Raw genomic sequence first — 57671 nt, 5'->3', positions numbered from 1 at the left:
CACCAACTATTTACTCATCGACGAAAACGACTGCGTTGGCGACGAAGGCCCTCTCTGCCAAATCCCCTATTCGCCAGAGCAACTGTTAGTAGATCCGATCGTTTTTCACTTTCGGTTAATCCGCCGTTCGGCTTACAATAATTGTGGCGGTGTTAACCCAAAATTTGCCAGTGCTGTCGATTACGAATTGTGCCTGCGGCTGAGTGAAGTTACAGAAATTAGAAAAATCAACAAACCGCTTTATTATTACCGCATCCACCAGCAAACCGTTTCTCGCCAGCATCGGGCAGAGCAAATAATATTATGCCGCACCGCTGTCGAACAGGCGCTTCAACGCCGCGGACTTGCTGACAAATTGGAGTTGGGAGTAGAACTTGTCGGTCAATTTCGCTTGCGCCCGAAGCAAGTTAATGATAAAATAGATAGGAGTAAGTTTTCGAGCGCGGATGCTAATTCACCCAACAGCCAGTCAAGCATTTTTTTAGACGCTAAGGCTAATTCACCCAGCAACAAATCGACCGTATCAAGTCCGATTTTTGTAATAGGAGCCGAACGTTCGGGGACAACTCTCCTGCGTTTAATGCTAACAGCGCATCCAGATATCTGCATTCCCCCTGAAAGTCTGTTCTTTGTTGCCCTAGAGTCAAAATACGGTGCTGTCAACGACTTACTGCCTCAAATTAAAATTTTTTTAAATGACCTTTACAACAACAATTTTCACAGGTTTGGGGAGTGGAATGTTGACCCACAGCTTTTATTAGATAACTTGACAAATAACAAGCAATTAAGTTACGCTCAAGCAGTTTCTACAGTTTATCAAACTTACCGCCAGCAGTTTGACCCGACAGCTTCGGTTTGGGGAGACAAAAATCCTTTTCACATTTATCAATTAGGAAAAATCAGGAGATATTTTCCGGGTGTTAAGGTGATTTTGATTGTGCGAGATTTTCGGGCTTGTTACAGTTCTATCAAAAAATTAGTAGCAAAAGAGCAAGAAAGGGGGGAAGTGTGGCCGGGGATAAAAACGGTAGCGGGACTGACGCACCAGTGGAATCAAGTTGTTAAAATTATCGAAAAATACCATCAAAAATGGGAGCAATTTTATTTAGTTTCTTACGAAGATTTGGTAAGTGAGCCATCAGCACAGTTAGCTAAAATCTGCAAGTGGGTTGGGGTGGATTTTCAGGAATTAATGCTGGAATTTTATCACAAAAATGCCGAGTCAGGTTTAGTTCCGCCGAGTCAGATGGTGTGGCATCCCAATACTTTAGAGCCGGTTGGGAGTGACAGAATTAATGCTTGGCAAGATGAGTTGAGTGTTACTGAGTTGGAGACTATTGAGTTGATGAATTGGAAAAATTTGGAAAAGCTTGGATATAAATGTACTTCATTATTTTAGCAAGCAACTTGATGGGCAATTTTTATCAATTCAGGCGCTCTGCTGTTCCGAATTCAATCAAAAAAAATTTGCCCATTGGTGAATAGTACCAGTGATGTTATGCTCGATGGCGGTTTTGCCTCACCTCAGCAGCGCTTGCATCAATACCAACAATATCAACGAACCAGACTGCGATCGCCCCCCCTGGAGAGTGCTGAGTTCCGCCCTTTTCTCAGCCTCGCCTTGCCTCAACCGCCGCATTAAGAAATACCCCCGACCGATGCAGCAATGCAGTATTTGTGGCAAACTCTGTGGTGTCGGGTCGGTATACACGCCTGCATGAAGATAGAGGGACACGGGCAAGCAAAAATCCTCACTCAAGAGGAAATCGAACTGTTGTTTAACGATGGTTTGCAGAGCGATCGCGACCGCGCCGTGTTCGGTATTTGCCTCTACGCCGCCTGCCGAGTAGCGGAAGCCTGCAGCTTGAAAGTCATCGATGTTTTCACTCCAGCGGGTGCCATCCGCTCAGAAATGGTCATCCGCAAAGGCAACACCAAAGGCAAGCTCGGCACCCGCACTATCCCGATCATCCAAGAGCTGAGGCTGCTGTTGGAAACTTACGAACATCCCGATCACCCCTACCTGTTCCCCAGCCGCCACCTCAACCACCGCTGGAAGCACGCGAACCCGGAATCCGCCTCTCACTTGTTCCAGAAAGCTTGCGAGAAAGTTGGCATCATCGGCGCCTCTACCCACAGCTTGCGGCGGACGGCATTGACCCAGATGAGCAACGCCGGGATTCCGCTGCGGATTATTCAAGAAATCAGCGGCCACCGCAACCTCGAACAGTTGCAAAAATATCTAGAAGTGCGACCCGACCAAGTGCGCGGGGCCGTCTCTGCACTCTCTACCCTTTCCTACGTCAGGAAATCCACTTATCCTGATTCAGCTCCCCCAAGCCCAGAAAATCCGTTGCCCCCTCACCAACTGTCACAAGCCCTCACCGATTCTACCTGCGAAGAAATTCCCGAATGGTGACGGTCGCTTTTTCCCCCAAAAGCAGAAGCGCTCCTGACGCTTTGCTACACTTGTCGGTCGCTTTCTTTCCCAAGGCAGAAGCCCTCACCCCTGGATTTGTTAAAATCGTTGGTCCACGCGAGAGCGGGTGCACCTACAAAACCGGCTCAAAGGAGAATTGACAGGCGATGTGGCTAAAATTTGGTGTTGCTCTCAGTGGCTCCCTGACGGGCATCGATGATGTTGCGCGCGGAAAAACTAACCTTGCGTGCCTTTACTGTGGCGGCTCTCTCACAGCGAAAAAGGGGTCAGTGAAAGAACATCACGCAAGCGCACACTCTTGAGACTTGCAAGCCCGTGTCACAGCGGATTAAAACCAAAGCGTTTCCCGCGCTTCCCCTCTACGAGCATTTCAACATCGAACTCAAGGGTGAGGAACTAGAACAACTAAAAGTGCTGTGGAAAGAGTACGGAGCCCAAAACCGACCGATTCCCAAAGACTTGGTAAACGAGCGGTGGGAACTCAAAGGATTGCTGGAATCGTCGGGCGATCGCTTGTACCAGTTTACCGACTTGGGTAAAATCCCAGTTGGTGCATTGCCCCTGGCGTTGTTCAACCGAGTCCAAGAACCCTTGCTGTTGTCGGAGTTAGTGAAGTTAGAAGGTTCTGTAGAGATTGCTGAAGCTGCGGGTTTATCTTGTTTGGAAGAACGACGGGCTGATTTGCTGATTACCCTTGCGCAGCTTCGTCGGATTCTAATCAATTCGCTCTACTTTTTAGAGGTGAAAGCTGACGGCAACATTTTCTACAAGATTGGCGTTACTACTCGTCAGATTGAGGAACGGATAGCCGAAGTGCAGCGGGATGTGAGAGCGCATTACTCGGATGTAGTGGTAAACCTGCTGGGACGCGAGGGAACACCGGGGGAATGTCGAGCTGTACTTCAAACATCGGTATCAACCCTTTAACTACCGGATTGGGAAGCTGACGGAGTATTTTGTGTTTCCGAACGTCAAGGTTCTGCTACGGGATTTGTATGGGATGGAGCCAAAAGTTTTGAGTCGCGGCAGTTTCGCGGGGAAAATTAAGTATTATCAATACGAGAGCGTGCTGGCTATTGGAAAGTAGCAATCGCGTAAAAAGTGCGTGCCTGCGTGCTTGCTACAAATCATCCGCACCGCCCCCAGTCAAGGCATAGATTGCGCCGTTTGACCTGAGGAGGCTCGCATTACTTGGAGGCTCGCGCCGCCTTGATAAGTAGCCCAACAAAGGTTGTTGCAAGCAGCCACTACCTTCACAATAGGTCGAACGATCGATTTTGTCGTTTCAATTCTACCTAGATAATCAGGGGAACAAATTCAATGGCAAAAAAAGCAAAAAAGCTCTGGCTTTCTTCTTCTCCCAAACAGTCTAAACCTACAGTGCCTGATACTGAGAAACAATTAATCGCACAAAAATGTAATGAGTTAATTGAAACAGAATTTAAGCCCAAATATATCGACTCTCCACCCACCGACCATGATTTCAACTATCGAACGGATATCTTTGGCAAGTGGTATCGCAACTATTTTTACTTCTGCTCAACTTATAATTGTCCAAGTCCGAGGGCGATTTCCCCGTCTTTTGAGTCTCGCTCCGCCCGCTTAGAATATGTTGGGCAAGATTGTTTTAATGTTGCCTACATGAGACATACGGGGCAATGGTGGGAAATTCTGCATGGTTTGTCTTTAGAAGAATGTTTATCGGAAATTAGAAACAATCCCCTGTTACATCCTTAATCGTTGCTCTAATTGGCGAGCGTTCTTTTAATTATCGAATTGGCTCTCCTGACGGAGTATTTCGTGTTTCCTTTCGGTCAAACTTGTGCTGAATGATTTGTACGGGATGAAACCCAAAATGCTGAGTGATGTTGAGTTGGAGGCGATTGTGTGGGCGAGCGTAAAAAGTAGCAGTTCCTTTGTCATCACCGATCGATCCGATGCCCGCGCTCTGGTTGCCAACACCCGATCGATTGGGATGCAGTACCGCAAACTTGAGATGGGGTACTGGCGTTTTGATTCCAATAACCAAGCCTCTACCGGGCGTTTCTTAGCCTTTCTTTACCTCATGTCCTCGGAAAATCAGTATCTCGGCTACGGCATCTGAGAGAGGTGGATGCGTGTGGGTTTGCCTCTAAGTGCAGAATTGCGTTAAGTGCGAAACTCAGCAGTGTAGTATAAACTGTATTATACTAAGACAAAACTCCGAAGATTTTTATATGAATGCTGCTAATTCGGTTCCGAGCAATCATCTTCCTAAACCCACACTTTATTTAGGTCAGCATCCCAATCAGCCCATACAACTGTACCGAGGCTTCGCTGAGTTGATTAAAGGCGAACAGGTCATTGAAGGTCAAGCAACTACAATCTTTGGGTGGTTCCCGTCTCCGTGCGTTAAGTTTGAGTTCACTCATTTCACGCCCGGCGCGAATTGATTGGGATGACGTTACTCTGAAACTGACAGAGATTGGCATCACCGTGAAAGTTCGCATTTCACAGACAACAAGTTGGGGAAACCATAGGTCTATAATATCGGGCTATCCCTGCGAAGCAATTGTTAAAGGCAAGGGTCACGAATTAACTTCCTTAGTGTTTCACTTACCTAACTTTCCGTTTTTCGACATTTCCAACACGTGGAGAATGAGTGACGAAGAGGAAGAAGAACTAGAAGGTTGGTTGGAATCGGTATTTGACGGGCAGTTTGTCTTTCAGACTGGAGATTGGCGGATAGTATTAGCAACTCTTCCCGAAAATTGGGATACCCACGAGTTGCTTCAGTCTCAAGGCGGCTATAGCCTAACCCATATCTGCAAACTGGAGCGGTTAGAACGAAACCCCTTCTCAATGGACGATGCCCGCGACCTGTTAGAAGCATTTTCTTATTACCTTTCATTTGCCAGAGGACTGTGGTTGGCTCCCATGCTGATTGCTGGTTTTGATGCCGGAGGGACGCAGGTTTTTGAGGAATGGTCTGCTTGCCGTGCCGACTCTTGGCAAAACACTGATATGTGGTTTTCAACGGATTCAACCGATCTAGTTGAAACCTTTCCCGGTTTTATGCAGCGGTGGCAGGATAAAAATTGGCGGGAGTTAGTGCAAGACTCTATTCACTGGTATGTGGAGAGTAAAAAGCAAGCTGGAGGAGTAAATGGTGCGATCGTTTTGCAGCAAGCAGCATTAGAACGACTGGCATGGGTTTTTTTGGTGGAAGATAAACGCAGCCTCAGTCAATATGGGTTTCAAAAACTCCCAGCCGCCGATGAAGTGAGACTATTGCTGTCATCTTTGGGGATAGACTTAACACTTCCCGTGGGCTTAACTAACTTAATTCAGCTAGCGAACAAGCAAAATTGGGCGGACGGCCCGCAGGCGATAACTGAAATACGGAACGCCATCGTTCATCACAACCCGAAAAATCGCCATAAAGGATGCGGAGCTTCGCAAGAAATCGGAGTGGAGGCATGGAGTCTCGGTCTGCAATACCTGGAGATTGTCCTGCTAAAGCTGTTTGATTATCCCTATCTTTAGCTCTCTCGCGCTTGATGCCCGCCGACTCGATCGTTCGGAGCAATCGCACTGCGGGCATCAGAAATATATAAGCAACCAAAGTTTTAAAAGAAGGACAAAGACTGTGGTCAAACAGAAAAACAAACCTTGGGAGGAAAGATGGGAAACTATCAGGTCGATTGGGGGAGGCGGGCAAGGAGATACTTTTCTCGTCAAACCTAAAGATTCTCCCACGAACGATCGTCCTGGGGTATTAAAAATACTCAAAAACCAGAAAGATCCTGAAAGGCGCAAGAGAATGCACAGAGAGGTCGCTGCGTTAAGTACCCTCGATTGCCCCGGCATCCCGCGATTAATTGAATCGAATTCAGACCAATTTGCTGCCGATGTTCCGCTTTACATGGTTGCTGAGTTTGTTGAAGGAAAAACGCTTTCTGAAATCCTAGAGCCCACTCAACCTATGGGGATTGCGGATGCTGTTAATCTTGTTTTGAAACTTCTAGAGACTATACAATACTGTCACAATCTTGGGATTGTACACCGAGATATCAAACCGGACAACATTATCATCCGACGCGATGACATTAACGATCCGGTTGTCATAGATTTTGGCATTTCATTTAACGAATCCGATGCTGGCAATACTATTTTGACGCCCGCTTGGCAGCAACTGGGAAACAGATTTTTAGCGCTTCCCGAACTTCAGGTAAACAGCAGCATGCAGCGCGACCCCAGAGCGGATATCGCGCAATGCTGCGGGATTTTGTTTTTTGCGATCGCCGGCTCGCCTCCTGTCACTTTGCTCGACTGCGAAGGAAGAATGCCCCATCAAAGACCGGAAAGTCAAAAAGCTTTGGCGAGGCAGCCAGACGGTTGGCTGGCTAAAATTAATAGAATTTTTGACAGAGCATTTGAATTTCAAATAGACTACCGATGGCAATCAATACCGGAGCTACAACAAGCATTAATAGCTTGCATTTCTGCAAGGGATAACGCTCGCAATGCCGAACAATATATCGCTCAAATCCAAAATAAAGTATCAACTTCATCTGATTACGCCCGACGCCAGTCTTTTAAAGAACTTGCTCAACAGCTCGTTAAGGAGCTTTATAACGTAAGTCGAACTGTTGCAGGCGAACTTGGCAAAGGCTTTGGTACAATTCACGATGCAGAGGCAATAAACTTAAAAAGTCGCGGTATTGCTCGGGTTAAAATAGACTGGGCTAAACTAAGGTTCTCGCAAAGTCACGGCATTACCAACGAATTTTTACCAAATAATTTTAGTCCTAAATTTACAGGAACTGCAACAGGAAACGAACTCGTTTTGTTGGCAGAGGTAAATGGAGAGAAAGTTGAACTCTTAAGAACTCCTTTAAACGGCGAGCCTGACTTTACTGCTTTTAGCGAACATCTCCGGCTTTTCTATCTTGAAGGAGTGAGAAAATTAATAGGAGCTTGAGCTGTAGCGCCATTCGATCTCGCCGCCAATTCCAGTTTGTGACAAACCCAACCAAACCTCCAACCCGCCCCATCATGCCCAAACTTCCCGAATGCGATGGCTGTCTCCTCGCTCGGGGAGCAATCTCCCCCTAGTCTGTGCCGTCCGAAGTCCTCCACTTTATCCCGAATTACCTAATGAATCAAAAAATCCCTGAAATATACGAGCAAATTGCCCAACTTATAGCTAGCTTGCCCAGCTCACGCCTCCTACAGCAAGCTAAGACACCAGCTCAGATAGAGGAATGGCACAAAGCAAGACAAAACCAGATTCTTTTGGCGCTCGTGCTGGAAATCTAAGTGGCTTGTTCAGGACTATTACCCGCTTGAGGAAGCTGTAAAACGGCAAGAGATTTCTCAACGAAAAGCTGAGTTAATGAACTCCTGCGTTAATGAGTACAAATCTCGGTGGGAGCTTTGCAAAGTTGCTGAAAAATATGTCAAAAAACTCCACACCGAGATTCAAAAGTTGACGGTTTATGTGGAGAAATTTCCCCAACCATTCGCCCACTTCTGGTACAAATTTTTTCACCTAGTCAGCCTGCAACAGTATCCATTTCAATCAGCCTACGATTTATTTGCAGAGACTTTAAAAGAAGACGCGGCTCTCTGGAACTTACGGTGATATTTTTACATAATCAGAAAAACAAGCTAATACGCGCTCTCGAAAATTGTTAAAGTTAGAAAAGCCATATCCTTGTCGCATAATCAACTTGATTCGATTGTTTATCCCTTCCATGACTCCACTTGTTGTACGATTAACAAAGTAGTTACAAATTGCCTCCAAATGATTAACAATTGTCAAGGTAGATTCTTTAAAGAATATTTGTGCACGATTCAGCCAATCCTTAAACTTGACCTGGGCCATTTTGACGGTCATATGGGTTTCGTATATTTCCCGAAACTCTTCTTTCATCTCATAGGCAATTCTTAAGCATTCTGATTTTTTTAAGGTAACAGCCAACCTTTGAATTTGCTCGACATTAAGGTTGCTTCGATTACTCAACAATAAGTATTTGCTGCCTCTATCTGTAATTCCTACTGCTCGACGCAACTTATTCAAGTCTTTATTAACTGCTTTCATCACGTGAAAACGGTCGATGACAATTTTGGCATTTGGGAATACTTGTTCTATAACTTTTGGAAATCCTCCCCACATATCAATACTCACTTCCTCAACTTGTTCTCGAACCTCAAACGGTTGTTTTATAATGGCTTCAATTATGTCGGCTTGACGGTGAGAGTCAATCATTTCAATCAAATTACCCCCCTCTATGTCACTAACAACAGTTACTAAGCTTCCTTTTCCTTTGCGCATACTTATCTCATCAATACTCACTCGTTTAACTGACTCCCAACAGTTTTTTTTTGAGAGGAATGGACATGAGTAAAAATACTTTTAATTTCGTCATAACTCAATCCTTCTTCTCGCCCAATTTGTGATATGCTCGACTTTTGAACACGTGCATAAATATTTTGTTCGTATCGTTGAGTATGTCGTCTTTTTTTATCCAAAAATTCTAATTTTTCTGTACTGTAACGTTGACAAGTAGGGCAGTAAAACTGCCGCCGAGGCACTTGTAAATACACAGAACGACCGAAAACTGACAAATCTCTCGCTAATATAGATCGATTCTGATGGAGTTCTTCTGTATAATTATTACAGTGAGGACAAATGATTCCTGACGCTACAACACTCAGTTGAAAGTAAATTTGTCCCTCAATTTGAGTACAAGTTTCAACCTTGACTCCAGGCAAGTCTAATAAATAATCTAAATGAAAGCTCATCACGTTAATTGTATGGATTGATCTATTTTACACCATAAACTCAGGAGAGCCGAAGACGCGGACGGTTCTTTCTCTGTATGCCTGGAACCCTACTATGAAGTTCCGATGAAAAAGTGGAGGCTAGCGGCCAAGCAGTACGCTCAACTTCTGGATCGATCCGAGTTGGATGGCATTTACCCACAACTTAGGAATGCAGAAGAGCAGAAACTAAAAAGAAATTTGGTTTGGCACAAAGTTGGTTTTTCTTGGATAGGAATGCTTCAGTTGGCGTGCCAAATTGAGGCGAAAAATGACCCGCAGCTCGGCAAGAAATTACTCGCCTACAACTGCTCGCTGAAGGAAGCGCTCAGTCTAACTGTGACAGCTAGCGGCAATTTGCACGGCTGGGCGTGGCACAAAGGGGAATTGCGTTGCACGGATGGGGCAGGCGGTGTTTACCGCAGAACTTAACAAAACTTCAAATCTGGATCGCATTGCCTCTGACGCTTGGGCAGTCCACCTATGCTGGATTGCAATAGTTTCAGAGAAAGGAGTCTTTTTCCTCATGTTCGAGCGTCAGACCGCTATCCTTGTGTCAATTTTCCTTGCTGCTTTGATTAGTATAGCCAAGTTTCGGCAAGATATAGTAATGCTTTTAGGGGGCTTGGCTGCTTTCGGTATCTATTACTTTCTGTTTCTGCATAACATTTTACTAGGCATTCTCTCTTCAGGTGGCACGCTAGTCGTTAGACAGTGAAGGTGTCTTGGCTGTGAATGAATTACTGCTTGGGAGGATTTATTAGCTAGCTGTGGGTAACGCCCCGCTTGTGGAGGCGTTAATGTGGGACTCCCACTCCCGCAGCTAGCTATATCAAAACTTTGTTTTTAAGAGTGGGATTATGCGATCGCACTCATACAGCGATGCTATGGGAAAGCAGCTCACGCCCGCTGTGTACGTCCTTACCCTGCTACATCACCCGCACCGCATTGTTGGTACGGTTGGCAACACCGCCGATACTTCCCCCGACGCTCACACGCCAGCAGAACGGGCGAGGCAAGCTCATGACGCTCACATGCCAGCAGAACGGGCGAGGTAAGCTCATGCCGTTGCTACAGTATTTTCGGTTTCTAGGAATAGCTTTGTACGGTTTTCTTCACTGCCAATTAATGCTGGTTATTTCGCGTTTATTCTGGCAAATACGACCAACAGAGTAGGGTTCTCCTGACTGTTGTTACCCGTGAAAAATCGGCATCATAATAACTGTAAGCAACGAGCTTCAACCAAACTTTCGTTATAAAGCTTTACCAATCTTTGAGGTGACAGATTATGTTGATGCGCTCTTGGCAACCCTTCACTGAAATTGAAACCATCCGCCAGCAGCTCGATAAAGCTTTTGACCGACGGGCAGCAGCGAGAGATAACTCAGAAGCCGCTTGGATGCCCGCTCTGGAATTGGTTGATGCTGGGGACAGCTTCGTATTAAAAGCGCAACTGCCCGGAATTGACCCCAAAGACGTTGACGTTCAAGTCACTCGTGAAGCAATTTCTATCTCTGGCGAACGCCGCTGGGAAAACGCAGGCGAAAAACCCGGCTCCGTCCGCTCGGAATTCCGCTACGGCAAATTCCACCGGGTGCTTTCCTTGCCCGCACACATTCAAAACGACTCTGTGCAAGCTGAATGCTTTGATGGCATTCTAACGCTAACGCTGCCCAAAGTAAGTGAAGATCGCAATAAAGTCGTCAAGATTAATTTGGCCGAAATTGCTGGAACTCCAGCGACTCCCGCTTTGGAACAGGCTAACCAATAACGATGGGGCAAGCGTGTTTAGTGGTGAACTCAGTATGGTGAAAGCTGTGCTTAATTAAGTGAGGCAAATTTTCCTTTCATTGAGCCTGATTGGATTTACTTAGCAACAAAGGAACTGGAAAAGCTGATACCGGGAGCGACCATTGCTCTCGGTATTCTTTATTTGGGAAAGCCGAGCGAAAAGTTAGCTAAAAATGCCGTGAACTGACGCTGATTCCAGTTGGTCTGTCAAAATATTTCACGCTTGTCGGCACCAATTTCATTGAGTCTGCTCTCGCGGAGAGAGCATTGGCGATCGCGGAGAGAGCATTGGCGATCGCGGAGAGAGCATTGGCGATCGCGGAGAGAGCATTGGCGATCGCCGAACATCACCGGCTCATCGAGAGCTAAAGTAGCACGGGTAGACAGACCCTGCCAGCTCGAGCGCGATAGTTAAAGCATCTCAACCAGGTGATACATTAATTCCAAAAGCAGCCGCCCGATTTGATGCGAGTAAAGCATCTGTCCAACAACTGATGATTTCCTACTTTCCCGATTCCTCAATAGATAATAGCCGATGAATATCCATACCATCTTGAGCCAAACCTCACGCCAACGGGTGAGTGATGGAGCCGTTTTACCCATCTTGAACGGTTGCGAATCCTCTATGAGGCAATTGGTGCTGGTCTTGCCGCAATTGGGAGATTTCGACAGCCTTGAATATGCTTGGTGGTTGCAGCGGGACGCTCAACGGCTGGAAACACAAGGGATAGCAATCCGAGCTGTGGGAATTGGCTCACGCTCATCGGGTCAGCGATTCTGTGGCTATACAGGATTTCCTGCCGACTGTTTGTTTGTAGATCCAAGTGCCCAACTGCACCACAAACTTGACCTGTATCCAGGTTTATCGTTAAAACTACCCGGTTTATCGGCTGCTGTGAATGCTGTTTGAGTCGATGGGAGGTATTATCCCCGGCACCTCTCAGTTAGATCCGGACGTGCTGGTTTCCCCGCATCCGGCTCCCGATGTTCTTGGCTTGCGCCTTTGCTCATGTGGATATAATCGTGGCAACTTTCGTGAACCGCTAGAAGGTTGTTTATTTTCCAATTACTGTGACATCCATCTACGTGGTGCAGATGAATCCTTTCATCGCCTAGCATTTTTAAACCACATTCCCCACATTTATGGTTTTGCCGTTTTAAAGCTTTAGAGGTTTCGCCGTTATAGAGTTTGCTGTTACGCTCACTCCAGTAGGCTATGTCTCCGTCGTAGGGAGATTTCTCTCCTTTGACATTGACAAATTTGTTTTCGGAGTAAGGAACCGTCGGGAATGCTTTTTCTATCAATTTCTTGACAGTATAACGATTCTGCTTTGCTTCCTTGTTAAATACCTTGAAGGCTCTCTTGTTGAGGAACCACAGTGAAAACCGTGACCCTTCCAACTTACAGTAGCGATGGTAGTTTCTCCAACCTCTAACTACAGGGGCTAATTTCTGGGCCTTGTCCGTAGCACCATAATTCGAGTTGTTAACGATGTGTTTTACCTTCTGACGAAACGCTTTAAAATTGTCCGCTGATGGAACGCATCTAAATTTCCCGTTGTTTTGCACTTTGAAATGCCAACCGAGGAAGTCAAATCCATCTGTCGTAGCCGTTAGCTTAGTTTTCTTTTCACTAACCTTCATGCCTCGTGCTGCCAGAAATTCGCTGACTTTATCAAGTATTGCCTTCGCATCATCTTTGGGTTTCAGAATTATTACCATGTCGTCCGCGTAACGGACTGATCGATGTATTTCCTCAATCCCATTAAGAGCGATATTGGCTAGTAATGGACTTACCACGCCCCCTTGCGGGGTTCCTTGTTCTGGAAATCCTGGATTGACTCCTGATTTTAGACAGCGGAATATTCCGGTCTTGATGCCTTTTGGGGCGATGAGTCGTTCCATTATGCTGGTGTGGCTTATCCTGTCGAAGCATTTTTCGATATCGAGTTCTATGACTCGCTTGGATATTCCGTGGGCTTTTGAGCTTAGATTTAGGAAAAGAAATTTCTGCGCGTCATGCGCTGACCTCCCTGTCCTGAATCCGTAGCTACGAGCGTGGAAGGTTGCTTCGTGTGCTGGCTCTAGCGCGTATTTTGCGAGGCATTGCCACGCTCTATCGGCGATAGTTGGTATCTTAAGGAGGCGGGTACTCCCATCCTTTTTTGGGATTGGTATTGAACGTAACTTCTGATGTTTCCAATTGTTACTTTTGGCTCTGAGTTCTTCACTCAGAGCCAACCTTTCCTCAAATGTGAGTGAGGCTCTTCCATCGATTCCCGCAGTCTTTTTGCCAGCATTTAGTTGAGTTACTTGACGTATCGCCAACATTCTTGCAGCCCGAGATTTCAGAATTAGCTTTTGAAGGGACTTCGCTTTCTGCTTGTCTCCAACTTGAATCGCTTTAAACACTCGTTTTTGTAGGCGGAATAAATCACGGCGGAATTTCTTCCACGGTAACGTCTTCCAAGATTCACTAACATTGCTGCTGTGTCTAACCATGCGCTGCTCTAACTTATGTTTTCTGAACACCTCAGACCAATTAGTCGGGTAAGGTTCGAGGGTCGCCCCTTTCCCCTCCCCTAAGAACCGGACATGAGACTTTCGCACTCATCCGGCTCAAGCCTTATTTCAAGCGAGATTTAACTTGGGTTTTATGTACCTGCTTGTGACACGGTTTGTGTAGGTGCTGAAGGTTTTCCACGTCGTCTGTTCCACCTCCAGCAACAGGCACTATATGATGGGTTTCGATTTCTTCCCCCTTGAATAAGGGTTCGCCACATTCTGGGCACTTCCAGTCTTGGTTATCTGCTATCGTATAAAGCTTAGAGCCTTTATTGAAGCGAGTTTTTCCAAGCTTCTGGTGGCGTTTGTCCCAATATTCCTTTAGCGAGGGGTCATCGGGGCTGGCGTCACCCTTAACCTTTATATGGCGTTCGATGGGAGTAGATGCAATTGAGTATAGGGCAAGTTCTTTGTCTTTACCCCTTCGGTCGCTTGTAGTACAAGCGAACACCCAGTTGTTGCCTTTAATGGTTTTGAAGTAACGCTTCCGAACCCATCTCTTGTTTTTGTTGGGGTGTCTACGCTTTGCCCAACGCCAAAGGTATTGCCACAATCTATAGGAGATGTAGCCGAAGGTTTCCTTGCTCACTACCCCTTTGTAGTAGTTGGCAAAACCTCTGAGAATTGGATTGAGCTTTTTGATTAAGACTTCCTGTTCTACACCATTTAAGTTTCTAACTTCTTCTCCCAACCGCTTGCAGAAGATTAACACCTTCTTTTTGGACGGCTTAATTAGGAGTTTTCCATCGTAGTGCCGGGAGTTGAACCCCAGGAAATCAAACCCATCTTCCAATGACGTGATTACCGTCTTCTCAGCGCTTAACTCAAGACCTCGTTCTGATATCCATGCTTGTATCAGGGTTTGAGCAGTTTCAAGACTGTGTTTGTCTTTAGCCGTGACAATAAAGTCATCAGCATATCGAACCACGCCAAGTTTCGGGTTGGTGGCTTTTATAAAGGTTTCTAAGCCATGCAAACCGATATTGGCAAGTAGCGGCGAAATCACGCCGCCCTGTGGTGTGCCTTGTTCCGTGGGGTGTAATTTCCCTTGGAACACAAACCCTGCTTTTAACCATCCTTGGATGAGTTCTCTCTTGGGAAAGTTGCCCATCAGGTTCAGGATGGATTCATGGGCGATGTTGTCGAAGAATCCCTTGATGTCAGCCTCTAGAACCCATTTGTGTCCGCCTGCTTTGTTGAACCCTACTTTGTTAAAGCATTGCTCAATGGCATCTTGACAACTTCTTCCCGGTCGGAATCCGTATGAGTGTTGCTCGAATACGGCTTCCCATTCAGGCTCTAGTGAATTCTTTACTATTGCCTGTTCGATTCTGTCACGCACGGTCGGGATTCCGAGCGGTCGTTTCTTTCCGTTGGGCTTTGGTATCTCCACCCTTAGAGTTGGTTTGGGGTTGCCCCCATTCCAATCGTTTACCAGAATCACCCGCTGCTCTGGAGTATTGATTACTTCTTTATCAATGCCTGCCGTTGCTTTACCTTGATTGGTCTGGGTGATACGTCGAACTGACAGCAGCAAGTTTGCGTAGCTTCGTAACATCAACTTCTGCAAGCTCCGTAGCTTACGGAAGTCACCAAGTTTTCTCGCACGAAAGATTCTCTGGCGCAGGTTTCTAACTAGCTTGATAACTTTTATCCAGTTGATTTGGTTCCAGTTTTCAAGTCGTTTCTTTAGTCCGTTTGTTGTCAATAATGACACCATCTAACTTGTCCTTGGATTCGATTCCTTTAACTGAGTTTCTTTCGTATAAGACCCAAAAGAAGTCTGCTTTCCTTTCGGTCAGAAGTGATATTTCAACCCCTATCTGGTTCATTACAAACCAGCATTCGCTTTTTCTTCTATCCTTTACCCAACAGAGTGTTCCGTCTTTGTTACCTCAGACCTACTAGGAGTAATCGACCTCTCGTAGACTCTGTAGGGTTTATCCTGTTGTATCGCTTAGTTTTCTAACTTCCGTTAGGTGCTATCTTTTCTGCGGTGGAGATGCGTGTTCACACGATTTATGAAACACCGAATCATAAATCCTATCCACTTACCTTTTTGGTTAGAGCCTGTCAGCCTTATTTGGCTCTTTGTAGGATGACGCAGTTTTAGTGATAGTTCACTTACGTTCACCATTGGAAATTTCCCTCTTGCTCCTCACCAGCTTAGGCTGCTAGTTTCGGCTACGTTCGTGGTCTGCACTCCGACTTTTTCGTTACCTACTCAGTCGTGACCAGACTCTAGCGAGTCTCTTTACGTGAGGGTAGTGGGTGTGAATCCACTAGGAGAGTGGTTCTCCTTACTAAACGACCAGTTCAGGTCGCGCCGGTCTGTCCTACCCGAACTAAGGGAGTTCCGCTGCTCGTCTAGCCTACGAAAGAGTTCGACTTCCCCTTGACCCTCAGTTCGTTTTTCTTCGTTCCCTCGGGCGTGATTGATTGTTCCTTTAGGTGGAGCCAATTTAACTGCTGGATTCCCTGGACTCTTGCCGATATTGAGACAGGTGATTCGGCGGGAATGAACTCCAGTGGAGTCGGGAGTTTTGGTCTGTGTCCCGCTCTAGATTAAGTTACTTTTCTAGGCTCTGTTTCACCATTGGAACCCCCCATTAGCGCCAAGTGTCACCCCACATTGGGTGTCTGGTTGCGCCCTGTTCCCAGCTTCACTCTCCAAGAATCGAGCTCGGTCGGTGTGGGCAGATAGGGAGTCATACCTGAGTCTGGCAGAAGGGGCTTGCACCCTTATCAGACCGAGAGTTCAGCCTTGTGGCTGGAAACGTTATGTACGGGCTTTCACCGTGATTCACGTTTCAACGAATCGCACTACCTCAATCTATTGTTCATGTGTGCTGGGATTGGTAGCCCCGGCACTCTGGCAGAAGTATGGAGAGGATATCGAGGCGACGCAAGAGCACCTCAATTAATTGGTGATGATGAAATTATTCAGGCTTTCCCTCTTCCAGCCCTCAAAGGCTCGACATTCCGGTGGGCTGGTGGCAAGGGTTTCCAGCGTCCGTTTGAATTGGCAACTTTACGGCTGCGGAATATGGGAGAAGTGCTGAGTCATTGGAAAACCTATGTTCCAAATGCTGCTTATCTCACTCAACGAGGCGCAACTTTCTTGTTTAATGCTCGGGGAGATTTAATCTACGAGCATCGAGATCGCGCCATCCTTGGTTTCGCTGCTGATATGAGCAATCCCCTGACATTTCTCTCAGAAATGGTGGCTGATGGAGACTCGCTGGGGCAGGGCGATATGCACTAACTACCGCCCTTATGGTGTGCGGCTGGCAGGGGGTAAGAGTGGTGGATAGCGAATGGGCATGGGCTTACGGATAGGGGGATTCATGCGATCGTACTCAATCCGATCATTGCTGCTGGCAATTTCTTGCTTACCATATTCATCCTGTTCTTCCAGAGCCCAACGGGAGCACCTCTCCTTTCCAATTGAACTCTACCCAACCATGTCGCCCCGGTTCTTCCCGCCCTTGTCCGTCAACTAGCAAATGCACAACGTAAATAGGACTTACGCATTGACAAAATAACCAAACAGTGAATTGATAAATAATTGTCGTCTACTTTCTAGGTATCGGACAATGAGAAAAATAACTAAACCCTCTACGGCACAATGCAATATAGACCTTTACACCTTATGGTTGATTGCTGACAGCTTTGAATCGAATTTACTTTCACTTCGATAACAGAGCGATCGCCATATTTTGAAAAGATGAGCTTTTACCGCTATGCCTAAACCAAAGAGGTATCCCGACAATTGGCAAGAGATTGCGCTTTCGGTGAAAGAAAACGCGGGGTGGCGTTGTGCAAAGTGCCATCAACAATGCCTCCGACCCGGTAAACTCCGACCCGGTAAACAAAGCGGCTTAACCAAATCTGAACGATGTGCCTTAACTTTAGCGGTGCACCATCGCAATCGGATACCGGAGGATAATCGCCCTGAAAACTTAATCGCTCTGTGTACCGCGTGTCACCTGTCCTATCACAATCGCGGTCAATCAAACGTATCGCCAGGGCAATTATCCTTGTTCCCCGATGATGGCATTGACTGGGATATTATGGAGTGCTCTCTGGAATCGGCATGAAACAATGTATCCGATCCGAATCCGCTGGTGTCCGCTTACTTTGTTTAAAGGTAGCTTTACAGTTTTCCAGCGCGAGCGTGTTCGCCATTGAAGAGGAAATTTCGTATTTTTGTTTAAGTATCTTCCCGTGCAGTAACTTCATCGGTTTGCCAGGATTCGCTTGAGCCGCTTCTTGGCTAATTCCCACAGTTCTTGAGAGCCTTCTGATTCCTGATGCGGAGCCAACTCAGTTGCTTGGGATGTTTCAATATTTACGGAAATTTCTGGTTGGATAGTTCTTTCAGGATCTCTCATTTCCACTCACTTAAGTCAGGCACGAGTGCTGGAAATTCATCCAATTTGCAGCTAATCCACCCAGCGCGTTTGCGGAGCGAAATCAAGAATTTCCCAACGAACTCGCCTACCATCCACAAAAAACAAAACTTGCCCAGCAGCGGATGTGGCTGGGCTGTTTCGCGAATGGCAGACCACTACTCTAGGTGCTGCTCAACTAAGGCAATGAGTTTAGCAATCGCTTTCTGTTCTTCTAGAAGTAGTTCTTTGAGCTGGCGCATCTGTTCTTGATTTGGGGGTCTATGTACCAAGTCATCAACGAAGTCTAGCAGGGGAGACTTTCTAAAAGGTCTACCCAAGGCAACTTCATCTCGCAAGCGCTTGGTTCGCTCCAGCTTGGAACGTTGCAATCGGTTTTTAGCCTGACGGCGTGCGATAAGTCTGTCAAGTCTTTGACATACGTTGCCAGTCCTCTTCATCTCCATACATCTGTTTTACTTGTTGTTTTAACTCGGTTATCTGCTCGGTCAGATTTGCCACCTGATCTTCAATAACGTCTGTTTTATCCTCCTGAATTTCCAGAGAAATTTCCAAAGATTCGACATATTCCGTTAACTTTTGTATTGGATCTGGCTGAGGCGACACGCCGTTAGACCCATTGCCGTTGGTCATGGTCATTCCTCACTGGTATCTTGATGGAAGAAACTGGCGAGATCGCTATCGATCGTCTCTCCCGTCGCCCGGTGTGGGTGCGCTTGATGCGTTGGAGTTGCTAGCTATTCGCCAGCACAGCGCGCTTGCTAGTTGGTTTTGTTCGACACGCTCAAGAACTCGCACTGTCGGGAACCAAGCCTGCAAGTGGGATAAGTCGCTGTTGACGCTACCCGAATACGCTTGGAACGGGTCGCTCTCCAAACAAACGAAGGTTCGCAAAGCGTAGAGTTCATCTAACTTCAACCCGTCCAATCTGTTGATTAAGGATTCAAGGGAATATTTTCGAGGCGTTGTGTGTCCCGCAATCGCTTGTTCCCTCAGTTCCCACCAACTCATCATGTTGGCTCGTTCGGTGGGACACAAAATCTCATGTTTCCGAACGCAGATGTAAACAGGCTGTCCGTCTTCCTGTAGCAAATTATCTTGGTCATCCAGTAGGCGACCGGTGACGGTTTCAGGGCGAACGTCGGTCACTTCCATGCGTCCCATTGTGGTGGTGACGCGGGGATTGGGTATTTCTACAAAGCTTGGTTGGGCGGCTTGCGATGGCTGCCCGTGATCTGCGAACATAGAGGAAATCTCCCGAAAGTGAGTGCCAAACCCCGCCCCAGAAGATTGCGAGTCAGAGGGGGCGGGGTTTGGTTTTGGATGAATTCCACATTATACCCCTTCTGAATCCCTGTGTATACCCTCAGAGTTGAATATTGGGCACGAGGGAGAATCCTTAAGGACTTAGAAGCCCCTAAATCCTTGTAGGATAAGCAGTATATGAATTGTGGAAATATTGAAAATGCCCGACATTGATGCTCCTAAAATGGTACGCATAGATTTTTCCGTGCCTGCTCCGCTTTTAGAGCAAATGCAAGAATTAGCCAAGGATGAGGGTTGGAAGCCTGCCGAATTGCACCGAATGCTCTGGGTACTCGGGTTTGCAGCGTATACCGAACAGAGCAACAAACGCTTGGTAAACGATCGGCTTAGGGCAAACAAGGCTAAGGATAAACTCGACACCTGAGCTGTTGAGGCAGTCAAAACGCCTCGAACGAGGTGACACCCAGAATTAAAGGTCTTCGTTACTCTTAGAAAGCTGCCAAGCATCGAGAAAATTACTGAATAAATTGCTTTATCCCTCCAAGTCAATCGCTTCATTGGCTAACTCCGCGTTTGCTACACTATGGGTGTTTTGTACCCATGCCGGGGCTGTAATATCGAGACTTCTCCGGCATAGATAATTTAGTTGCTCTCTAATTGCTGGTGGTATTTCCTAGTTTCCGAGATTCTACGCTTGAGGGTGTCTAATGCCCTCACCGCTGTCCAATTACCCCGATTAGCTAATTGGATATATTGCTGTATTAATTCTTCGGTGATTTGTTGGTCTAGCCACTGCACCAATTCTGCGGTTACTTGGCGCGCTTGGGGATTGGTGTTGCCGAATATCTCGAACATTCCCAAACGCTGCATTTGCTCTAAGGTCATACTTTCCACCGCTTTCACGGCTTCTTCAAACTCTTGGGCGGTCAACTGGGACGGCTCATGGGGATGCTGCTGTAACAGGAAATAATCGATTTCTTTGTACGCGCCGACATACATTTTATGGCGAACAGTGTCGCATAAAATTGCGTGTTCGGACAATTCATCATCAGAGCCTAAGTTGTAAGATTCTAAGTGGATTGCGAGAGTTATGTGTTCTATCAGAGGTGCATACACGGCGTAGTAACTAAACGTAGCCATTGCTCTGCCATTACTCCATGTGGCTTTGCTTCCTTGATAGTACATGGCAAAGTATTGGCTGTTGCTGGCTCCCACCATCTCCGGTAACGTGGGCGGCATGGGTACGGGTAATTCGATGAAGTGTGTTCCTAACATGATTTTTCCTTGTTCAATTAAAAGGGTAGGGAAACGCTGGTTTTTTGCCCTTTCGTGTATTCAATATCTACCGTTGTTTCAGTCAATGCTCAACAACGAATTGCTCTTTATTTTGTTGTTATTTCATTTGAGTTCCCTCCCAGATATCGGGGTGTTTTAAATGTTTGAATCCATTGGGCATCAACACGAACCATCATTTCTGATGAATCATTTTTGATGGCATTCAGCCAAGGATTTTTCGCATCTCTCAGAATAAACTCTACTTTAATAGACTGCACGAACACTTCAGGCGGAACCCGATTAGCTTCAATCCATACCCCATCATCAAACGGGTTGATTGGATAAATCATTTTTTTGAAGTTATACACATTGTCGTGATAGCAGTAGGGATACTCATAGCGCGATACCATCCGATTGGAATGAGACATGGGATTGTACTTTCTCTTCGGAGAAAATTTGCATATTTTATGACTCCATTAATCCAAGAGTGTAGTAGTTATCTAACAATCGAGCGAAAGAAAACAGCCGTTAGATTGATAAGCCAAAGTTATCTTTAGTTCAAGCCCTTCTGTTCTCAAAACTTTTTCTGCCTCATCCAACAGCTCAAAAGAGTTGAACCAAACTTGAATGATGCCCTCAAGTTTATGATGCTTTAAGGTGTATCCTCGTTCGTGATGGGAGGGGTGACGGCATCTCACGAAGCAAGCCGTTCTGAGGAATGTGTGAATGTTTCTGGTCATTTTTATGTGTTCTGTTATTCAAATAGGATGAGAGCGCTGCTTTCTTGGTTTTTCCCGTAGTCTGGGTCTACCTGCTTTCTCAACGCTTCAAACTCATCAAATAACTCACTCCGAACGTACTTGGTGTTGTTTCTAGAGCTTAGTTTGTAATAGGCGTGTTGCCATTCTGCAAAGGCATTCAATGATGCGCTGCTGTGCAGCAACCAATCGCAGTTGTTGAGGTGCTTGAAGCCCCACTTTTCATCAGTCCATTCGGTGTTCGCATTATCAGGGCAAACGCATCTTATGTTTGGAATGCTTACTGGGCAAGGATTCCAGCCCGGTGAGTCTTTATCCTTATGAATTGGTAGAACCCTTACGGGGAAAGAGGTCTACAATTTAGATGCGTTTGCCCTGCATTATCCTTGCTATGCCAGCAAAGATACACCGCACCTGGGAATCCTTTGAGTAGCACTATTTCGTACAAATTCCAAGCTTCTGTGTAACGGTAGCAACTTTCTTCGTTGATGCACTCTCCGCCTTCATCTAAACTCATTTGAGTACAATCTAACCCGAAACAGCAGTGCATTGTGTACCTCTAACTTACTATTTTTTCTACACTAGCGACAGCTATCTTATTAAGATTACTTTTTTTTATGTTAACATTCCGCCGGAAATAGTTCTTGGTAAAAAGTGGTTATTTCCTGCTTAATGGCAATCTATAGAACTCTCAAATGAGTTTCGCGTCCTCCGAATTGTGCAACTTCCTGAGCTTCGATATCTCCCGCTTCCAAGGCTTGTCGGATGACTGAATTATCGGGCGATACTTCAATGCGTTGAAACTGGGGAGGAAGTTGATTTACTTCACAAGGGAGTTTCAGGGGTAAAACTCCGCCATTGTTGCTGATAGTTAAGTGGAAGCGATGCAGGCTTAGTTTCTTGACACCCTGAGATTTGAGACACTTTTGGAGCTGCGCTTTCATCCAATCCACTCGTTTGCTATCGGTAGCTGCGAGTTTACTCAGGCGTTCTGCTTCAGATTTACGTTGTTGGCTCAGGGCATGGCGGTTGGTAATGGCAGCGCAGTAGTTATCAACCTTGGAAAGCCATTGCTCGTAGGTACTACCCCGTTGTTCTAAGAGTTGTTGCACCGCTACTTCTAATTCGGGTGTGATTTCTTCACCTTCGATGTTGTCGATTAGCTTATCCAAGTCCTCCAGTTCTACAGTAAGTAAATGCAATGACTTAGTGCGCCCTCGGTGAGCCTCACAGCGATTGGAAATCAGAGCACGTTGGTCTGGGTTCATGTGTTGCCATGCTTGCTGCACAATTGAGTCGGTTTCAGGAGTTTCGGGGGTGTCGTATTGTGCTTTTAGTTGAGCTTTGAGGGCGGTCAGTGCTTCTATTCCCCGCTCTGAGGTTGCTAGTAATTGAGCGCAAATAACATCCAATAAGGACGTATTGGGCGTATTAGCCGTAGATTCACTCGATGTGACAGGTTCTTGAGATGCGGGTAATTGTGTCTTCTTTGTGGGCATGTGTCGCAATTGTTCTAATTGTGATTTACAACCATTGCGATAGCCATTTTGTTGGAGTTATTTTAGTGATTAATTTTATCAAGTATTAGCTATTAGTAAGACGTTATTATTATAATATTTTAAATAAGGAAGTTGCCCCAAGCGCAAACTTGAGGCATGATAGATTAGATCCTGCTCGCAATAATCAGATTTGTCGCGACTAATTGAAACTGAGCTTCGGTCAACCCTATTGTTTCACCATCATCCGTACAGGCAGTAGCAATCACTTGACCGCCAAGTGCAATACTGCGACGGGTAATGCAGGTTAAGGGCAATTCCTTGTATAAGAATTCCTCATCACAGATTAGGTCTATCGCGGGCTCTGGAAATTGATTCCGGACATATTCTATGAACGCAGGTTCACCTGCAATGCCCACTCGGTTTTGCAAATCTGCAAGTTCCAACTTTTCTTCTACTTCCAGCCGATGGATTCCTGTTGAATTAATCAAAGCGTAGAGCATAGCTTACTCCCTATTTTTTACACCCTAGCGGTAGCCCTTTAGTTTAAATTTTTCGTAGATTTAAAATTACTCTTGATATTAAGTTGATTTAGTATGACACCAACTCAACTAGACCAGAGAACAATACCGAGACACAAAGCCGCTCTCAAGCGCAATGAATTGAGCTTACCTATGGCTGCTAATATTGATGGGGGGATACTCCAACACCACCACACACTCTTGGATTATGGATGTGGTCGTGGGGATGATGTCCGCTTCCTCCAAGCAATGGGTTTTCGCTCCCGGGGTTACGACCCTTACTACTTTCCCCGAATCAAAAAAGCGGCTGATATTGTCACCCTGATTTATGTCCTCAGCACTATTAAAACTCTCATGGTTCGGTATGAAGCGCTCATCTCTGCTTACCACTTAACCCGCCAAACTCTGGTGGTTAGTGCTATCACGCCCGCGATCGACCAATCATGCGGGTATTGCTTATAACGATGGCGTAATTACCAAGTGGGGTACGTTCGATAAGTGCTACTCCCACACCGAACTCAAACACTTTATTGAAGATACTTTGGGCGTACCTGCTCGGTATCTCACTCACAATACCTACACCGTTTCTCACAACTCTAAAGCTCTTTCCCTGATAATCTACCCAAGATTTTTTCCTTCAAAGGCAGTCTGTCCCCGCCATTTGGAGGGGGCTATTTTAATTATCCAAAACCACCGGATTTGGTGAGGTCAGACTTAAACTGAAGCCAATACTATCATTTTATAACGTAATAAAAGCCAGCGTTTATGAAGAAAAAACCATCAATACCAGATGCAATTCTGGCTATAGATTTTGGCGGCTTATCTACTAGAGTTTTCTGCCAAAGCTCGCAAGCAGGCAGTAAAGCAAGCTCCTTTGTAATGGAATCGCAGGTGGGGCCAGTGAGCCAAGACATAGCCAATTGTTTCACCAAACCTAACCTCGCATCAGCATCTCCCGAAAATATTGCTTGGGTGGCAATTGGTAATGAATGCCGAGCCGTTGGCTACCTAGCAGCAGCGCAATTCAATGCTCACATCGGTTTGGCAGGACTGAAGTACAGTAGCGCTTTGTACAAAGCTCTAGCAGCTTTGTGGGTAGTGTCGCGGAAGTTAGATTTAGGCAATCAATTCAGCGCTGCGCTCTCCGTTTTCTTGCCCCCAGGCGAATTTAATGACTCCAAGCAATTTTTTGAGCTATTAAGTCAATACTCTGCTTCATTTGAAACACCCACCGGCAAGCTCTCCGTCACCCTGGACAAAACCCAAGCTTTGCAAGAAGGCGGCGGCATTGCTTTGATCCACAACAGTAATTTAGGTTCAGCCTTCAAGCAGCGGGTAACTGCCTTTGTTATGGTAGGATTTCGCAATGCTTCGGTAATAGTTTCGGCACGCGGTGCTGTCGGTAAGGGCAAAACTTCAGACTTAGGAATGGTAAGGTTGGTGGATCTAGTTCAAGAGCGAACATCTAACTACGATGCTTCCCGTTTGGCTTTATCAATCGCTCAAGCGGGCGTAAGCTACAACCGCCCTTACTTTTACCGAATTGCTCGGAATCGAGAGGAAACAGCTAAAGATCGAGAAGTTGACCAATTGATTGAAGCAGTCAAGCTGTCTCGCTTCGACTACGCTCGAATGCTATCTCATTGGATTAATGAAGTGCTGCCGCCCGATTTAGATGAAATTGTATTTTGCGGGGGTACTTCTGAATATATGAAGCCAGAACTGCGAAATCAGTTTTCTCCTTATTCGCTGTCTTGGCACGCAGGTATAACAGTGCCAAAAACGCTCGATCCTGATGGTTTAGGTTGCCGCATAGCTGATGTTTACGGACTATTTTCTTACTTCAAATCTCAGTTTGAGGTACTGAGGCAAAGGTCTGTTGCGGCAACTTCTCAGAGGGCAGAAGATACAACTTCCAGTTCAGGAGATGCTCCAGTCCCCACGACTGATATACAGAGTGTAAAAGAATGTGCTGAACAATCTACCAAGCCAAAATCTGAACAATCTACCAAGCCAAAATCTGAACAACCTACTCACCCAAAATCCGAGCCACCTACTAAATTAAAACTTGAGCAATTTACTCACGCTAAATCAGAGCAATCTACTGAACAAAAATTTGAGGAATCTACTGAGCAAAAGACTGAAGATATTACTGCCCACATTCCGCACCCTCAACTGGCACACACGCAGTTGGGGTGCCCCGTCCGAGTCGATCAGTCGGCTCTAGATGAGTAGAAATACTCTCGCCTGCCGTGTCAGGTGATCGAGCAAGCGATCGATTCAGTTGGAAAATGTACGAGCGTGTAAATTAACAACAAAAACCAATTATCCCCCGTGCGACGCGGAGGATAAAAATAGTCTAAACTCAAGTAGCAAACAATTCGCTCGATCGAATGAAACCCGTGCATCAAGCAACTGAACTCGCCGTCTCTAACCTCGACCATCTTGGTTTAATAGCAGGTCTAGTTGATGAAATAGAAATTGTCCAAAAAATCAATGAGTTAGTAGGGGAACAACCGGGTGAGATTGTCAGTCCAGGTCTAGCAGTCAAAGCAATGATTATCAATGGGTTAGGGCTTGTTTCCGCTCCATTATACTTATTTCCTAAATTTTTTGAAGGCAAAGCGCTCGAACATTTAATGGGTGAAGGTATTCAAGCATCACACCTGAATGAATACCGTTTAGGTAGAGTATTAGACAAGCTATATTTAGCAGGCAGCAGCCAAATATTTACAACTATTGCCGCTTCAGCAGCTCAAAAATTTGAGCTCGATACAGAGACATCCCATTTAGATTCAACTTCCTTTCACCTGCATGGCAAATACGAATCCGAGCTACCATCTGTATCTGTTATCGAGCCAGAAACGGCGCTAGATAGCGAAGATAGCGAAGATAGCGAGTCAACTAAACCCGTGTCATCTGCCGTGCCAATTAAGATTACCTACGGCTACTCCCGCGATCGCAGACCCGACTTAAAACAATTCATTTTAGATTTAATTTGTAGTAGCGATGGAGATGTACCGCTATTTTTACGGGTGGGTTCGGGAATGAATCAGATCGAGCCATATTCGCATCAATTTGTCAGGAGTTTAAACAACAGTTAAACCTTGACAGTTTAATGGTTGCAGATAGTGCATTATATTCAGCTCCTAACTTAGAAATGTTAACCAATTTAAGATGGTTAACCCGCGTACCGTTGAGTATCAAGCAAGCGCAGCAACTGGTATCTCAGTTAAATGAAGCAGAATTTACCCCCAGTTCTGTGAGTGGATATAGCTGGTCAGAACACAAAAGTAATTATGGTGGAATTGAACAAAGATGGCTAGTAGTAGAGAGCAGTTTGCGACGCGATTCAGACCGAACAAAAACTCGAAAAAAAACTCAAAAAAGCCCAGGCTGAAGCTGAGAATAAACTGCAAGAACTCTCAAAAATTGAATTTGCTTGTGCCGCCGACGCTGCCGCCGCAGCTCATCGCTTATCCAAACAACTAAAATTTTACAATATCACCCAAGTTAGTAGCAAAGAAATTACAGTAAAGACTAATACTAACGATCCAAATGCTCGCGAGAAATCCAGCTCGAAACAGAGATTTAAAGTTCAAGCAAAACTGGAACCAGATACAGGTGCGATCGCCAAAGAAACCAAAGCCTGTGGCAGGTTTATTCTCGCCACTAATGTGCTGGAAACTCAGCAATTAGAGCCTGACGATATGATTGTGAAATACAAAGAACAGCAGTCAGCAGAAAGAGGGTTTGGGTTCTTGAAAGATCCGCTGTTTTTTACGGACAGTGTATTTCTCAAGTCGCCGGAAAGAATCGAAGCTTTGGCATTGGTAATGGGTTTGTGTTTGTTAGTCTATACTTTAGGTCAAAGGTTACTGCGTCACAGTTTGCAACGCACTAATTCCCAATTGAAAAATCAGTTGGGCAAACAAACTAATCGACCGACGCTCCGTTGGATTTGCCAGATATTTCAATCAATTCATCTGGTGAGCCTACAAGGGATTCAACAAATTTCTAATTTAACAGCCGAGCGAATGGCTATATTGAACTTGCTGCCGCTCTCCTGTAAGTCTTATTATTTATTAATCTGAGATCGAGCAGTTTGTTTGATGAGCAAAACTGACAGAAATTTCATAAATATTTGATTCAGTAGTGATGTGTAATTATCAGGCTGCTGGAAATATCTGCTGTCGATTAATAGTTAATTATGACGGATGAAGGTGTTGTTAGATATCGAGAATCTAGGATTTGCCCGAAAGCAGTTAATTTTCAACTTGCCCCAACAGGTCGATGCGATTGTGACCCAACAGGTCGCGGGTATTTTTGATTATTATCTCGGACGAGAGACTCGGACGGAGCACCCCAACTGCGTGTGTGCCAGTTGAGGGTGCGGAATGTGGGTTACTGAACCAAAACTTGAGGAACCCGCTGAACCAAACACTGAAGATATTACTGAACCAAAACTTGAGGAACCCACTGAACCAAACACTGAAGATATTACTGAACAAAACAGTGAAATTTGCGCTCAACAAAAGGCTGATTCAAGTATCAAAGATAGCTGCTTAGATGATTCTAATAAATTGAGTGATGAGTCGTCGTCGAATACAGAACCTTCATTAGAGGAATCAGAAGCAAACTTAGATGCAGCTCTCTTATTGGGAGGGCCCTACCGAGGTGCTGGAAAGAAGGTGAGGAATTATGCCTAGAAAACGCTACAAGGAATTTTGCTGGCGCTGTCAAGTTTTGCCAGATTCCGAAGACGCTATCTTGCTATCTTACCTGCAAAATCATCCTTTTTTTAGTTTCAAGGAAACGATTTTACCTCTAATCAAAGCGCGGTGGCTGTTAGCATCTTTACGCAATAGCGGTAGTCATTCTAGTACAGACTTAGAGTATTTGAGGCGAGAAAGCATTAATTTTTTGCTCAGGCAGATAGATGAAGTTTGCCGAGATGCGGGATTTAACTGTACCGATTTAGGAGCAATTGCCCCTGGTATTTCTTCGGGTTTAATTCCTTTAGCTACTTTCCCTCACTTATCGAATTCAGGTGCATCTATTGCTACGGAATTAACTGCCCCTGAGAGTTCAAATCCCGCAAGTTTGCCCGAAGAAAAAGAAGCAGAGGAATTTTGGGGAGAAGTTGAGTTTGAAAACAGCGCATTTAACTTAGCTGGTTTCGATCCAGCAATGGTCGGGCCTAGCTTTAGTTAAAAATTATTAAGTCTTGAATAGACATCGACATCCAGCAAGGAGGAATGAAATGACTAACATGATTCACTTGGTTGACGGCGAGAAAGGTGGCGTAGGCAAGTCGATGCTAACTCGGATTCTGGTTGAATTCAATCAGAAGTATGAACTGCTGTACACGTTAATTGATGGTGATTTTCAAAATCCTGATGTGCAGCAGCGCTATCCTGAACACAATGCAAAAATCGTAGCTTTAGTTGAAGATGAAGAGAAGTTTTTCGATATCGATATTATTTTTGAAACAGCAGTAGAAACTCCTGTGATTGTCAATTTACCAGCTCGGGTTTACAGCATTATCAACAAATGGATTGACGAAGCTAATTTAACCTCTCCTGATTTTAAAGAGCAGTCAGGAGTTGATGTATGCAAGTGGTTTATTTGCGGGGGCACGACGGACAGCATTGAAATGTTTATTGACTCTTTCAACTACTTTGAAGGTCAGCTCAATCACATTTTTGTCCGCAATTTTGGAGTTTGCAAAGATTGGTCGCACGTACAAAGCCATAAGGAAATGAACAAGCTCATTAATAATTACCGAATTCCTGTGGTAGATTTGCCGGCTCTGAGTGCAAGAGAGCGCAAGTTTATTGATACGAAGCGGTTGTCGTTTTCTCAAGCAATGAAACACTCTGAATTCTTCTTGATTAGTCAGCAGCGATTGCATACTTTTCTGGAAGACTGTTTCCGTCTGATAGAAGATGTAGGTTTGTTTAACAACGCACCCAATCGCAATAAAAAAGAAGTCATCGCGCCCTATGAACAAAAAAAAAATGAGGAAATGCAGATAGAAAATGAGCCCCAAAATGAGTAACAAAATAAGCAACAGGTTGTAAAGTCTCAGGAGGCTGTAATTTGTAAAAAAGGTATCGTAAGCTTTTAAGAATCTAAATTAAGGCTTACGCACAGACTCTACTGATAGGGTGTGCCGAAACCAGCCCGCTGGCTGAGTGCAATCAACGCAGTTGTGTTATCCCAGGCGTTGGATATTAGCAATAAACGTTGTTTATTGCGTTTAAATTCTGAAAGTAAGAAGATTGATCCATCGCCCGCTACGAGATTTCCAGGGTTTCAAAAACTTCTTCACCACTGGGCCAGCGGGCTGGGTGTGCCGAAACACATCTTAATACTACAGATAGTGTCTAAACCGATAATTTGCGGGTATTCCTGTAAATTTTACAGTCAATGGGTGATGAACTCGTTAGGAGACGGACAAAATATGAGTTCACACTATAGAATGCGCGATGCAGAACAGCATAAAGATTAGGATTTTGATTAGGTAGGAGGTTAAATGTCCGATCAACTTTTAGAAGAACTTTCCGAAGTTGACTCTGAAGAGTTTGGCGAGATATTGGAAACGCCAAGGGAACAGGGAAGACTTAAGAGACCTCCACAAAAAGAATGATCCAATAGCTATGTGGGTTTAGCGAAAATTTCTACAAACCATTTGTGAAGATTGGGGAGACGATGAATCTGGGTTTCAATTTCTGCCATAGCTAACTCCGAAAGTTTAACTCCTGTGGAGTAAATTGTTTCTACCAATGTCACCACTGGATTTTTATCCTTAAATGTGAGAGTTTTGGCGAAATTTACAACAGTCTCAACAGTGTCAAGTAAACTACCATTCCAATGCTTTTCTAACCAACCAAAACAACGTTCTATTGGGTTATATTTACTATGATAGGGCGGATAATAAGCTAATTGTAACGTCAGTTGAGATTGTTGGGAAAAATCTAAAATTCGTTTCATAAACTGAGTACGACGAGAATGATTTTCCGGTCCATTATCCTGATTGATGACCAATTTTTGAATGTGACTAAAACGGTGTTTAACAGTTTGCCACCAACTTTCAAGTAAGTCAACTATACAATCAGCCGTCAACTTAGAAGTAACGAAGAATAAAAATAGCTCATTGTACTCAGGCAGAAAAATACCATAGGGAATCACACTTGATTGAGTCGAAAAATCGTGGTCAACTGCAATAGTTGGCGTCCGATTTTTACCACCTCTATCAAATTCTCCAATCTTGACGGAAGCTTTGGCATCAATGGAAATTCGGAGAGTATTTGGGTTATTATCGGCTGCTGTATTGACTTGTTCAAGTTGTTCAAAAATGGCTGAGGTCTCGGGGATTTTTTTGACTGGTTTAGTTTTCAAAACTCGTTTTAAGGTATAACCCAAATCATTCAATCTTCTTCTAATTGTTTCGGCGCTCGGTAGTTCTTCATCACTATAACCAAATTGTTTAATTAATTGACGACGGACTTCATTGGCAGTCATGCGCGTATATAATCGTGTACTCTTAAAGCTAGGATCAGTTTGACTGTGTGGGTCTACTAACGATGTAATATCTTTCAATAAGTTGGGTAATTTTGTTTCAACCCGCGGGTGCATCTCACTTTGGCACATACATCAAATTGAAAGTTGACCGTTGAGATAAGCACAGCGAAGAGCAAGCATAGAGGAAACGTTCTCAATATTCCATTGCGCTCCCGATATTTTTACCCTTAATCCAATGCGTTTTATTGTTGATTCCACTGTTCCAGAACCAATCGAACTTATGGATTCTTCTTTGTAGTATTGGTAATTTACTATTCGGCAGCGATGGGTATCTAAATAATTGCAAAACGTTTTAAATGCTTGACCTTTAAAGTCTTTAAATAAATTTATAACTTCATCAACTTTGCCTTGCCATAACATATTTTCGGCTAATTTCAATCGTTTTATTGAACCCCCTACCTTGTAGAGATTTTCTTTCAGATGATACCAATCTAAGATTTCTTGTCTTTGTTCATTGTCTCCAATTTCTTTAAATATGTTCCAAATTCCGGCATGGCCATCTCCGAGGCAATACATAGGATGTAGTAATTTTTGGCTATTAGTCCAATCAATTAAATCTTGATTATTTTGAAAAACGCTCCCGCATAAATATTATCTAAACACACGGCTTTATAGTCTTTCCAGTAACAGCTCTCGCCCTTGGTTGCGTTGCGTAGTCTGACTTTACCGCCATCCAATGTAATTTCTTTGACTCCTTGTTGAGATGTAGGCAATTCCAATTCTTGTCTTTTGACTAATCTTTGTAATGTACTGTGAGAAATTTTGATCCCAGTAAATTTTTCCAAATCTTTTTCTGCCATTTGATAAGATTCGTTAGCACTGATTAAAAGACAGCAATTTTCCATCAGGGGACTAAATTGACTGTAAGCTTTTAAGCCAAAATATTTTGCCTGATTATCTGTAATGTCGAGCGATCCGATTATTGATTTTATTTTTCGGGGTTTTCCTGTTTGAATTCCTGATACTGCTGAAAAAAAAAGCTACCTATTTCTGGACCAACCTCTGATAACATTTTCTGACGGACTGCTTTTTCTATACTTTCAAAAGTTTTTAACTCAGTTGGCTCTGTATTTCTGTAAAGAATTTTTGCTACCGCTTTTAAGTGGGCTTTTAGTTGTTGTTGGTCTGAGGGTGTCATTTTATTTACCTCATCTTTATTTGACGATTTTACTAGCTTTTTCATTTTAACTCTTTTTTGACACATTCGCAAAAGTGAGATGCACCCCAACCCGCTTTCGTCCACTGCGCTTGAAACCATCGACAATTGGCTCACCACTTTTCAATTCTTTCATCCCTTTACGGATGGTCCGTCTATTCCATCCTAACTCCCGTTCTACTAACGTTTGTCCACCTATTCCTAAATCTTTGACTACCGATGCCATGAATTGTCGTCTGTCTGTCCCCTTGAGTTTTTTAGCTGTTTCGATGTAAAGAGATTTGGCGTGTTCGGTCAGTTTCATGATAGATTTTAGAGACATAAGATAGGCTGCACACTGAAATTATATTTTGACTATTATAGGATCAATCATTCTGTGGCGTTCTCTAATAATACCAAAAATAATTCCATACAATCCGCTGAAGATTCGCAAAATTTGCCCGATTCTCCAGATACAGTCCCAGAAGATGCAGTAGAAGAAAAGTTGAAATCAAATGGGAGTAAGCTAAATGAAGAGGAGTTTTGGGAACTCATAGACGATGATTCGAGGGAAAGAGAAGCTCTGAACAGAGATCCTTTATCTGCCCCTCCCATGTACGAGAGAGATACTGAGTCACTAATCAGCCAGGTACTCAAGGGCAAAGACTCCAAATTTCGCTCTCATGTCATTCAGACAGCTTACCGATACGGTCTCAATAAAAATGACCCGCTTTTTATCGTATTGATGGCTACAGGTCAACTCGAACTGCTGTTAGAAAAAAAACCGCAAGAGATTGACCAGTTTTTCAAGAATTGGCAATCTCAATGGCAAGGTGATTTGAAAGATTCTCAAGCTGTTATTTCTCAAGAACTGGAACAAGTTCGCCAGCTTACTGAAAATTGGGAAAAAGAAAGTAGGGAGTTTTTAGAACGGCAGGGAAAAGCGGCTGTTAAGGTGCAACATCGCCACATTTCTAACTCAGTTTACACCCTAGTGCGACAAGCAGCTTTAGAGAAAGTTGCTCACGATATTTGGTCGGTGATTTTTGGGAGCGGGGTAGTGTTAGGGGCGATGGCGATCGGCGCGTTTATCGGGCTAGCGCTGCCCCGGTTCATTCCAGCGCCTGAACTCGACCCAAAAGGGCCGCGCCAGCTCACTTTAGAACAAGCCGTAGCGCTCGAATGGGGGCTGAGCAAAGAGGGTCAGTTTGCTCGCAAGAACGCGGATACAATTCAGTGGGCAACAAGCAATGAAGGGAAATATGCTCGCCAACTTATGAGCTGGAATCAAGCTTTGTTGAACGAAAAAGGTGGCAAAAAACTGTGTGAAACTGAGATAAATCGATTGGGGGTGACGCTGACAGTAGAGGGTAAACCTGCACAAAAAGGATTTTGTACTTTGTGGATTCGCTCCCCTCAAGAACGAGAGTTTGTTCCTTGATGGCAAATACTAAAGTCTTGAATGGGATGTAAATAAGTTAGCTTAACAGGAGAAATCTATGATTGCCAATTTGAACAATCAGCCGTTACCTGACCAAAATCAGAAGCAAGTGCAGTCGCAAATATCGGGTGTTTTAGTTGCACTAGACGACCCATTCGATAACATGGTTTGGGATTACTGTTTGAGTCAAACATACCCAATATCGGAACAGATTAAGATTGTACTGAGTGCTTTCTGGGGACCGTTTGCTGCCAAAAATGCTAGCAAGTCTCCAGAGCGAGTGCGAGCAATAGCTTGTTATTCACTGCAACAATTAGCAGCTCAACAAAAATTGATTGACTCAGTGTTTGAACTGTCAAGTGAATCAAGTGACATCCTCCTACGCCAACTGAGTACAGTATGGCGTAGGCTTCTTTGCAGCCCGATGAAGGGTGTGCAAAATTTCCTTCGCGGTACTATTATCTATAGTTCCTACTACAGAAAGATTCCCGCCACGGCGTTTTATACTGGGAAAAATGTCCAATCCCAGTTTCTTTAAATTAATCGCAGCATTGATATCACGATCGACCATTAAAGAATGTTGCTCATCCCAATAGTTTCGCATACCGCAATCGGCAAAAACAATTTCATTCCGATAGCACAGAACCATTGAGGTATAAGCAGGTTTTTGCGGAACGACGGCTGATCCAGCTTTTTCGGCTATGTATTCCAGCGTCTTGAAAAATTGACCAAACGCAGCATCCAACCAAGACTTGTTTAGTCCTGATTTAGCTGATTGACCGTTTGGGAGGTAAGTACCCTCATGATCTTGCTTAACTTTATTCCGTTTCGTTAAGCCTTTTAAGTTTAAGTCCTCATGAAAAAAGAATTTAGCTCCAGACCTGACAAGTCTGTGAGCTGTTTTGTAGTGGAAATCTTGGCGAGAACGCGCTATTTTTTGGTGCTGTCTCGCTTCTTTTTTGGCTAATTTCCGTCGGGCTTTAGAACCGCGCTTCCGTTTGTTCCGCTTCCTTGAGATATGGTCTAACTTAGCTTGGTTTTTGCGAAGCGGTTTTAACGAAGGTAACTTCTCGCCTGACGACGTTGCTAAATAGACATCTTCATGGAGCACCGCATCTAACCCAATTGAGTTGTCCCAGTTTGGGGTAACTTTGTCGAGCGTGAACTGGGGCACACAAGAGGCTTCAAGCATTACCTGGATAAACCAACCATCAGCCTTTCTAGTCACGCTAATTTGCTTGATGGTAAATCTATCGGGGACCCTGCGGTGCTTCCGAACTTTTACGACACCTAACTTCGGCAATCGGATATAAAACCAATTCTTGCGAACTAATTTAATCCAGTCGTTGTTAGCCGTAGAAAAAGTCATCGTTCGGTAATCCGCTTCAGTCTTGAATCGAGGTTTACCCGATCGCCCGCCTTTGCTATCCCCTACAACAAACCGCTCAAAGGCTTTATCTACTCGCTTAGAAACATCTTGCAGAATAGTTGAATCTACCTGCTTGAAGTCCAATAGCTCGCCACTGTGGAAGACTTTTACTAGGTCTTTTTTGATGACTGGTAATTGTTGTTTTTGGGAATAGTAGTTAGGCTTTTCACGAGGCGTAGAGATGCTAGCAACTAATGGGCAAGCATTTATAGCAGTCCGGTTACTCTCCCACCAATCAAATCGATCGCCTAGCTGCCTGTTGTACCAATAGCGACAAATTCTCAACCAATGATTTAGGCTTAACTTTTGAATGGTGTTGGGATAGAACTGATACTGATATGTTACTTTCATTGCGCTACGACCTTTACGCATTTGCTGAGAATAAAAATACCAGAAAAAACTATATTGTGTCAAGCAGTAATTTAATAATTATGTCAAGTAACGATGTTGGCAAATAAAGATTTGTTCATCTCGTCATCCACACCTTCATTGCTCGCCAGCATAGCGGGCGAGGACATGAAAATGTGGAATCCTCGATTAACGCGCCTCTCATCCCACACTAATTGAAGCGATATAGTGTGTGTTCTCAATCTGTTCTAAATACTGCAATTCGGTGGGAGTAAGAGCCGTTGTTCTTTCTAACAAGTTCAGAATTTCGACTTCAAAAGGATCTAGATTTCCTAATTGGTGAAGTCGGCCAGTGCGATCGCAAATTTCTTGAAGTCCCGGTTGATTTTCGAGCGGTACAGCAGTGAGAGCCGAGTGTTTGAATGTGTATAACTGCATAGTAACGGTGGGGATGTGTCGCATCCACACAGTGGCGGTTTTCTCCCCGACAGAGTGAATGCGGCCTAACCTGCCGTTAACATCTTGGCGATCGGGCGCGTACACTTCCACCAAGGAACCAATTTTGAGCGTCAGGTGGTGAGCGATGGCAGCTTGCTTTTCAGGTTTTACCCAATGACATCGCCCCTGTAAAGTTTTGGCAACTTGAGCCGGACGACTGCGAGCATCATTTGCCACTATTATAAAACTTTATTAAGTTTGTAAGCAGTAGTAAACAATGGTAGTATCATATAGTCATACAGCACTTCCGGATGTTATGAGGTACAGTAGCAGCAATTAGTAAACCAGTTTTTGAGATGTTTCGGATTAATTAAGTCAAGAGCCACAGCAATTATCGTATCAACCATTTGAGTGGTGGTTGGTGAAAACTGTCGCAATAAAGATTTGAGTTGCGACCACCATAATTCAATTGGATTAAAATCAGGAGAGTATGGGGACAAACACAAGATAGAAGCACCCACCGCTTCAATCATAGGCTTAATTGAATCTACTTTATGCGCTGGTAAGTTATCCATCACTACTACTGCTCCCGACCACAATTGTGGCACTAAGCATTTGTCGATAAACACCTCAAATGCTTGGCTATCCATCGAGTTGTCTATGGTCATTAATGCCACTACTTCCGTGAGACTAATTGCACCAATTACTGTGACTTTCTTGCCTCGATAAAAAGGTTTGACCGCATAGGCTCTCGTGCCTCGTTGGGAACGTGCATGAGTTCTGGTTAAACCTAGCAATACTCCAGTCTCATCTAAAAAGACTAGATTTTTGGGGTCGATATGCTTGACTTTTTCCCAATACTCTAACCTTAATTTCATGACTCTTTCAGTGCCTGCTTGGCTACTCCTAACTGTTTTTTTTTACGATTTAATCCTAACTTTTGTAAGGCGTTACACATGGCTGTTCTACCCACCCAATTTCCCGTCTTCTGAGCAAATAACTCACACAATTCTAGTAAGGTTGCATCGGGATGTGCTGCCACTATTTCTCTCAAAGAAGCTGTGGAATTATTCAAATGACTATATCTCGGTTTTCCACTCTCGTTTCGGCTGTAAATTCCCCTCTATTTTTTGTTGCTTGACCAGTTTTTGAACTAAACTTTTACTGACGGAAAATATCGCTGCTGTTTTTCTGATCGACAGCTTCTGATCTTGATGGGCTGCTACTATTTTTGTCCGCAAATCTACTGAATATGCTTTCATTGGTGTATTTTTTAAATCTATTCTTATTGTACCTCATAACACCCGGAAGTGCTGTAAGGGTCAACTGATAGAATTATTGTGATCGTTAAAAAATGGAGAGTCTGAATGCAACTAGCAGAGAGACACATCATTAAATCCACCGAAAATCGTTTTGTTGAAATAGACGGATTAGCCTTTAAATCGAAAAATTTGTACAACGCCGCTAACTACATTATTCGTCAGAGTTTTGTCTATGGATGGGGTTATATAAATTACAACGAAATGAACCATTTAATGAAGTCTCATCAAGCATATAAGGAATTACCAGCCAAGGTAAGTCAACAAATATTAATGATATTGGACAAGAATTGGAAGTCTTTTTTTGAAGCAGTCAAAGCTTACAAAAGAGAACCCACGAAATTCACGGGTCGCCCGAAATTACCAAAGTACAAAGATAAAGTCAAGGGTCGGAATATTCTCGTCTATACAATTCAGGCGATTAGTCGCCAGCAACTAAAGAAAGGAATTATCAAGCTTTCCGGGACTAATATTTTAATTAAAACTAAGATAGAACAAGAGCAGATTTGTCAAGTTAGATTGATTCCCAAATGCGATTGCTATGTAATTGAGGTAATTTACAATGCCTGTGCTGAGCGTAGTCGAAGTGAACCGGAGTCCACCGTGGATGAAAACCAAAAAGAATTAATAGCTAGTATTGATTTAGGATTGAATAATTTAATGGCGTTAACTTCAAATCAGCCGGGCTTTACCCCTCTGCTGATTAACGGGCGACCATTGAAATCAATTAATCAATTCTACAACAAACGTAAAGCACAGTTACAATCTCAGTTAAAAGGTCTGCGTAAAACTTCATCACGGATTCAACGCCTAACTCGTTGTCGAAACCAGAAAATCGATAATTACTTACACCATGCCAGTCGTGACATCATTAATATTTTAAGAGAACGAAAGATGGGAACTCTGGTAATTGGTAAAAATGTACAATGGAAAAACGAGATAAATTTAGGGAAACAAACTAATCAGAACTTCGTAACAGTTCCTCATGCTCGATTGATTGAGATGTTGGAATATAAGGCTGCATTGGTGGGAATAAGAGTGATGGTGCAGGAAGAATCGTATACTTCTAGATCCAGTTTCCTGAATTTAGACCCGATTCCTGTTTGCGGGGAGAATGATGCCGATCGTGTCAAGTTTTGCGGTAAACGAATTAAGAGAGGATTGTACAAAACATCGAGCGGTCGATTAATTAACGCTGATGTTAATGGATCTTATAATATCTTGAGAAAAGCAGTCCCAAATGCTTTTAGCGATGGGATAGAGAGCTGCGTAGTTCAGCCGAGGCGGGTTAATCCGCTTGAAGTAAAAAAGAAAGGGGAGGGACTTGATGCCTCCCATGTCATGTAATAGATGACTATACTTTTACAAGCTATAATTGGTATATTGCCAACATCTTAGCTAAAAAAATCATCGATTGGCTTATAAACAACTATGCCAACTTCAACGATCAATGTTCAACTCAAAGAAATTATTGCCCAAATCCGCCAGGGATTAGAAAATCTTTATGGCGAACAGTTAATCCGAATCATTCTCTATGGTTCCCAAGCCAGAGGCGATGCTAGACCGGACTCCGATATTGATATATTAATCCTTCTCAAACAACCCTTCAATTACTCCCAAGAAAGCGAGCGTATTTCTGTTTTGATTGCCGATATATGCTTAGAACATACCGTCGTGATTAGCTGTATGTTTGCCACACTTCAGAAGTACCAAGAGTATGAAAGCGGTTTCTTTCGCAATATCCGTCGCGAAGGAGTCCCAATATGAACCCAGAGCAACAAAGGTTACTTGATAAAGCTGATAGAACTTTGCAGGCTGCACGGGTTTTATGTGAGCAAGGCTTTTTTGATTCTGCCGCTTCCCGCGCTTATTATGTGATGTTTTACATAGTCACTGCATTTTTAGAGTCAGAGAAATTATCTTATTCTCGCCACTCCGCTGTCATCGCCGGTTTCGGTCAAAAATTTGCTCGTTCGGGCCGCGTTCCGGTGCAGTTCCATCGTTACCTAATAGATGCCCAAAAAACTCGATTAGAAGCTGACTATAACGCTGATATACAAATCTCACAAACAGACGCAGTGCAAACAATAGATCGGGCAGAAGAAATGCTCAACTTTGCTTTGGCAAATATTGATTCTATTCCTCCATCCTCTCCTTGATTGAGTAGATAGCCTGCTTTCCACTCCTGCACCCGCCAACTAAAGAAACCGGGTTTTTCAGCAGATTCAACACTGCGATTCAGTATTTTCGTAAAAAACCCGGTTTCTGGGCCTCCCTCTTTGAGTCCTATATATTAACTTTTATTATAAAAACTCCGATTTTGCGTAAAAATACCCCGCGAAATCCCAATACACAATAGAAGGCTTTCACCTTCGGAGCAAATTCACTCCCCAAAAACTATGACAGCCACAACTATGCCGATCGCCAGATCGCCCCTTACAGCCACCGTCTAGCCACCGCAACCGACGCAAAGGATCTCGCCCCCCTCTGGCAAGCATTCGCTGCTGAACGCAAAGGATCTCGCCCCCTCAATGCTAGTCAAACCTAACTTTGACTTTGAAAAATACGTCATCAATTAAATCAAAAAACCCCTTTCTTTCTGCTGGTTATTAGAACACAGCGACAGCATCATCGGTTGTCTATTTATCTACTATTACGACGACGAAGCCCCGCCTGCAAATCTCCCCGAATATTTGATTCAGCAACACCATGAGGCACTCAATCAAGCTTGTGTCTGTTCTCAATCAGTTCTAAATACTGCAATTCGGTGGGAGTAAGAACCGTTGCTCTTTCTAACAAGTTCAGGATTTCTACTTCAAACGGATCTAGATTGCCTAATTGGTGAAGTCGGCCAGTGCGATCGCAAATTTCTTGAAGTCCGGGTTGATTTTCGAGCGGCCGGGCGGTGAGAGCTGAGTGTTTGAAGGTATGCAAATTCATGGCAAGAGTAGGGATGTGCCGCATCCACACGGTAGCCGTTTTCTCGCCCACTGACTGAATGCGCCCCAACCGACCGTTAACGTCCTGGCGATCGGGCGCGTACACTTCTACTAAGGAACCAATTTTGAGCGTCAGGTGATGAGCGATGGTAAGTTCACCTTCAAGCTTTACTTTTTGGTCGCGCCCCTGTAAAGTTTTGGCAACCTTAGCCGGACGGCTGCGAGCATCAATCGCCAAAGCGATGACCTGCTTCTTGGTCATCCCCGCAGAGCGATTCAGTATTTTCCACTTCATATCCTCTCCTCCAATAGAACTCAGGGTGTCTACTGCTTTAGCAAACTGAGCGTCTCTGCGAATTGTTTTTGGGGATGCCTTGAACTGTGCCCCCAACTTTGTCTCTGTTTTCAAGTGGTCAAAATGACCACTTGATTTTCTGTCTCCGCCGCGGGACTGTTTGGTGAGTTCGTACCAAGTGCCGCGCAAATAGCTGACTGACTCAGACGTGAGATTGCGGCGGCCCAGTTGATTGAGGAGCATCCAAACTTTGACGGTGTTAGGGCTGTCGAAAGACATCTCTACAGTTTGGTAGGGGATGCCGTGCGCCGTACAAATAGCATAGCGGTTGTGACCGTCGATGAGAATTTTTTCCTCAGCCCAAACCACCAAAGGGTCCCGACACCCTTTCTCTTGAATGCTGGCTTCTAAGGTAGCAAACTCGCTCGCACTCAAAGGAGGGATGAGCGTTTGGAAATCTGGGTCAATCCGCAGGGAGTCTGCAACAGTGTGGTGGTGCTTTCGGGTTGAGCCTCGCAAAACTACTAAAGGTTGACGCTGCTCGCTGCCCGGTGTCTCCTGAGTTGGGTGCATTTCCTAGTGCCTCCTGAGATAAGTCAACCCCTGACTTGCCAGCCCCAAAGCTAGACACCAGATTGAAGAAGTTGACTCGTATAGGTTGATTCCATATTACCTATAGTACCACGGAAATTTGCTCGTAATGTGGGATAATAAAGAAAAAAGTCGAAAGGATAATGTTGCAAAATGCCCCCAAGCAAAGGAACGCAGCTCCACCCCAACTCTCTAGCTAATTTAAAGTTAGGCGGAGGCGAACCTCGATATGAGGAGCCAAAAAAGCAAAGGAACATTCAGGTAACATCTGCGGGGTGGGAAGGTTTTCGCGCTATTGCTAGAGAGCGCGGATTGAGTTTGAGCGAGTTGATCGAACAGATTGGCAGGCGCAAGATTACTTTGACTGACGCCGAGGAACAAAGTCGCAAACAACCCACAGCCAATCTTTCAGGTATGGCGAGGCTTTGAATAAAGACGTACATTGCCGTCGGATGAGGAATAAACACAATGGTTCAATCACCTCCAAAACTTATAACTGTTGATGAATTTATTACAAACTACGGCGACAGCGATTGCTACGAACTGATTGATGGTGAATTAACCGAAATGGAACCAACAGGGCCGCACGAACAAGTATCCGGTTTTCTGGGACGAAAACTGAATGTAGAAATTGACCGCCTGGATCTACCCTACCTTATCCCCCCTCGCTGTCTCATCAAACTATTAGGAACAGCAACAGCCTTTCGCCCCGATGTGCTTGTATTAGACCAAACTCGACTAATTAATGAACCTTTGTGGCAACAAAAACCTGTAATTACATCAGGTTCTTCTATTAAACTGATTGCTGAAGTCGTTAGCACCAACTGGCAGAACGATTACGCTCGCAAAGTTGAAGATTACGCCATACTAGGAGTGCCTGAGTATTGGATTGTTGACTGTCTGGGCATTGGTGGCAGAGAATATATTGGCAAACCCAGACAACCGACAGTTACTATTTGTACGCTGCGAGAAGACGAGTATCAAAAACAGTTGTTTCAAAATGACGATCTACTTATTTCCTCAATCTTTCCCGACTTGCAATTAACAGCGCAACAAATCTTCGCGGCAGGCAGATATGCTGCTATCTAGGGCTTGCTGAATCAGTGAGAAAAGTAAACAGTGTATGGGTTTTCCGAACAAAAAAGTAGTAAGGGTCGCCGTGAAAAACAGGTATAATCAGTCAAAACCCGTGCATCACCACCTGCGATCGTGTATAGAAAAGCTGAGCTTGCCCCAAGCTCCCCATCCGACTTTGAACTCCCCTTTGAAGGAAGATTGTCAGAAGATAACCGTTGGGTAAAAATGACCCAACTAATTCCTTGGTTAGAATTTGAATCAGAATATGCTGCAAATTTTCCGACCGAAATGGGAGCACCCGCTTGCATCATTTAGGATGGCATTAGGGGCATTAATTATCAAAGAAAAGCTGGGAATCAGCGACATAGAAACAGTAGAACAGATCCGAGAAAACCCATACCTGCAATACTTTATAGGTCAATCAACATACAGTAATGAACCCCCATTTGATCCATCATTATTAGTCCACTTTCGGCAGCGAATCAGTGCAAACTTAATCAAGAAAGTGAACGAACGGATGGTGGAAAAAATGCGCGAAACCACCCCAAAACCGCCCGAAAAAAAAGGATTCGGACGCAAAAAATGAATTAACCAATCAAGGAAAATTAGTCATAGATGCGACCTGTGCTCCAGCAGATATTAGCTATCCCACCGACTTAGGGCTATTAAACCGAGCCAGAGTTCATACCGAAAAAATCATCGATATTCTCTATAAATCCCTCAAAGTAAAAATCAATAAAAAACCCAGAACCTACCGGAAAATAGCCAGGAAAGACTACTTAGCAGTAGCAAAACAACGACGACCTAAACGAAACAAAAAAATCCAAGCCCTTAAAAAACAACTGCAATATATCAAAAGAAACCTCGCTAATATTGAACAGCTAATCGAATCAGGTGCCACCCTACAAAGTTTGACCAAAAAGCAATATAAAACCTTGCTAGTTCTCACAGAAGTCTATCGCCAACAACTCTGGTTATTGGAAAATAAAAAACAGAGTATATCGGACAGTTGGGGTAAGTTTAAGCCAACCGCACATCCGTCCCATTGTTAGAGGAAAAGCAGGAAAACCCGTAGAGTTTGGAGCTAAACTGTCAGCGAGTTGCAGTGAAGGATATGTATTTTTAGACCGGATAAGTTGGGATAACTTTAACGAATCAGGAGACTTAAAAGCACTCATTTGAAGCATTTAAAATTTACACAGGATGCTATCCAGAATCAGTCCATGCCGATCGCATTTATCGAACCAGGGAAAATCGAGCCTGGTGTAAAGAAAGAGGAATTAGAATTAGTGGCCCCCCTTTAGGAAGGCCACCAGCAATTGTTAGTAAGGAAACCAAGAAACAAGCCTGGGAAGATGAAAGAATTCGTAACTCTATTGAGGGCAAATTTGGACAAGGTAAAAGAAGATTTAGCTTGAATCGAGTGATGGCAAAGCTTGATAATACTTCGGAAACAGCTATTGCTATTACTTTTTTAGTGATGAACCTTGCTACCTGGTTAAGACGGGTTTTTTGTGTGTTTTTATGTCAAAAACCAAAAATCACACCTATTTATGGTTCAATGATTATTAAAAGCTATAACTGGGCAAGTTATAGTCAACAAAAAGTTATGTTTTGCCGAGCTTGAATTGCCCATTAATTGCGATCGCGATTTTTCCTAACTTATTCAGTAAGCCCTATCTAGCTTATATCCAGGTAACGTCGGTGGGATGGAGAGAATTCGTGCGGTGCGATCGCCATTGAACTGGGATTGAGTCTCAACGAGTTGAGCGAACAGATTGGCAAGGGTCTGATTCCCCTTGGCGCTGAAGAAAGTAACTAATAGCTTGGTCAGGAAAAGGAGGGTTCATTCAAAAAAACTTTTTATCAACTCGTTACCAGAAGTTTTTTTGAAAAAGAACACTAATTTAGTCGTTGATTCTCCGAGCATTTTAACTAGCTTTCAAAATTTGCTCAATTAGGGAGACAACTTGCTGCGGTCGATGCTCAAAGTGCTTCTTAATTTGAAATTTTAACGAATCTGCTGGCACATCTTTTTTGTTGAGTTTCAGGCGAATATGCTCACTTCGTGGGAGAGTGGAATTGAGCGCTCGAATAACGGTGCGGCATTGTCGGAGACTCAGGCTATCGACTTGAATGAAGGGTAGATTTAATGTGTCGGTATCGAGTTGAATATTAGAAGCAAATTCGGCTTTAACTTGTAGCGAAGAGGTGAGGCGCTGTTCTTCTGTGGGTTCTGGAGTTGCTGCACATTCGGCAACAGCAGGAAAGGAAGCAATTTCATTGAGAAGAGGCACAAAATCTGGGGCAAGTTCTGCGGAGACTTTTTCAGAATAATTCATCTGCTTCGATGCTAACAGCGTAGCGATATAGTGAAGAATTAAGCCACCGTACCCAAAAATTACTACAGTTTCAATTGTGAGTGTGAGAAAATGCTGAAGAGATTCGTACATGATTATACTTGGCAAATGGAACATCTCTCAAACGCGCTCGCGTTTAATATCAAAACCTTTTAATAAAAACAGTTATTTGATTTATTGCCAAACGGTTTTACGATCTATTATTAAGTGGCTTGCATTCTCGCATAAAACTAATTAACCAGGGCTTAGGCTTTGTAATGGTGTGGCAAGAGTTTGAGATTCTTCGCATTACTTGCGGAACCTTCGCTACGCTCGTGGTAAACTGCTTGAAGGACTCAGAATGACATAATTAGGCTATTACTGCGTAAGTTCTATTAACTAAAGCCTTCTGAGAATGCTATCCACCAAACAGCAGACAAGAGTGGACAACCACTTCCAAGGCTGGAGAGATAGCCAGCCTCAGTTACAAACTACGTTTCGAGGGTCATGACACCTACAGGTGCTTTCCAGCTTGTAGCCCTGTCGTCAATAGTTAAACATCCCTATTTGGTTAAGGAAGTGCGATTGGCATAACAAGCCCTCAAAACATTGGCGAGGAAAACATTACCCCGCAAGGGAGGACATCCATGTCTAATTTTGTCTTTGTTGTCGATACCAATGGACAACCGCTTAACCCAGTACCACCGGGACAAGCAAGGCGATTGTTAAAACTGCAAAAAGCTGCTATTTATCGACGTTACCCCTTGACGATCGTACTCAAATACACAGTATCCGCTCCCCAAATACAACCCCATCAATTAAAAATCGATCCGGGTGCAAAAGTTAGTGGATTAGCAATTGTCCGAGACGACAAAGTAATCTGGGGTGCTGAATTAACCCACAGGGGACAACAAATTAAGCACGATTTAGCATCGCGTCGCGCCCTGCGCAGTCACCGGAGAAACCGCAAAACCAGGTATCGACAACCCCGGTTTTTAAACCGGACGCGAAAATCAGGATGGTTGCCACCCAGTCTAGAATCAAGAGTAGAAAATATTCTGACTTGGGTCAACCGCATACGCAGATACGTTCCAATTACAGGAATATCTCAAGAGTTAGTGAAATTTGACACTCAGGCGATGCAAAACCCAGAAATCTCAGGCATCCAGTACCAACAAGGAGAACTAGCAGGCTACGAAATCAGAGAATATTTACTAGAAAAATGGGGTCGAAAATGTGCTTATTGCAACGCCCAAAATATCCCATTAGAAATTGAGCATATCCACCCCCGATCGAAAGGCGGAAGTTCCCGAGTTTCAAATCTCACAATTGCTTGCCGTCACTGCAACGAAGCCAAGGGAAATCAGGAGCTTAAAGATTTCTTAGCACAGCAACCTGAGTTGTTCGATCGAATCGCAAAACAAGCCAAACAACCATTGAAAGATGCAGCAGCAGTCAATAGCACCCGCTGGCAACTCTTTAACAGACTGAAAGAAACATCATTACCAGTTGAAATCGGAACAGGCGGTCAGACCAAATACAATCGTACTCGATTGGAATTACCAAAAACTCATTGGTTAGATGCAGCTTGTGTGGGACTCGTGTCCCAATTAAAAATTTTGACTGCCGGGCCTTTGTTAATTCAAGCTTCAGGATGGGGCAGCCGTCAGATCTGCCAGCCAAATAAATATGGCTTCCCAATCAGACACAAGACACGGTGCAAGGAATTTTTCGGCTTTAAAACTGGCGACATGGTACAAGCAACTCTGCCTACAGGAAAATTTGCGGGTACTCATAGAGGCAGGCTAATTGTTCGAGCGAGTGGAGTTTTTGAGATGATGTCACCAACGGGAAAAGTTAGCCCAGTACGTCACAAATACTGTAGGGCAATTCACCATAATGATGGTTATACGTATACATTGTCCACTTGCGTCCAGTAAATCGGCAATTAGAGGCGTAGCGATCGCCAATATCGCAAAGGGAACTGGCGCGGTGGGTGGGCGGGCAAAACAAATCCTGCTTGGAGCAGGATTTTATCCCCTTTATCGGGGGTCGTCATTGATTACTTGACAAAATCATCAATCTCTTCATTATCGTCAGTTGCCTTTTTCTTATGAGAAGCTTTGACTGCCGATTCGATATAACGGAAGTGCAAGTCAATCACTGCTTGCTCAGATGAAAGCCAGTAAACATTGCTCAAGATTTCTTCAAGCATCTCGTCAGCCGAGTAGCCTTCATATTGCTTGTTAAACCAAGTATTGAACGCTTCCCAGTCAAGAGCTTTACCTTTCTGCAACTGTCGCTGTTTGGCACGTCCCGTTAACTCGCGGGCAACGTGCAAAAACATCTCGAAGCGCTGTTCTTCAAGAGTTTCTGCAAATTGCTTTTGCATCGGAGTTGGAGCGGATTTGCGATTAGCCATGATTAACCCTCAAGCGTGTTTTTTTTCACAACTAAAGCGACGGCAGTCTGCTAATTACAATTAATTCAAAAAAAATAGTGGTGGGTGAGTGGGTAAAATTAAATTCACAATCAAGGTCAAAACTTCCTTGATTGTGAATTTGTTGGGTCTGCTTCCCAGAGCGTCCTGATTCGGACGGTGGCGACAATTACAGCAGATTCCAGCTTTATGAAGTACAGTAGCAGCAGCTTGTAAACCAGTTTTTAAAGTGCTTAGGATTGACCAAATCAACGGCCGTAGCCAGTAAAATGTCAACCATCTTGGTAGTTGTTGGTGAAAACTGACGTAAAAAAGATTTGAGTTGCGACCACCATAATTCTATAGGATTGAAGTCGGGAGAATAGGGGGATAAGTTCAGTAAACTAGCACCAGCGGCTTGTATCAATGATCCAATAGTCCCCAACTTGTGAGCGGGTAGATTATCCATAACAACTACTGCACCCTCCCATAAGTTTGGCACTAAAAAATGTTCAATAAAGACTTCAAAAGCTCTGCCATCCATTGAGCCATTGAGGGTCATCAATCCTACTACTTTTTTTAAGCTAATTGCTCCGACAACTGTGACTTTGGCTCCGCGATAGAATGGTTTTAAATCGTAGACTCTACTACCACATATTGAACGTGCATGGGTTCGTGTTAACCCCAATAAAACGCCCATTTCATCCAAAAAAACGAGGTTGTCAGGGTCAATATTTTTCACTTTTTCCCAATATTCACACCTCAGAATTTGTACTCTTTCAGTGGCAGACTGACTACTGCGTATGGTCTTTTTTTTCGCGTTAAATTTTCTTTTTGTAATTCACGACACATCATGCTAGGACTGACAGCTTCCTTGTAGTTCATAAGCCAATATTCACAATATTCTGACAACGTGCTATCCGGATATTTTTCTACCATCTGGGTCAATTCAGTCCGGCGCGAGTTTAACACACTTTTAAGGCTTCCACCCTGTTTTTTGGGTTGAACGTGACCAGTCGTTTGTTTTTGTTTTAAGATTTTTTGAACAAACGCTTTACTCACATCAAAACGTTGGGCTACTTTCCTGACTGATGTATCACCTTGTTCATAGGCTTTAACTATTTTTTTACGAAACTCGATCGAATAAGCTTTCATTTTTTCTGCTGATGTACTAAATAGAGTGTACCACATATACATGGAATCTGCTGTATTACCCTGAATCGCGATTCGTGGAAAAGGCCTCGATAGAGGCAAAAAAATGCTCTGCTTTTTCAGCAGAGCTTTCTAATAAAACTTTAGCAATTATTCGTCGTCTTCCTCAAATTCTTCCTCTTCGTCTAAACTAAAATCATCCTCCTCATCGTCATCGGGTGCATCTCACTTTGGCAAATACATCAAATTGAAAGTTGACCGTTGAGATAAGCACAGCGAAGAGAAAGGATAGAGGGAACGCTCTCAATCTTCCATTGCGCTCCTGATATTTTTACCCTAAACCCAATTCGTTTAATGATTGATTCAACTGTTCCAGAACCTATCGAACTTATGGATTCTTCTTTATAGTATTGGTAGTTGACTATTCGGCAGCGATGAGTCTCTAAATAATTACAAAATGTTTTAAATGCTTGTTTTTTCATCTCTTTAAATAGATTGATAACTTCATCTATTTTACCTTGCCACAACATATTTTCTGCTAATTTCAAACGTTTTAGCGAACCTCCTACCTTGTAAAGATTTTCTTTCAGATGATACCAATCTAAGATTTCTTGTCTTTGTTCAGTATCTCCTATTTCTTGAAATATTTTCCAAATTCCCGCATGACCGTCTCCTAGGCAATACATAGGATGTCGCAATTTTTGGCTATTAGTCCAATCAATTAAATTTTGATTATTTTGAAAAGATGCTCCCGAATAAACATTATCTAAACAAATGGCTTTATAGTCTTTCCAGTAACAACCCTCGCCTTTGGTGTCGTTGCGTAGCCTGACTTTCCCGCCATCTAATGTAATTTCTTGAACTCCTTGTTTAGATGTAGGTAATTCAAATTCTTGTCGTTTGACTAATCTTTGTAATGTACTATGAGAGACTTTGATTCCGGTGAAAATCTCTAAATCTTTTTCTGCCATTTGATAAGATTCGTTGGCACTAATTAAAAGACAGCATTTTTCCATCATTGGACTGAATTGACTATACGCTTTCAATCCAAAATATTTCGCTTGATTGTCGGTAATTTCGAGCGAACCGACTATTGATTTTATTTTTCTGGGTTTTCCTGTTTGAATTCCTGATACTGCTGAAAAAAAAAGTTACCTAGTTCTGGTCCCACTTCTTCTAGCATTTTCTGACGGAGAGACTTTTCTATGCTATCAAAGCTTTCTAACTCGCTTGGAGCTGTATTTCTGTAAAGAATTTCTGCTGCCGCTTTTAAGTAGACTTTTAGCTGTTCTTGGTCTGAGGGTGTCATTTTCTTTACCTCATATTTTTGGGCAATTTTACTAGCTTTTCCATTTTAACCCTTTGGTGACATATTCGCCAAAGTGAGATGCACCCTCGTCATCATCCTCATCCTCATCGCCTTCCTCGTCTTCGTCATCCTCATCAATTTCATCGAGTATGTCATCAATTTCATCATCTTCATCATCGAGTTCGTCGTCCTCATCGAGTTCTTCAGTATCTTCTTCAGAGGATTTAGCTAACTCGTTGCGACGCTTTAAGCTTTGAGCATTGAACTCCATTAAATCGGCAATAGCAGCTTGCGGGTTGTCAGCAATTGTATCGTAAAGTTGGCTCATCGCTAAGGCAACAACTTCGACATCATACTTGAGTTCCTCGGGTCGGCCAACTAGCTTGGGAAAGACAGTATTGTTCCACTCTTGCCAGTCGAACTTTTTACCATTGCCATTACCGTTGCGCTTATTCAACTGAGCTTGAATATCCAATCCCAGTTTTTCGCGAATTGCGTGGCCAACCTTTGTCGAAATACGGCTATCGCGACGCTGAATTGTCACGCCGTACTTCTTATGAATTGTATTGCGAATCTGTTTGACTAGCTCGCCAGCAAGTTGCTCGGAGCTGAGGTTAGGTTGAGGTTTTGATTTTGCTCCATTGTTACTGCCGACAGTTTGACTGTTCTGTTTTTCAGGTGGCTTAGATTTAGCAGGCACTGGTGACTGAGAGCGAATGGGAGTGGCGGCGGTTTGCTTCTTACTTGTGACCATGATTGACAATTTAACTTGCATAACATCAATTTATTAGTGCCGTTAGGCACAATTACCCCCTCCAATTGAGGGGGAAAACTTCGCTCATTAGCAGGACGCTAAATTTTAATTATGTTAGTTAAATTTTTATGTTAAACATCCTCTACTTAGATGTATAAATTCATGAAATATTTCACGATTTTGTCTAATTTAAGAGTCCCTCCAACTCCAATATTTGCCCTAGAATATTACAGTGCAGATCGCCAAAAAATCTTGTCATCATTTCATCAGTACGCCAGTGAGTGTTGTTTACCTGTTTATTATTGGAATCCTGGCTATGCAACTCTTCAACAGGTGCGGTGTTTGGATAAAAATCTCCCAATTTTAGGTTGTCATTCAGATATGACAAGCGTTTCAGATATTTCCCAGATGTATAATAGTGAATGCGTCTTATGTAAAACTGAGCTATCTGTCGAGAGTGATGTCCTGCAATTTCTGCTGGAAAATGACTGCCCCGGTATCTTTTTGTTAGAGGACATTTTGGAGTCAGACAGTACCGAACAGCCTCTTGTCCGCCGTTATTCTCAATTGGCTAACGCATTCTTTGAGCTGAAAGGGCGTTGGGCCAACCAATATTGGGTACTGCTGGGTGAGTACATCCAACTGCCATCAAAGCTAAGTCCATTAATTCCTCTACTCAAATGTCCGTTACCCGATCGTTTTGAAGTCGAAGTTCTTGTAGATAATTTTTGCGATCGCAATTGTTCCCTTGATTTTGGTTCAGATGCGGTAGCTGCTAAAAAACGGCTGGCTGTTTCTAGTCTAGGGCTGCCAACTGCTGAAATTGAATTGGTGTTAGATCGATCGCTCTCTGTGACCGCTTCAGTTGTCCAAATCGCACAGTTGGTATTGGAGCATAAAATATCGCAACTTCGAGACCAGGGGTTGGAGTTCATTGCTTCTCCAGACGTGCCTCATGCTGGCGGTTTAGATTTATTAGACGCTTATTTGAGCGAAGTCGTAAAGCTGTCAGAAGCTGATGCCAAGAAATATCACCTCAGACCTCCCAAAGGAATGCTGCTGTGGGGGCCGCCGGGGACGGGCAAAAGTTTGAGTGCGAAGCTAGCTGCTAAGAAGCTAGGTTATGCGCTTTTAGCAGCAAGTTGGGGCAATATTCTAGGTTCCTCTAATCCCGATCGCGCTCTCAACAAAATGCTGGATACAGCCGATAATTTGGGCGGCTGCGTGCTGTTCTTTGACGATTTTGACAAGGGTTTTTCTGGCTGGGAATCAAATGCTGATGGCGGTGTAGCTAGACGGCTGTCGCAGAAATTGCTCACCTGGATGCAGGAACATGAGAGCCCCGTGTTAATGTTAGCTACTGTTAACCGCTTAGAAATGCTGCCGGCTGAACTTATCCGCAGATTTGACGACGGCGGAATCTGGTTTGTGGATTTGCCACACAGCGGCGCTCGCTATGAGATTTTCAATTTGCACTTAGCTAGGGCTTACTGAATAAGTTAGGAAAAATCGCGATCGCAATTAATGGGCAATTCAAGCTCGGCAAAACATAACTTTTTGTTGACTATAACTTGCCCAGTTATAGCTTTTAATAATCATTGAACCATAAATAGGTGTGATTTTTGGTTTTTGACATAAAAACACACAAAAAACCCGTCTTAACCAGGTAGCAAGGTTCATCACTAAAAAAGTAATAGCAATAGCTGTTTCCGAAGTATTATCAAGCTTTGCCATCACTCGATTCAAGCTAAATCTTCTTTTACCTTGTCCAAATTTGCCCTCAATAGAGTTACGAATTCTTTCATCTTCCCAGGCTTGTTTCTTGGTTTCCTTACTAACAATTGCTGGTGGCCTTCCTAAAGGGGGGCCACTAATTCTAATTCCTCTTTCTTTACACCAGGCTCGATTTTCCCTGGTTCGATAAATGCGATCGGCATGGACTGATTCTGGATAGCATCCTGTGTAAATTTTAAATGCTTCAAATGAGTGCTTTTAAGTCTCCTGATTCGTTAAAGTTATCCCAACTTATCCGGTCTAAAAATACATATCCTTCACTGCAACTCGCTGACAGTTTAGCTCCAAACTCTACGGGTTTTCCTGCTTTTCCTCTAACAATGGGACGGATGTGCGGTTGGCTTAAACTTACCCCAACTGTCCGATATACTCTGTTTTTTATTTTCCAATAACCAGAGTTGTTGGCGATAGACTTCTGTGAGAACTAGCAAGGTTTTATATTGCTTTTTGGTCAAACTTTGTAGGGTGGCACCTGATTCGATTAGCTGTTCAATATTAGCGAGGTTTCTTTTGATATATTGCAGTTGTTTTTTAAGGGCTTGGATTTTTTTGTTTCGTTTAGGTCGTCGTTGTTTTGCTACTGCTAAGTAGTCTTTCCTGGCTATTTTCCGGTAGGTTCTGGGTTTTTTATTGATTTTTACTTTGAGGGATTTATAGAGAATATCGATGATTTTTTCGGTATGAACTCTGGCTCGGTTTAATAGCCCTAAGTCGGTGGGATAGCTAATATCTGCTGGAGCACAGGTCGCATCTATGACTAATTTTCCTTGATTGGTTAATTCATTTTTTGCGTCCGAATCCTTTTTTTTTTCGGGCGGTTTTGGGGTGGTTTCGCGCATTTTTTCCACCATCCGTTCGTTCACTTTCTTGATTAAGTTTGCACTGATTCGCTGCCGAAAGTGGACTAATAATGATGGATCAAATGGGGGTTCATTACTGTATGTTGATTGACCTATAAAGTATTGCAGGTATGGGTTTTCTCGGATCTGTTCTACTGTTTCTATGTCGCTGATTCCCAGCTTTTCTTTGATAATTAATGCCCCTAATGCCATCCTAAATGATGCAAGCGGGTGCTCCCATTTCGGTCGGAAAATTTGCAGCATATTCTGATTCAAATTCTAACCAAGGAATTAGTTGGGTCATTTTTACCCAACGGTTATCTTCTGACAATCTTCCTTCAAAGGGGAGTTCAAAGTCGGATGGGGAGCTTGGGGCAAGCTCAGCTTTTCTATACACGATCGCAGGTGGTGATGCACGGGTTTTGACTGATTATACCTGTTTTTCACGGCGACCCTTACTACTTTTTTGTTCGGAAAACCCATACACTGTTTACTTTTCTCACTGATTCAGCAAGCCCTAGCTAAGTATTTCCCAGAGCAGTTTAGGGAAGGAAAAGAGAATCTTTGGAGCGACAGACAGTGGTATTTGCTACTATCTGATTATGCCGGAGCAACGAGTGCTGAAATTGCGATCGCAGTTAAACGCTGTGCCCAGCGAGCTTATTGTGAAGGGCGACCTGGTAAAATTGAATTGGCCGATCTGCGTTATCAGAGAACTCAGTTTGTGCTATCGTCTGAGCGTTCTTCTGAAGATATCCAGGGGATTCGCAACAAAGCGTCCTTTGCTCGGCCTGCTTCTGGGAGGGATGGGTCTAAATTTGCGGCGGCAGAGCAAGAATTATTCGAGTATCGACCACCTGCTTACGACAAAAGTTGAGTGCATGATAAACAACAATAGCATGGGTTTGTTGGTGAGCCAAAAAGTTTTGACTGTTGATAGAATTAGCGCAAAAGTTTTATGGCACTTTCTATAGCAGGACTTACGCCCTACGCCGCGCGATCGCTGTCAGACAAACTCCCAGCGCGAGATACAGGAAAGTAAACAAGGTAAATCGTTTCATTTTTTGCAAATAAAGCTCAGCGATAATCTATTCCTGTGCATTGCTAACAAGTTAGAAGGGGGTAGATTTTGTCAATACCTCTTAAGATAGAAATATTAGGGAATAATAATGATAATCAAATAGGGGAAAGGGTGAGAGAGTCCGCCTGTGGCGGACTCTCTCACCAGAGCACGATTATCATTATTAATAAGTTGTGCGATCGAGTGGCGTTGCATCACGATCGATAATCATGGCGGGCGATCGATAATCATGGGGGGCGATCGATAGTAATGGCGGGCGATCGATCCCGGGTTGCACCACAAGTACATGGCAGCGTTGCCGCGAGCGAGATCGATGGCGAGCGTTGGTACGATCGAAGGATATAATTGACAAATAATTGAGCGATTGTGTAGGTCAGTAAATATGGCTAAAAGTCAGAAAACCAACCGTGACCACGCCAAAAAAACTACAAAACCGATGGTGGAGGACGAGGAGATTGCCTCACAACTATCGGCGTTACTAACACCGGCGATTACCTCACAAGAAAATTACTACCGCCAACTAGGTTTACGAGGGAGAATTCTTAACCTACCGTTGATGGTAGCAGCGGTATTAACCCTGCTATGGCGAGATGTAGCGGGAGTAACAGAGCTCACAAGAATGCTGGCAAGAGAAGGTTTTTTATGGTGCCGACCTACGACAGTCAGTCAACAAGCTATGTCTCAAAGGTTTCTAAGTTTTCCCGCCACATTATTTGAGGGAGTCTTTAAAAACTTATTGCCAAGTTTAAGAACTGCTTGGTACCAGAGAAAACAACGACCCCTACCAGAAAGCATTCAATTTGCCTTGACCAAATTTTCGAGAATTTGGATAGTAGATAGTTCAACCCTCGAAGCATTGTTTTGCAAGCTCAAAAGCCTGGAATATCTACCTAAAGGGCAGTTGGCAGGGAAAATGGCAACAGTTATAGATTTAATGACCAGGCTCCCGGTTGATATTTGGTTTCAGGAAAACCAAGCGAGCTTCTGATGTTAAGCTTGAAGAAAACATCCTGCAATTAGTACCAACTAAAACCTTACTCTTACTGGATAGAGGATTTTACCATTTTAGCTTTTGGCTCAAATTAATTGAACGAGATATCCATTTAATTACTCGTTTAAAAAAAGGATCGGCTATTCAAGTAGAGCGAGTATTTACCAAAAGTTACGACCTGAAAGATAGTCTGGTACGCTTGGGTTCGGGAACAGCAAGAACTCCATTTATTACCTTGCGTCTGATTGAAGTTCGCTCGGGTAAAACCTGGCATTCTTATTTGACAAGCGTACTAGATCCTCAAGTGCTACCACCCTACGTCGTGGCAGATTTATATCGCAGGCGCTGGAGGATTGAAGAGGCTTTTAATACCGTAAAAAGGCTGTTGGGATTAAGCTATTTGTGGACGGGTTCTCTCAACGGGATTCAGTTGCAAATTTGGGGAACATGGATATTTTATGCAATTTTGGTCGATTTAGGTGATGCCGTTGCCGATCGACTATCTTTACCAATAGATTCGATTTCGTTAGAGATGATTTACCGGGGTCTTTACCATTTTTATGTGGCCCGCCAACAACGCACCGGCAACTGACCCGATCGAGTATTTCGCTGCGCCTGAAAATCGAGATTTAGATATTGTTAAAGCTCAACGAAAACCCAATGTTAAGTTAATTGTTGCACCTTTTCCCGATCGACAGCGAGGGTCTGACTGCTTTTTCTTTGAAGCATCTTCTCAAATCCCCTTGACAACTGCCATCCAAGCTTAACTTGTTACGAATGGAGTGAAGTAGGCGATCGCAGCCAGCAATAGAACCACACCATAAAGCGCCACAGGCAACGCAGCAAAGTGATTTTCACCCATCCATGCGGTGACAAAGGGAAATAATGATAACCAGAACAACAAATGTAGGTTTGCCCACAAAGTTGAACCATTCACTTGTCGGACTGCCTGAAACAGGTGATGGTGATTGTTCCAGTAAGTAGGTCGGCGCAAAAAAACCAAACTATGTTAAGATGAGTAAACAAAAAGAATATATCTACTGAGGTAACTCAATATATGGGCGCTAGATTAAGGGTATTCCTGACTCAAGAGCAAGACAAAACTCTATTAAAACTGAGAACTGCTGCCGTACCACAAAAAGTCAAAGATAGAGCAGAAGTAATTAGATTAAATGCACATGGCCCGTAGGTTGAAAAAATAGCTGCTCATTTTAACTGGACTCCACAAACAGTGAGAGAGGTTTTACATAAATGGTCGAATCTAGGCATGGAAGGGCTTTGGGAGTTGCCTGGTCGAGGGGCAAAGCAAACGTGGAAAGAGGAAGATATAGAGTTTTTAAAAGAATGCCTCAAAAACGAATCACGTACATATAACAGTCTTCAATTAGTCCAGAAATTAGAAAAAGAACGTTCTGTTAAACTAAGTGCAGATCGATTAAGACGGATACTAAAAAAAAAGGTTTATTTGGAACCCACATTCCGCACCCTCAACTGGCACACACGCAGTTGGGGTGCTCCGTCCGAGTCTCTCGTCCGAGATAATAATCAAAAATACCCGCGACCTGTTGGGTCACAATCGCATCGACCTGTTGGGGCAAGTTGAAAATTAACTGCTTTCGGGCAAATCCTAGATTCTCGATATCTAACAACACCTTCATCCGTCATAATTAACTATTAATCGACAGCAGATATTTCCAGCAGCCTGATAATTACACATCACTACTGAATCAAATATTTATGAAATTTCTGTCAGTTTTGCTCATCAAACAAACTGCTCGATCTCAGATTAATAAATAATAAGACTTACAGGAGAGCGGCAGCAAGTTCAATATAGCCATTCGCTCGGCTGTTAAATTAGAAATTTGTTGAATCCCTTGTAGGCTCACCAGATGAATTGATTGAAATATCTGGCAAATCCAACGGAGCGTCGGTCGATTAGTTTGTTTGCCCAACTGATTTTTCAATTGGGAATTAGTGCGTTGCAAACTGTGACGCAGTAACCTTTGACCTAAAGTATAGACTAACAAACACAAACCCATTACCAATGCCAAAGCTTCGATTCTTTCCGGCGACTTGAGAAATACACTGTCCGTAAAAAACAGCGGATCTTTCAAGAACCCAAACCCTCTTTCTGCTGACTGCTGTTCTTTGTATTTCACAATCATATCGTCAGGCTCTAATTGCTGAGTTTCCAGCACATTAGTGGCGAGAATAAACCTGCCACAGGCTTTGGTTTCTTTGGCGATCGCACCTGTATCTGGTTCCAGTTTTGCTTGAACTTTAAATCTCTGTTTCGAGCTGGATTTCTCGCGAGCATTTGGATCGTTAGTATTAGTCTTTACTGTAATTTCTTTGCTACTAACTTGGGTGATATTGTAAAATTTTAGTTGTTTGGATAAGCGATGAGCTGCGGCGGCAGCGTCGGCGGCACAAGCAAATTCAATTTTTGAGAGTTCTTGCAGTTTATTCTCAGCTTCAGCCTGGGCTTTTTTGAGTTTTTTTTCGAGTTTTTGTCGGTCTGAATCGCGTCGCAAACTGCTCTCTACTACTAGCCATCTTTGTTCAATTCCACCATAATTACTTTTGTGTTCTGACCAGCTATATCCACTCACAGAACTGGGGGTAAATTCTGCTTCATTTAACTGAGATACCAGTTGCTGCGCTTGCTTGATACTCAACGGTACGCGGGTTAACCATCTTAAATTGGTTAACATTTCTAAGTTAGGAGCTGAATATAATGCACTATCTGCAACCATTAAACTGTCAAGGTTTAACTGTTGTTTAAACTCCTGACAAATTGATGCGAATATGGCTCGATCTGATTCATTTCCCGAACCCACCCGTAAAAATAGCGGTACATCTCCATCGCTACTACAAATTAAATCTAAAATGAATTGTTTTAAGTCGGGTCTGCGATCGCGGGAGTAGCCGTAGGTAATCTTAATTGGCACGGCAGATGACACGGGTTTAGTTGACTCGCTATCTTCGCTATCTTCGCTATCTAGCGCCGTTTCTGGCTCGATAACAGATACAGATGGTAGCTCGGATTCGTATTTGCCATGC

General features: G+C 43.7%; 57 protein-coding genes and 11 pseudogenes (2 of these 68 running past the window's edge). 36 read left to right on the top strand and 32 right to left on the bottom strand.

Annotated features, from left to right (window positions below; genetic code table 11):
• The 11 genes from OSC7112_RS33155 to OSC7112_RS33115 form a co-directional block, all read left to right on the top strand.
• Window positions 1-1399: the 3' portion of a sulfotransferase gene (locus OSC7112_RS33155; RefSeq protein ID WP_015179783.1), read on the top strand. The gene continues 347 nt to the left of window position 1, outside the view; 1399 of the gene's 1746 nt are visible here — the last part of the coding sequence; its start codon lies beyond the left edge, outside the window; it ends in the stop codon at window positions 1397-1399.
• A 78-nt stretch (window positions 1400-1477) separates the two neighbouring features.
• Window positions 1478-1642, top strand: a complete 165-nt coding sequence (locus tag OSC7112_RS40505; protein WP_190274471.1) for a hypothetical protein — start codon at window positions 1478-1480, stop codon at window positions 1640-1642.
• Window positions 1643-1717: 75 nt separating this feature from the next.
• A complete protein-coding gene (locus OSC7112_RS33150) occupies window positions 1718-2419 on the top strand; it encodes a tyrosine-type recombinase/integrase (protein ID WP_041623883.1) in 702 nt (233 codons plus the stop codon).
• Between the two features lie 336 nt (window positions 2420-2755).
• Window positions 2756-3367 (top strand): hypothetical protein, encoded by a 612-nt coding sequence (locus OSC7112_RS33145; protein WP_317623968.1) that lies wholly within the window; start codon window positions 2756-2758, stop codon window positions 3365-3367.
• Window positions 3368-3760: 393 nt separating this feature from the next.
• Window positions 3761-4177, top strand: coding sequence for a DUF3024 domain-containing protein (locus OSC7112_RS33140; protein ID WP_015179781.1), 417 nt, complete (start codon window positions 3761-3763; stop codon window positions 4175-4177).
• Between the two features lie 85 nt (window positions 4178-4262).
• Window positions 4263-4544, top strand: a complete 282-nt coding sequence (locus tag OSC7112_RS33135; RefSeq protein WP_150111758.1) for a hypothetical protein — start codon at window positions 4263-4265, stop codon at window positions 4542-4544.
• A 112-nt stretch (window positions 4545-4656) separates the two neighbouring features.
• Window positions 4657-4872, top strand: a complete 216-nt coding sequence (locus OSC7112_RS33130; RefSeq protein ID WP_015179779.1) for a hypothetical protein — start codon at window positions 4657-4659, stop codon at window positions 4870-4872.
• Window positions 4838-5965, top strand: a complete 1128-nt coding sequence (locus OSC7112_RS33125) for a YopA family protein (RefSeq protein ID WP_150111757.1) — start codon at window positions 4838-4840, stop codon at window positions 5963-5965. The genes OSC7112_RS33130 and OSC7112_RS33125 overlap by 35 nt, the downstream gene beginning before the upstream one ends.
• Before the next feature lie 103 nt (window positions 5966-6068).
• Complete coding sequence (locus OSC7112_RS33120) at window positions 6069-7403, top strand: serine/threonine protein kinase (RefSeq protein WP_015179777.1); 1335 nt, start codon at window positions 6069-6071, stop codon at window positions 7401-7403.
• A gap of 176 nt (window positions 7404-7579) precedes the next feature.
• A complete protein-coding gene (locus OSC7112_RS40500) occupies window positions 7580-7741 on the top strand; it encodes a hypothetical protein (protein WP_015179776.1) in 162 nt (53 codons plus the stop codon).
• 76 nt (window positions 7742-7817) lie between these two features.
• The gene (locus OSC7112_RS33115) at window positions 7818-8066 is read left to right on the top strand and encodes a hypothetical protein (RefSeq protein ID WP_015179775.1); all 249 of its coding nucleotides are present in this window, start codon (window positions 7818-7820) and stop codon (window positions 8064-8066) included.
• On the opposite strand, the pseudogene OSC7112_RS42615 reads toward OSC7112_RS33115, so the two are convergent.
• A pseudogene (locus OSC7112_RS42615) lies at window positions 8058-9229 on the bottom strand (ISL3 family transposase). The gene OSC7112_RS33115 and the pseudogene OSC7112_RS42615 overlap by 9 nt on opposite strands.
• Before the next feature lie 105 nt (window positions 9230-9334).
• Here OSC7112_RS42615 and OSC7112_RS33100 point away from each other — a divergent pair.
• The 4 genes and pseudogenes from OSC7112_RS33100 to OSC7112_RS33085 all read left to right on the top strand — a co-directional run.
• Window positions 9335-9679 (top strand): hypothetical protein, encoded by a 345-nt coding sequence (locus OSC7112_RS33100; protein WP_015179774.1) that lies wholly within the window; start codon window positions 9335-9337, stop codon window positions 9677-9679.
• Window positions 9680-10134: 455 nt separating this feature from the next.
• Window positions 10135-10305, top strand: a complete 171-nt coding sequence (locus OSC7112_RS37580; RefSeq protein ID WP_190274470.1) for a hypothetical protein — start codon at window positions 10135-10137, stop codon at window positions 10303-10305.
• 230 nt (window positions 10306-10535) lie between these two features.
• Complete coding sequence (locus OSC7112_RS33090) at window positions 10536-11018, top strand: Hsp20/alpha crystallin family protein (RefSeq protein ID WP_015179771.1); 483 nt, start codon at window positions 10536-10538, stop codon at window positions 11016-11018.
• A gap of 555 nt (window positions 11019-11573) precedes the next feature.
• Window positions 11574-11942 (top strand): annotated as a pseudogene (locus tag OSC7112_RS33085) (peroxiredoxin-like family protein); the annotation flags it as partial.
• 20 nt (window positions 11943-11962) lie between these two features.
• Here the strand turns inward: OSC7112_RS33085 and OSC7112_RS33080 are convergent.
• Window positions 11963-13540 (bottom strand): group II intron reverse transcriptase/maturase, encoded by a 1578-nt coding sequence (locus OSC7112_RS33080; protein WP_041623931.1) that lies wholly within the window; start codon window positions 13538-13540, stop codon window positions 11963-11965.
• Window positions 13541-13664: 124 nt separating this feature from the next.
• Window positions 13665-15323, bottom strand: a complete 1659-nt coding sequence (gene ltrA, locus OSC7112_RS33075) for a group II intron reverse transcriptase/maturase (RefSeq protein ID WP_015177634.1) — start codon at window positions 15321-15323, stop codon at window positions 13665-13667.
• 1104 nt (window positions 15324-16427) lie between these two features.
• Between ltrA and OSC7112_RS33070 the strand changes: the two are divergent.
• Window positions 16428-16868: pseudogene (locus OSC7112_RS33070) on the top strand (AhpC/TSA family protein); the annotation flags it as partial.
• A 973-nt stretch (window positions 16869-17841) separates the two neighbouring features.
• Here the strand turns inward: OSC7112_RS33070 and OSC7112_RS40495 are convergent.
• The 4 genes from OSC7112_RS40495 to OSC7112_RS33050 all read right to left on the bottom strand — a co-directional run bounded on the left by OSC7112_RS40495 (window position 17842) and on the right by OSC7112_RS33050 (window position 19260).
• Window positions 17842-17997, bottom strand: coding sequence for a hypothetical protein (locus OSC7112_RS40495; protein WP_015179768.1), 156 nt, complete (start codon window positions 17995-17997; stop codon window positions 17842-17844).
• Between the two features lie 176 nt (window positions 17998-18173).
• Complete coding sequence (locus tag OSC7112_RS33060; protein ID WP_041623880.1) at window positions 18174-18386, bottom strand: hypothetical protein; 213 nt, start codon at window positions 18384-18386, stop codon at window positions 18174-18176.
• A gap of 34 nt (window positions 18387-18420) precedes the next feature.
• A complete protein-coding gene (locus OSC7112_RS33055; RefSeq protein WP_015179766.1) occupies window positions 18421-18648 on the bottom strand; it encodes a hypothetical protein in 228 nt (75 codons plus the stop codon).
• 45 nt (window positions 18649-18693) lie between these two features.
• Window positions 18694-19260, bottom strand: coding sequence for a hypothetical protein (locus tag OSC7112_RS33050; RefSeq protein WP_015179765.1), 567 nt, complete (start codon window positions 19258-19260; stop codon window positions 18694-18696).
• A 205-nt stretch (window positions 19261-19465) separates the two neighbouring features.
• On the opposite strand from OSC7112_RS33050, the gene OSC7112_RS39025 reads away from it, so the two are divergent.
• On the top strand, window positions 19466-19705 hold the full coding sequence (locus OSC7112_RS39025; protein ID WP_223300939.1) for a hypothetical protein: 240 nt from the start codon (window positions 19466-19468) through the stop codon (window positions 19703-19705).
• 218 nt (window positions 19706-19923) lie between these two features.
• Here OSC7112_RS39025 and OSC7112_RS33040 read toward each other — a convergent pair whose 3' ends face one another.
• From OSC7112_RS33040 to OSC7112_RS33025, 6 genes are all read right to left on the bottom strand, one after another.
• On the bottom strand, window positions 19924-20556 hold the full coding sequence (locus OSC7112_RS33040) for a hypothetical protein (protein ID WP_015179763.1): 633 nt from the start codon (window positions 20554-20556) through the stop codon (window positions 19924-19926).
• A gap of 107 nt (window positions 20557-20663) precedes the next feature.
• Window positions 20664-20984 (bottom strand): hypothetical protein, encoded by a 321-nt coding sequence (locus OSC7112_RS33035; RefSeq protein WP_015179762.1) that lies wholly within the window; start codon window positions 20982-20984, stop codon window positions 20664-20666.
• A 72-nt stretch (window positions 20985-21056) separates the two neighbouring features.
• Window positions 21057-21296: a hypothetical protein gene (locus tag OSC7112_RS37570; protein ID WP_015179761.1), complete on the bottom strand. Its 240-nt coding sequence runs from the start codon at window positions 21294-21296 to the stop codon at window positions 21057-21059.
• Between the two features lie 14 nt (window positions 21297-21310).
• On the bottom strand, window positions 21311-21499 hold the full coding sequence (locus OSC7112_RS39020) for a hypothetical protein (RefSeq protein WP_150111754.1): 189 nt from the start codon (window positions 21497-21499) through the stop codon (window positions 21311-21313).
• Between the two features lie 495 nt (window positions 21500-21994).
• The gene (locus OSC7112_RS33030; protein WP_015179759.1) at window positions 21995-22813 is read right to left on the bottom strand and encodes a siphovirus Gp157 family protein; all 819 of its coding nucleotides are present in this window, start codon (window positions 22811-22813) and stop codon (window positions 21995-21997) included.
• 164 nt (window positions 22814-22977) lie between these two features.
• Window positions 22978-23313, bottom strand: a complete 336-nt coding sequence (locus OSC7112_RS33025) for a DUF3846 domain-containing protein (RefSeq protein ID WP_015179758.1) — start codon at window positions 23311-23313, stop codon at window positions 22978-22980.
• A 93-nt stretch (window positions 23314-23406) separates the two neighbouring features.
• On the opposite strand from OSC7112_RS33025, the gene OSC7112_RS33020 reads away from it, so the two are divergent.
• The 7 genes and pseudogenes from OSC7112_RS33020 (at window position 23407) to OSC7112_RS32995 (ending at window position 29392) form a co-directional block, all read left to right on the top strand.
• Window positions 23407-23793: a class I SAM-dependent methyltransferase gene (locus tag OSC7112_RS33020; RefSeq protein ID WP_041623877.1), complete on the top strand. Its 387-nt coding sequence runs from the start codon at window positions 23407-23409 to the stop codon at window positions 23791-23793.
• The gene (locus tag OSC7112_RS40490) at window positions 23747-24037 is read left to right on the top strand and encodes a hypothetical protein (protein WP_190274469.1); all 291 of its coding nucleotides are present in this window, start codon (window positions 23747-23749) and stop codon (window positions 24035-24037) included. The genes OSC7112_RS33020 and OSC7112_RS40490 overlap by 47 nt, the downstream gene beginning before the upstream one ends.
• Window positions 24038-24096: 59 nt before the next feature.
• The gene (locus OSC7112_RS40485) at window positions 24097-25566 is read left to right on the top strand and encodes a ParM/StbA family protein (protein WP_015179757.1); all 1470 of its coding nucleotides are present in this window, start codon (window positions 24097-24099) and stop codon (window positions 25564-25566) included.
• A 167-nt stretch (window positions 25567-25733) separates the two neighbouring features.
• Window positions 25734-27425 (top strand): annotated as a pseudogene (locus tag OSC7112_RS33010) (IS1634 family transposase).
• A gap of 303 nt (window positions 27426-27728) precedes the next feature.
• The gene (locus OSC7112_RS37555; RefSeq protein WP_015179756.1) at window positions 27729-28040 is read left to right on the top strand and encodes a hypothetical protein; all 312 of its coding nucleotides are present in this window, start codon (window positions 27729-27731) and stop codon (window positions 28038-28040) included.
• Entirely contained in the window at window positions 28033-28545 is a 513-nt protein-coding gene (locus tag OSC7112_RS33000) for a hypothetical protein (RefSeq protein WP_015179755.1), read from the top strand. Before OSC7112_RS37555 ends, OSC7112_RS33000 begins: the two co-directional genes overlap by 8 nt.
• 49 nt (window positions 28546-28594) lie before the next feature.
• Window positions 28595-29392 (top strand): P-loop NTPase family protein, encoded by a 798-nt coding sequence (locus OSC7112_RS32995; protein ID WP_015179754.1) that lies wholly within the window; start codon window positions 28595-28597, stop codon window positions 29390-29392.
• A gap of 599 nt (window positions 29393-29991) precedes the next feature.
• On the opposite strand, the pseudogene OSC7112_RS32985 reads toward OSC7112_RS32995, so the two are convergent.
• The 3 pseudogenes from OSC7112_RS32985 to OSC7112_RS42535 all read right to left on the bottom strand — a co-directional run.
• Window positions 29992-30963 (bottom strand): annotated as a pseudogene (locus OSC7112_RS32985) (ISAzo13 family transposase); the annotation flags it as partial.
• Between the two features lie 27 nt (window positions 30964-30990).
• A pseudogene (locus OSC7112_RS32980) lies at window positions 30991-32056 on the bottom strand (ISKra4 family transposase).
• A 76-nt stretch (window positions 32057-32132) separates the two neighbouring features.
• Window positions 32133-32396 (bottom strand): annotated as a pseudogene (locus OSC7112_RS42535) (ISAzo13 family transposase); the annotation flags it as partial.
• Window positions 32397-32450: 54 nt separating this feature from the next.
• Here OSC7112_RS42535 and OSC7112_RS32965 point away from each other — a divergent pair.
• A complete protein-coding gene (locus OSC7112_RS32965) occupies window positions 32451-33494 on the top strand; it encodes a DUF6753 family protein (RefSeq protein ID WP_015179749.1) in 1044 nt (347 codons plus the stop codon).
• A gap of 379 nt (window positions 33495-33873) precedes the next feature.
• On the opposite strand, the gene OSC7112_RS32960 is transcribed toward OSC7112_RS32965, so the two are convergent.
• From OSC7112_RS32960 to OSC7112_RS37550, 5 genes are all read right to left on the bottom strand, one after another.
• Complete coding sequence (locus tag OSC7112_RS32960; RefSeq protein ID WP_015179748.1) at window positions 33874-35274, bottom strand: RNA-guided endonuclease InsQ/TnpB family protein; 1401 nt, start codon at window positions 35272-35274, stop codon at window positions 33874-33876.
• Window positions 35275-35472: 198 nt separating this feature from the next.
• Entirely contained in the window at window positions 35473-35946 is a 474-nt protein-coding gene (locus OSC7112_RS32955; protein WP_015179747.1) for a hypothetical protein, read from the bottom strand.
• Between the two features lie 77 nt (window positions 35947-36023).
• Window positions 36024-36587, bottom strand: a complete 564-nt coding sequence (locus tag OSC7112_RS32950) for an IS630 family transposase (protein ID WP_015179746.1) — start codon at window positions 36585-36587, stop codon at window positions 36024-36026.
• Window positions 36584-36784, bottom strand: coding sequence for a hypothetical protein (locus OSC7112_RS39005; RefSeq protein ID WP_150111751.1), 201 nt, complete (start codon window positions 36782-36784; stop codon window positions 36584-36586). The genes OSC7112_RS32950 and OSC7112_RS39005 overlap by 4 nt, the downstream gene beginning before the upstream one ends.
• 4 nt (window positions 36785-36788) lie before the next feature.
• Window positions 36789-36971 (bottom strand): hypothetical protein, encoded by a 183-nt coding sequence (locus OSC7112_RS37550; protein ID WP_051041640.1) that lies wholly within the window; start codon window positions 36969-36971, stop codon window positions 36789-36791.
• Between the two features lie 105 nt (window positions 36972-37076).
• On the opposite strand from OSC7112_RS37550, the gene OSC7112_RS32940 reads away from it, so the two are divergent.
• The 3 genes from OSC7112_RS32940 (at window position 37077) to OSC7112_RS32930 (ending at window position 39187) form a co-directional block, all read left to right on the top strand.
• Window positions 37077-38375 (top strand): RNA-guided endonuclease InsQ/TnpB family protein, encoded by a 1299-nt coding sequence (locus OSC7112_RS32940; RefSeq protein WP_015179745.1) that lies wholly within the window; start codon window positions 37077-37079, stop codon window positions 38373-38375.
• 84 nt (window positions 38376-38459) lie between these two features.
• Window positions 38460-38795, top strand: coding sequence for a nucleotidyltransferase domain-containing protein (locus tag OSC7112_RS32935; RefSeq protein ID WP_015179744.1), 336 nt, complete (start codon window positions 38460-38462; stop codon window positions 38793-38795).
• A complete protein-coding gene (locus tag OSC7112_RS32930; RefSeq protein ID WP_015179743.1) occupies window positions 38792-39187 on the top strand; it encodes a HEPN domain-containing protein in 396 nt (131 codons plus the stop codon). The genes OSC7112_RS32935 and OSC7112_RS32930 overlap by 4 nt, the downstream gene beginning before the upstream one ends.
• Window positions 39188-39746: 559 nt before the next feature.
• On the opposite strand, the gene OSC7112_RS41455 is transcribed toward OSC7112_RS32930, so the two are convergent.
• Window positions 39747-40835 (bottom strand): ParB N-terminal domain-containing protein, encoded by a 1089-nt coding sequence (locus OSC7112_RS41455; RefSeq protein ID WP_015179742.1) that lies wholly within the window; start codon window positions 40833-40835, stop codon window positions 39747-39749.
• A gap of 171 nt (window positions 40836-41006) precedes the next feature.
• On the opposite strand from OSC7112_RS41455, the gene OSC7112_RS32920 reads away from it, so the two are divergent.
• The 3 genes and pseudogenes from OSC7112_RS32920 (at window position 41007) to OSC7112_RS36680 (ending at window position 43557) form a co-directional block, all read left to right on the top strand.
• Complete coding sequence (locus tag OSC7112_RS32920; RefSeq protein WP_015179741.1) at window positions 41007-41282, top strand: hypothetical protein; 276 nt, start codon at window positions 41007-41009, stop codon at window positions 41280-41282.
• Between the two features lie 39 nt (window positions 41283-41321).
• Window positions 41322-41942: a Uma2 family endonuclease gene (locus tag OSC7112_RS32915; RefSeq protein WP_015179740.1), complete on the top strand. Its 621-nt coding sequence runs from the start codon at window positions 41322-41324 to the stop codon at window positions 41940-41942.
• A 120-nt stretch (window positions 41943-42062) separates the two neighbouring features.
• A pseudogene (locus OSC7112_RS36680) lies at window positions 42063-43557 on the top strand (IS5 family transposase).
• 304 nt (window positions 43558-43861) lie between these two features.
• Here the strand turns inward: OSC7112_RS36680 and OSC7112_RS32905 are convergent.
• The gene (locus OSC7112_RS32905; protein WP_041623875.1) at window positions 43862-44383 is read right to left on the bottom strand and encodes a hypothetical protein; all 522 of its coding nucleotides are present in this window, start codon (window positions 44381-44383) and stop codon (window positions 43862-43864) included.
• A 533-nt stretch (window positions 44384-44916) separates the two neighbouring features.
• On the opposite strand from OSC7112_RS32905, the gene iscB reads away from it, so the two are divergent.
• Window positions 44917-46209 (top strand): RNA-guided endonuclease IscB, encoded by a 1293-nt coding sequence (gene iscB, locus OSC7112_RS32900; protein WP_015179738.1) that lies wholly within the window; start codon window positions 44917-44919, stop codon window positions 46207-46209.
• A gap of 122 nt (window positions 46210-46331) precedes the next feature.
• On the opposite strand, the gene OSC7112_RS32895 is transcribed toward iscB, so the two are convergent.
• From OSC7112_RS32895 to OSC7112_RS38995, 5 genes are all read right to left on the bottom strand, one after another.
• Entirely contained in the window at window positions 46332-46691 is a 360-nt protein-coding gene (locus tag OSC7112_RS32895; protein ID WP_015179737.1) for a hypothetical protein, read from the bottom strand.
• Between the two features lie 205 nt (window positions 46692-46896).
• Complete coding sequence (locus OSC7112_RS32890; protein WP_015179736.1) at window positions 46897-47430, bottom strand: transposase; 534 nt, start codon at window positions 47428-47430, stop codon at window positions 46897-46899.
• 20 nt (window positions 47431-47450) lie between these two features.
• A complete protein-coding gene (locus OSC7112_RS32885) occupies window positions 47451-47843 on the bottom strand; it encodes a helix-turn-helix domain-containing protein (RefSeq protein WP_041623921.1) in 393 nt (130 codons plus the stop codon).
• A gap of 239 nt (window positions 47844-48082) precedes the next feature.
• Window positions 48083-49149 (bottom strand): ISKra4-like element ISOni2 family transposase gene (locus OSC7112_RS32880; protein ID WP_150111564.1). Its coding sequence is split into 2 segments (ribosomal slippage): window positions 48083-48981 and window positions 48981-49149, totalling 1068 coding nucleotides; the frame shifts between segments, so codons are not numbered across the junction.
• A gap of 31 nt (window positions 49150-49180) precedes the next feature.
• A complete protein-coding gene (locus tag OSC7112_RS38995; RefSeq protein WP_015179734.1) occupies window positions 49181-49903 on the bottom strand; it encodes a hypothetical protein in 723 nt (240 codons plus the stop codon).
• A 162-nt stretch (window positions 49904-50065) separates the two neighbouring features.
• Here OSC7112_RS38995 and OSC7112_RS32865 point away from each other — a divergent pair, with 162 nt between their 5' ends.
• Window positions 50066-51397 (top strand): ATP-binding protein, encoded by a 1332-nt coding sequence (locus tag OSC7112_RS32865; protein WP_041623919.1) that lies wholly within the window; start codon window positions 50066-50068, stop codon window positions 51395-51397.
• Window positions 51398-51436: 39 nt separating this feature from the next.
• On the opposite strand, the pseudogene OSC7112_RS32860 reads toward OSC7112_RS32865, so the two are convergent.
• Window positions 51437-52933, bottom strand: a pseudogene (locus OSC7112_RS32860) (IS5 family transposase).
• 69 nt (window positions 52934-53002) lie between these two features.
• On the opposite strand from OSC7112_RS32860, the gene OSC7112_RS32855 reads away from it, so the two are divergent.
• A complete protein-coding gene (locus tag OSC7112_RS32855; RefSeq protein ID WP_190274468.1) occupies window positions 53003-53413 on the top strand; it encodes a hypothetical protein in 411 nt (136 codons plus the stop codon).
• 367 nt (window positions 53414-53780) lie between these two features.
• On the opposite strand, the gene OSC7112_RS38990 is transcribed toward OSC7112_RS32855, so the two are convergent.
• Window positions 53781-53969: a hypothetical protein gene (locus OSC7112_RS38990; RefSeq protein ID WP_150111749.1), complete on the bottom strand. Its 189-nt coding sequence runs from the start codon at window positions 53967-53969 to the stop codon at window positions 53781-53783.
• An 84-nt stretch (window positions 53970-54053) separates the two neighbouring features.
• Here OSC7112_RS38990 and OSC7112_RS37545 point away from each other — a divergent pair.
• Window positions 54054-55375: pseudogene (locus tag OSC7112_RS37545) on the top strand (IS4 family transposase).
• Between the two features lie 17 nt (window positions 55376-55392).
• On the opposite strand, the pseudogene OSC7112_RS36675 reads toward OSC7112_RS37545, so the two are convergent.
• Window positions 55393-55590, bottom strand: a pseudogene (locus OSC7112_RS36675) (TMEM175 family protein); the annotation flags it as partial.
• 249 nt (window positions 55591-55839) lie between these two features.
• On the opposite strand from OSC7112_RS36675, the gene OSC7112_RS37540 reads away from it, so the two are divergent.
• Entirely contained in the window at window positions 55840-56211 is a 372-nt protein-coding gene (locus OSC7112_RS37540; RefSeq protein WP_083888264.1) for a helix-turn-helix domain-containing protein, read from the top strand.
• Between the two features lie 178 nt (window positions 56212-56389).
• On the opposite strand, the gene OSC7112_RS32835 is transcribed toward OSC7112_RS37540, so the two are convergent.
• Window positions 56390-57671: the 3' portion of an IS1634 family transposase gene (locus OSC7112_RS32835; RefSeq protein ID WP_150111640.1), read on the bottom strand. The gene runs 410 nt beyond the window's last position; 1282 of the gene's 1692 nt are visible here — the last part of the coding sequence; the start codon falls outside the window, past its right edge; its stop codon occupies window positions 56390-56392.

Source organism: Oscillatoria nigro-viridis PCC 7112 (assembly GCF_000317475.1).
In the GTDB taxonomy this organism is placed as follows: domain Bacteria; phylum Cyanobacteriota; class Cyanobacteriia; order Cyanobacteriales; family Microcoleaceae; genus Microcoleus; species Microcoleus nigroviridis.
The sequence above is the reverse complement of the archived record's forward strand: the minus strand, read 5'-3'. Positions and strand labels throughout refer to the sequence as shown.

Coding starts and splice junctions, on each gene's coding strand:
- OSC7112_RS32885 (WP_041623921.1), bottom strand. CDS start 47,843: ATGAAAGCTTATTCGATCGAGTTTCGTAAAAAAATAGTTAAAGCCTAT.
- OSC7112_RS33000 (WP_015179755.1), top strand. CDS start 28,033: ATGCCTAGAAAACGCTACAAGGAATTTTGCTGGCGCTGTCAAGTTTTG.
- OSC7112_RS37555 (WP_015179756.1), top strand. CDS start 27,729: ATGTGGGTTACTGAACCAAAACTTGAGGAACCCGCTGAACCAAACACT.
- OSC7112_RS32960 (WP_015179748.1), bottom strand. CDS start 35,274: ATGAAAGTAACATATCAGTATCAGTTCTATCCCAACACCATTCAAAAG.
- OSC7112_RS33150 (WP_041623883.1), top strand. CDS start 1,718: ATGAAGATAGAGGGACACGGGCAAGCAAAAATCCTCACTCAAGAGGAA.
- OSC7112_RS33130 (WP_015179779.1), top strand. CDS start 4,657: ATGAATGCTGCTAATTCGGTTCCGAGCAATCATCTTCCTAAACCCACA.
- OSC7112_RS32940 (WP_015179745.1), top strand. CDS start 37,077: ATGCAACTAGCAGAGAGACACATCATTAAATCCACCGAAAATCGTTTT.
- OSC7112_RS40500 (WP_015179776.1), top strand. CDS start 7,580: ATGAATCAAAAAATCCCTGAAATATACGAGCAAATTGCCCAACTTATA.
- OSC7112_RS40485 (WP_015179757.1), top strand. CDS start 24,097: ATGAAGAAAAAACCATCAATACCAGATGCAATTCTGGCTATAGATTTT.
- OSC7112_RS37580 (WP_190274470.1), top strand. CDS start 10,135: ATGGGAAAGCAGCTCACGCCCGCTGTGTACGTCCTTACCCTGCTACAT.
- OSC7112_RS33115 (WP_015179775.1), top strand. CDS start 7,818: ATGAACTCCTGCGTTAATGAGTACAAATCTCGGTGGGAGCTTTGCAAA.
- OSC7112_RS33080 (WP_041623931.1), bottom strand. CDS start 13,540: ATGGTTAGACACAGCAGCAATGTTAGTGAATCTTGGAAGACGTTACCG.
- OSC7112_RS38995 (WP_015179734.1), bottom strand. CDS start 49,903: ATGGTCACAAGTAAGAAGCAAACCGCCGCCACTCCCATTCGCTCTCAG.
- OSC7112_RS40495 (WP_015179768.1), bottom strand. CDS start 17,997: ATGAGAGATCCTGAAAGAACTATCCAACCAGAAATTTCCGTAAATATT.
- OSC7112_RS33035 (WP_015179762.1), bottom strand. CDS start 20,984: ATGTCTCATTCCAATCGGATGGTATCGCGCTATGAGTATCCCTACTGC.
- OSC7112_RS33100 (WP_015179774.1), top strand. CDS start 9,335: ATGAAAAAGTGGAGGCTAGCGGCCAAGCAGTACGCTCAACTTCTGGAT.
- OSC7112_RS37570 (WP_015179761.1), bottom strand. CDS start 21,296: ATGACCAGAAACATTCACACATTCCTCAGAACGGCTTGCTTCGTGAGA.
- OSC7112_RS32935 (WP_015179744.1), top strand. CDS start 38,460: ATGCCAACTTCAACGATCAATGTTCAACTCAAAGAAATTATTGCCCAA.
- OSC7112_RS32915 (WP_015179740.1), top strand. CDS start 41,322: ATGGTTCAATCACCTCCAAAACTTATAACTGTTGATGAATTTATTACA.
- OSC7112_RS33055 (WP_015179766.1), bottom strand. CDS start 18,648: ATGACCAACGGCAATGGGTCTAACGGCGTGTCGCCTCAGCCAGATCCA.
- OSC7112_RS37550 (WP_051041640.1), bottom strand. CDS start 36,971: ATGAAAGCATATTCAGTAGATTTGCGGACAAAAATAGTAGCAGCCCAT.
- OSC7112_RS33140 (WP_015179781.1), top strand. CDS start 3,761: ATGGCAAAAAAAGCAAAAAAGCTCTGGCTTTCTTCTTCTCCCAAACAG.
- ltrA (WP_015177634.1), bottom strand. CDS start 15,323: ATGGTGTCATTATTGACAACAAACGGACTAAAGAAACGACTTGAAAAC.
- iscB (WP_015179738.1), top strand. CDS start 44,917: ATGTCTAATTTTGTCTTTGTTGTCGATACCAATGGACAACCGCTTAAC.
- OSC7112_RS33090 (WP_015179771.1), top strand. CDS start 10,536: ATGTTGATGCGCTCTTGGCAACCCTTCACTGAAATTGAAACCATCCGC.
- OSC7112_RS33050 (WP_015179765.1), bottom strand. CDS start 19,260: ATGTTCGCAGATCACGGGCAGCCATCGCAAGCCGCCCAACCAAGCTTT.
- OSC7112_RS32995 (WP_015179754.1), top strand. CDS start 28,595: ATGACTAACATGATTCACTTGGTTGACGGCGAGAAAGGTGGCGTAGGC.
- OSC7112_RS32895 (WP_015179737.1), bottom strand. CDS start 46,691: ATGGCTAATCGCAAATCCGCTCCAACTCCGATGCAAAAGCAATTTGCA.
- OSC7112_RS32920 (WP_015179741.1), top strand. CDS start 41,007: ATGCCCCCAAGCAAAGGAACGCAGCTCCACCCCAACTCTCTAGCTAAT.
- OSC7112_RS32930 (WP_015179743.1), top strand. CDS start 38,792: ATGAACCCAGAGCAACAAAGGTTACTTGATAAAGCTGATAGAACTTTG.
- OSC7112_RS32905 (WP_041623875.1), bottom strand. CDS start 44,383: ATGTACGAATCTCTTCAGCATTTTCTCACACTCACAATTGAAACTGTA.
- OSC7112_RS33040 (WP_015179763.1), bottom strand. CDS start 20,556: ATGTTAGGAACACACTTCATCGAATTACCCGTACCCATGCCGCCCACG.
- OSC7112_RS32950 (WP_015179746.1), bottom strand. CDS start 36,587: ATGAAATTAAGGTTAGAGTATTGGGAAAAAGTCAAGCATATCGACCCC.
- OSC7112_RS33020 (WP_041623877.1), top strand. CDS start 23,407: ATGACACCAACTCAACTAGACCAGAGAACAATACCGAGACACAAAGCC.
- OSC7112_RS32865 (WP_041623919.1), top strand. CDS start 50,066: ATGAAATATTTCACGATTTTGTCTAATTTAAGAGTCCCTCCAACTCCA.
- OSC7112_RS41455 (WP_015179742.1), bottom strand. CDS start 40,835: ATGCACCCAACTCAGGAGACACCGGGCAGCGAGCAGCGTCAACCTTTA.
- OSC7112_RS33030 (WP_015179759.1), bottom strand. CDS start 22,813: ATGCCCACAAAGAAGACACAATTACCCGCATCTCAAGAACCTGTCACA.
- OSC7112_RS33025 (WP_015179758.1), bottom strand. CDS start 23,313: ATGCTCTACGCTTTGATTAATTCAACAGGAATCCATCGGCTGGAAGTA.